56 protein-coding genes and 1 riboswitch (2 of these 57 running past the window's edge) are annotated in these 55,060 nt (G+C 64.2%); of the genes, 24 read left to right on the top strand and 32 right to left on the bottom strand.

Annotated elements, in window-relative coordinates; translation table 11 throughout:
• Positions 1–233, bottom strand: partial view of an Lrp/AsnC family transcriptional regulator gene (locus ACSBOX_RS01080; protein WP_415987028.1) — the 5' portion only. The gene continues 223 nt to the left of window position 1, outside the view; 233 of the gene's 456 nt are visible here — the first part of the coding sequence; its start codon is at positions 231–233; the stop codon falls past the left edge of the window.
• Positions 234–336: 103 nt separating this feature from the next.
• Between ACSBOX_RS01080 and ACSBOX_RS01075 the strand changes: the two genes are divergently transcribed.
• Both ACSBOX_RS01075 and ACSBOX_RS01070 read left to right on the top strand, forming a co-directional pair.
• Positions 337–972, top strand: coding sequence for a LysE family translocator (locus ACSBOX_RS01075; protein ID WP_442544407.1), 636 nt, complete (start codon positions 337–339; stop codon positions 970–972).
• A 59-nt stretch (positions 973–1,031) separates the two neighbouring features.
• On the top strand, positions 1,032–1,355 hold the full coding sequence (locus ACSBOX_RS01070) for a hypothetical protein (RefSeq protein WP_442544406.1): 324 nt from the start codon (positions 1,032–1,034) through the stop codon (positions 1,353–1,355).
• A gap of 10 nt (positions 1,356–1,365) precedes the next feature.
• Here the strand turns inward: ACSBOX_RS01070 and ACSBOX_RS01065 are convergent, their stop codons facing one another.
• The gene (locus ACSBOX_RS01065; RefSeq protein WP_442544405.1) at positions 1,366–2,373 is read right to left on the bottom strand and encodes a hypothetical protein; all 1,008 of its coding nucleotides are present in this window, start codon (positions 2,371–2,373) and stop codon (positions 1,366–1,368) included.
• 186 nt (positions 2,374–2,559) lie between these two features.
• Between ACSBOX_RS01065 and ACSBOX_RS01060 the strand changes: the two genes are divergently transcribed.
• A complete protein-coding gene (locus tag ACSBOX_RS01060; RefSeq protein WP_284756060.1) occupies positions 2,560–3,033 on the top strand; it encodes a DUF4383 domain-containing protein in 474 nt (157 codons plus the stop codon).
• Positions 3,034–3,183: 150 nt separating this feature from the next.
• On the opposite strand, the gene ACSBOX_RS01055 is transcribed toward ACSBOX_RS01060, so the two are convergent.
• The 5 genes from ACSBOX_RS01055 to ACSBOX_RS01035 form a co-directional block, all read right to left on the bottom strand.
• A complete protein-coding gene (locus ACSBOX_RS01055) occupies positions 3,184–3,858 on the bottom strand; it encodes a response regulator (RefSeq protein WP_442544404.1) in 675 nt (224 codons plus the stop codon).
• Entirely contained in the window at positions 3,851–5,227 is a 1,377-nt protein-coding gene (locus ACSBOX_RS01050; RefSeq protein WP_442544403.1) for a sensor histidine kinase, read from the bottom strand. The genes ACSBOX_RS01055 and ACSBOX_RS01050 overlap by 8 nt, the downstream gene beginning before the upstream one ends.
• A gap of 434 nt (positions 5,228–5,661) precedes the next feature.
• Positions 5,662–6,855, bottom strand: coding sequence for an NAD(P)-dependent malic enzyme (locus ACSBOX_RS01045; protein ID WP_442544402.1), 1,194 nt, complete (start codon positions 6,853–6,855; stop codon positions 5,662–5,664).
• A 238-nt stretch (positions 6,856–7,093) separates the two neighbouring features.
• A complete protein-coding gene (locus ACSBOX_RS01040) occupies positions 7,094–7,696 on the bottom strand; it encodes a TetR/AcrR family transcriptional regulator (protein WP_442544401.1) in 603 nt (200 codons plus the stop codon).
• 121 nt (positions 7,697–7,817) lie between these two features.
• Positions 7,818–9,155: an MFS transporter gene (locus ACSBOX_RS01035; protein ID WP_442544400.1), complete on the bottom strand. Its 1,338-nt coding sequence runs from the start codon at positions 9,153–9,155 to the stop codon at positions 7,818–7,820.
• Positions 9,156–9,318: 163 nt separating this feature from the next.
• On the opposite strand from ACSBOX_RS01035, the gene rraA reads away from it, so the two are divergent.
• The 3 genes from rraA to ACSBOX_RS01020 all read left to right on the top strand — a co-directional run bounded on the left by rraA (position 9,319) and on the right by ACSBOX_RS01020 (position 13,286).
• The gene (gene rraA, locus ACSBOX_RS01030) at positions 9,319–9,801 is read left to right on the top strand and encodes a ribonuclease E activity regulator RraA (RefSeq protein ID WP_442544399.1); all 483 of its coding nucleotides are present in this window, start codon (positions 9,319–9,321) and stop codon (positions 9,799–9,801) included.
• A gap of 107 nt (positions 9,802–9,908) precedes the next feature.
• Positions 9,909–11,561, top strand: a complete 1,653-nt coding sequence (locus ACSBOX_RS01025) for an MDR family MFS transporter (protein ID WP_442544398.1) — start codon at positions 9,909–9,911, stop codon at positions 11,559–11,561.
• A gap of 261 nt (positions 11,562–11,822) precedes the next feature.
• Positions 11,823–13,286 (top strand): sugar porter family MFS transporter, encoded by a 1,464-nt coding sequence (locus tag ACSBOX_RS01020; RefSeq protein WP_442544397.1) that lies wholly within the window; start codon positions 11,823–11,825, stop codon positions 13,284–13,286.
• Positions 13,287–13,367: 81 nt separating this feature from the next.
• Here the strand turns inward: ACSBOX_RS01020 and ACSBOX_RS01015 are convergent, their stop codons facing one another.
• From ACSBOX_RS01015 to ACSBOX_RS01005, 3 genes are all read right to left on the bottom strand, one after another.
• Positions 13,368–14,594, bottom strand: coding sequence for an MFS transporter (locus ACSBOX_RS01015; protein ID WP_442544396.1), 1,227 nt, complete (start codon positions 14,592–14,594; stop codon positions 13,368–13,370).
• A gap of 28 nt (positions 14,595–14,622) precedes the next feature.
• A complete protein-coding gene (locus ACSBOX_RS01010) occupies positions 14,623–15,069 on the bottom strand; it encodes a MarR family winged helix-turn-helix transcriptional regulator (RefSeq protein ID WP_442544395.1) in 447 nt (148 codons plus the stop codon).
• Between the two features lie 80 nt (positions 15,070–15,149).
• Positions 15,150–15,653: a GNAT family N-acetyltransferase gene (locus ACSBOX_RS01005; RefSeq protein ID WP_078107268.1), complete on the bottom strand. Its 504-nt coding sequence runs from the start codon at positions 15,651–15,653 to the stop codon at positions 15,150–15,152.
• A 160-nt stretch (positions 15,654–15,813) separates the two neighbouring features.
• On the opposite strand from ACSBOX_RS01005, the gene ACSBOX_RS01000 reads away from it, so the two are divergent.
• Complete coding sequence (locus ACSBOX_RS01000; RefSeq protein ID WP_442544394.1) at positions 15,814–17,286, top strand: amino acid permease; 1,473 nt, start codon at positions 15,814–15,816, stop codon at positions 17,284–17,286.
• Between the two features lie 87 nt (positions 17,287–17,373).
• Here the strand turns inward: ACSBOX_RS01000 and ACSBOX_RS00995 are convergent, their stop codons facing one another.
• Positions 17,374–18,105 carry an NAD(P)-dependent oxidoreductase gene (locus tag ACSBOX_RS00995; RefSeq protein WP_442544393.1) on the bottom strand — a complete coding sequence of 244 codons (732 nt, stop codon included), beginning with the start codon at positions 18,103–18,105 and terminating at the stop codon, positions 17,374–17,376.
• A 60-nt stretch (positions 18,106–18,165) separates the two neighbouring features.
• Here ACSBOX_RS00995 and ACSBOX_RS00990 point away from each other — a divergent pair, with 60 nt between their 5' ends.
• Entirely contained in the window at positions 18,166–18,654 is a 489-nt protein-coding gene (locus ACSBOX_RS00990) for a MarR family winged helix-turn-helix transcriptional regulator (protein WP_442544392.1), read from the top strand.
• A 184-nt stretch (positions 18,655–18,838) separates the two neighbouring features.
• On the opposite strand, the gene ACSBOX_RS00985 is transcribed toward ACSBOX_RS00990, so the two are convergent.
• The 3 genes from ACSBOX_RS00985 to ACSBOX_RS00975 form a co-directional block, all read right to left on the bottom strand.
• On the bottom strand, positions 18,839–19,993 hold the full coding sequence (locus ACSBOX_RS00985) for a mannitol-1-phosphate 5-dehydrogenase (RefSeq protein WP_442544391.1): 1,155 nt from the start codon (positions 19,991–19,993) through the stop codon (positions 18,839–18,841).
• Positions 19,993–21,987 (bottom strand): PTS mannitol transporter subunit IICBA, encoded by a 1,995-nt coding sequence (locus tag ACSBOX_RS00980; protein ID WP_442544390.1) that lies wholly within the window; start codon positions 21,985–21,987, stop codon positions 19,993–19,995. The genes ACSBOX_RS00985 and ACSBOX_RS00980 overlap by 1 nt, the downstream gene beginning before the upstream one ends.
• A 69-nt stretch (positions 21,988–22,056) precedes the next feature.
• Positions 22,057–22,779: a TetR/AcrR family transcriptional regulator gene (locus ACSBOX_RS00975; RefSeq protein WP_442544389.1), complete on the bottom strand. Its 723-nt coding sequence runs from the start codon at positions 22,777–22,779 to the stop codon at positions 22,057–22,059.
• Positions 22,780–22,896: 117 nt separating this feature from the next.
• Between ACSBOX_RS00975 and ptsP the strand changes: the two genes are divergently transcribed.
• The 3 genes from ptsP (at position 22,897) to ACSBOX_RS00960 (ending at position 25,991) form a co-directional block, all read left to right on the top strand.
• Positions 22,897–24,585 (top strand): phosphoenolpyruvate--protein phosphotransferase, encoded by a 1,689-nt coding sequence (gene ptsP / locus ACSBOX_RS00970; RefSeq protein ID WP_442544388.1) that lies wholly within the window; start codon positions 22,897–22,899, stop codon positions 24,583–24,585.
• A 39-nt stretch (positions 24,586–24,624) separates the two neighbouring features.
• A complete protein-coding gene (locus ACSBOX_RS00965; protein ID WP_442544387.1) occupies positions 24,625–24,903 on the top strand; it encodes an HPr family phosphocarrier protein in 279 nt (92 codons plus the stop codon).
• Between the two features lie 113 nt (positions 24,904–25,016).
• Positions 25,017–25,991: a class I SAM-dependent methyltransferase gene (locus ACSBOX_RS00960; RefSeq protein ID WP_442544386.1), complete on the top strand. Its 975-nt coding sequence runs from the start codon at positions 25,017–25,019 to the stop codon at positions 25,989–25,991.
• A 137-nt stretch (positions 25,992–26,128) separates the two neighbouring features.
• On the opposite strand, the gene ACSBOX_RS00955 is transcribed toward ACSBOX_RS00960, so the two are convergent.
• Both ACSBOX_RS00955 and ACSBOX_RS00950 read right to left on the bottom strand, forming a co-directional pair.
• Complete coding sequence (locus ACSBOX_RS00955) at positions 26,129–27,376, bottom strand: acyl-CoA dehydrogenase family protein (RefSeq protein WP_442544385.1); 1,248 nt, start codon at positions 27,374–27,376, stop codon at positions 26,129–26,131.
• 92 nt (positions 27,377–27,468) lie between these two features.
• Complete coding sequence (locus ACSBOX_RS00950) at positions 27,469–28,245, bottom strand: TetR/AcrR family transcriptional regulator (RefSeq protein WP_442544384.1); 777 nt, start codon at positions 28,243–28,245, stop codon at positions 27,469–27,471.
• Positions 28,246–28,305: 60 nt separating this feature from the next.
• Between ACSBOX_RS00950 and ACSBOX_RS00945 the strand changes: the two genes are divergently transcribed.
• The gene (locus ACSBOX_RS00945) at positions 28,306–28,701 is read left to right on the top strand and encodes a helix-turn-helix domain-containing protein (protein WP_442544383.1); all 396 of its coding nucleotides are present in this window, start codon (positions 28,306–28,308) and stop codon (positions 28,699–28,701) included.
• A gap of 4 nt (positions 28,702–28,705) precedes the next feature.
• Here ACSBOX_RS00945 and ACSBOX_RS00940 read toward each other — a convergent pair whose 3' ends face one another.
• The gene (locus ACSBOX_RS00940) at positions 28,706–29,326 is read right to left on the bottom strand and encodes a helix-turn-helix domain-containing protein (protein ID WP_442544382.1); all 621 of its coding nucleotides are present in this window, start codon (positions 29,324–29,326) and stop codon (positions 28,706–28,708) included.
• 40 nt (positions 29,327–29,366) lie between these two features.
• On the opposite strand from ACSBOX_RS00940, the gene ACSBOX_RS00935 reads away from it, so the two are divergent.
• Positions 29,367–30,506 carry a flavin-containing monooxygenase gene (locus ACSBOX_RS00935; protein WP_442544381.1) on the top strand — a complete coding sequence of 380 codons (1,140 nt, stop codon included), beginning with the start codon at positions 29,367–29,369 and terminating at the stop codon, positions 30,504–30,506.
• 83 nt (positions 30,507–30,589) lie between these two features.
• Positions 30,590–30,740: riboswitch (cyclic di-AMP (ydaO/yuaA leader) on the top strand.
• Positions 30,741–30,759: 19 nt separating this feature from the next.
• Here ACSBOX_RS00935 and ACSBOX_RS00930 read toward each other — a convergent pair.
• On the bottom strand, positions 30,760–31,860 hold the full coding sequence (locus tag ACSBOX_RS00930; protein WP_442544380.1) for a hypothetical protein: 1,101 nt from the start codon (positions 31,858–31,860) through the stop codon (positions 30,760–30,762).
• A 228-nt stretch (positions 31,861–32,088) separates the two neighbouring features.
• Entirely contained in the window at positions 32,089–33,303 is a 1,215-nt protein-coding gene (locus ACSBOX_RS00925; protein WP_442544379.1) for a PucR family transcriptional regulator, read from the bottom strand.
• 220 nt (positions 33,304–33,523) lie between these two features.
• Between ACSBOX_RS00925 and ald the strand changes: the two genes are divergently transcribed.
• Positions 33,524–34,642: an alanine dehydrogenase gene (gene ald, locus ACSBOX_RS00920; RefSeq protein WP_442546095.1), complete on the top strand. Its 1,119-nt coding sequence runs from the start codon at positions 33,524–33,526 to the stop codon at positions 34,640–34,642.
• A 394-nt stretch (positions 34,643–35,036) separates the two neighbouring features.
• Here the strand turns inward: ald and ACSBOX_RS00915 are convergent, their stop codons facing one another.
• From ACSBOX_RS00915 to ACSBOX_RS00895, 5 genes are all read right to left on the bottom strand, one after another.
• Positions 35,037–35,798, bottom strand: a complete 762-nt coding sequence (locus ACSBOX_RS00915; protein ID WP_442544378.1) for a hypothetical protein — start codon at positions 35,796–35,798, stop codon at positions 35,037–35,039.
• Positions 35,795–36,346, bottom strand: coding sequence for an RNA polymerase sigma factor (locus ACSBOX_RS00910; protein WP_442546094.1), 552 nt, complete (start codon positions 36,344–36,346; stop codon positions 35,795–35,797). The genes ACSBOX_RS00915 and ACSBOX_RS00910 overlap by 4 nt, the downstream gene beginning before the upstream one ends.
• 133 nt (positions 36,347–36,479) lie before the next feature.
• Positions 36,480–37,151, bottom strand: a complete 672-nt coding sequence (locus ACSBOX_RS00905; RefSeq protein WP_442544377.1) for a hypothetical protein — start codon at positions 37,149–37,151, stop codon at positions 36,480–36,482.
• Between the two features lie 136 nt (positions 37,152–37,287).
• A complete protein-coding gene (locus tag ACSBOX_RS00900) occupies positions 37,288–38,334 on the bottom strand; it encodes a Gfo/Idh/MocA family protein (protein WP_442544376.1) in 1,047 nt (348 codons plus the stop codon).
• Positions 38,335–38,376: 42 nt separating this feature from the next.
• Positions 38,377–38,988 carry a TetR/AcrR family transcriptional regulator gene (locus tag ACSBOX_RS00895; protein ID WP_442544375.1) on the bottom strand — a complete coding sequence of 204 codons (612 nt, stop codon included), beginning with the start codon at positions 38,986–38,988 and terminating at the stop codon, positions 38,377–38,379.
• 123 nt (positions 38,989–39,111) lie between these two features.
• On the opposite strand from ACSBOX_RS00895, the gene ACSBOX_RS00890 reads away from it, so the two are divergent.
• The 3 genes from ACSBOX_RS00890 to ACSBOX_RS00880 all read left to right on the top strand — a co-directional run bounded on the left by ACSBOX_RS00890 (position 39,112) and on the right by ACSBOX_RS00880 (position 41,026).
• Complete coding sequence (locus ACSBOX_RS00890; RefSeq protein WP_442544374.1) at positions 39,112–39,675, top strand: NAD(P)H-dependent oxidoreductase; 564 nt, start codon at positions 39,112–39,114, stop codon at positions 39,673–39,675.
• A 78-nt stretch (positions 39,676–39,753) separates the two neighbouring features.
• On the top strand, positions 39,754–40,212 hold the full coding sequence (locus ACSBOX_RS00885; RefSeq protein ID WP_442544373.1) for a DUF1801 domain-containing protein: 459 nt from the start codon (positions 39,754–39,756) through the stop codon (positions 40,210–40,212).
• A 103-nt stretch (positions 40,213–40,315) separates the two neighbouring features.
• Complete coding sequence (locus tag ACSBOX_RS00880; RefSeq protein ID WP_442544372.1) at positions 40,316–41,026, top strand: GerMN domain-containing protein; 711 nt, start codon at positions 40,316–40,318, stop codon at positions 41,024–41,026.
• 9 nt (positions 41,027–41,035) lie between these two features.
• Here the strand turns inward: ACSBOX_RS00880 and ACSBOX_RS00875 are convergent, their stop codons facing one another.
• Entirely contained in the window at positions 41,036–41,863 is an 828-nt protein-coding gene (locus ACSBOX_RS00875; RefSeq protein ID WP_442544371.1) for an isocitrate lyase/PEP mutase family protein, read from the bottom strand.
• A 114-nt stretch (positions 41,864–41,977) separates the two neighbouring features.
• Between ACSBOX_RS00875 and ACSBOX_RS00870 the strand changes: the two genes are divergently transcribed.
• The 3 genes from ACSBOX_RS00870 to ACSBOX_RS00860 all read left to right on the top strand — a co-directional run bounded on the left by ACSBOX_RS00870 (position 41,978) and on the right by ACSBOX_RS00860 (position 44,182).
• Positions 41,978–43,285: an aminotransferase-like domain-containing protein gene (locus ACSBOX_RS00870; RefSeq protein WP_442544370.1), complete on the top strand. Its 1,308-nt coding sequence runs from the start codon at positions 41,978–41,980 to the stop codon at positions 43,283–43,285.
• The gene (locus ACSBOX_RS00865; RefSeq protein ID WP_284982587.1) at positions 43,282–43,710 is read left to right on the top strand and encodes a universal stress protein; all 429 of its coding nucleotides are present in this window, start codon (positions 43,282–43,284) and stop codon (positions 43,708–43,710) included. Before ACSBOX_RS00870 ends, ACSBOX_RS00865 begins: the two co-directional genes overlap by 4 nt.
• 133 nt (positions 43,711–43,843) lie before the next feature.
• On the top strand, positions 43,844–44,182 hold the full coding sequence (locus tag ACSBOX_RS00860; protein WP_442544369.1) for a hypothetical protein: 339 nt from the start codon (positions 43,844–43,846) through the stop codon (positions 44,180–44,182).
• Here ACSBOX_RS00860 and ACSBOX_RS00855 read toward each other — a convergent pair.
• The 5 genes from ACSBOX_RS00855 to ACSBOX_RS00835 all read right to left on the bottom strand — a co-directional run bounded on the left by ACSBOX_RS00855 (position 44,179) and on the right by ACSBOX_RS00835 (position 49,878).
• Positions 44,179–44,814: a phosphatase PAP2 family protein gene (locus ACSBOX_RS00855; protein ID WP_442544368.1), complete on the bottom strand. Its 636-nt coding sequence runs from the start codon at positions 44,812–44,814 to the stop codon at positions 44,179–44,181. The two genes, ACSBOX_RS00860 and ACSBOX_RS00855, sit on opposite strands and share 4 nt — an antisense overlap.
• Positions 44,807–46,369, bottom strand: coding sequence for a dihydrolipoamide acetyltransferase family protein (locus ACSBOX_RS00850; protein WP_442544367.1), 1,563 nt, complete (start codon positions 46,367–46,369; stop codon positions 44,807–44,809). The genes ACSBOX_RS00855 and ACSBOX_RS00850 overlap by 8 nt, the downstream gene beginning before the upstream one ends.
• A 57-nt stretch (positions 46,370–46,426) precedes the next feature.
• A complete protein-coding gene (locus tag ACSBOX_RS00845) occupies positions 46,427–47,407 on the bottom strand; it encodes an alpha-ketoacid dehydrogenase subunit beta (RefSeq protein WP_442544366.1) in 981 nt (326 codons plus the stop codon).
• Positions 47,407–48,615, bottom strand: coding sequence for a pyruvate dehydrogenase (acetyl-transferring) E1 component subunit alpha (gene pdhA, locus ACSBOX_RS00840; RefSeq protein WP_442544365.1), 1,209 nt, complete (start codon positions 48,613–48,615; stop codon positions 47,407–47,409). The genes ACSBOX_RS00845 and pdhA overlap by 1 nt, the downstream gene beginning before the upstream one ends.
• 144 nt (positions 48,616–48,759) lie before the next feature.
• Positions 48,760–49,878, bottom strand: a complete 1,119-nt coding sequence (locus ACSBOX_RS00835) for a histidinol-phosphate transaminase (RefSeq protein ID WP_442544364.1) — start codon at positions 49,876–49,878, stop codon at positions 48,760–48,762.
• Between the two features lie 90 nt (positions 49,879–49,968).
• Between ACSBOX_RS00835 and ACSBOX_RS00830 the strand changes: the two genes are divergently transcribed.
• Positions 49,969–50,397: a phage holin family protein gene (locus ACSBOX_RS00830; RefSeq protein WP_442544363.1), complete on the top strand. Its 429-nt coding sequence runs from the start codon at positions 49,969–49,971 to the stop codon at positions 50,395–50,397.
• A gap of 31 nt (positions 50,398–50,428) precedes the next feature.
• Here the strand turns inward: ACSBOX_RS00830 and ACSBOX_RS00825 are convergent, their stop codons facing one another.
• The gene (locus tag ACSBOX_RS00825; RefSeq protein ID WP_442544362.1) at positions 50,429–51,799 is read right to left on the bottom strand and encodes a hypothetical protein; all 1,371 of its coding nucleotides are present in this window, start codon (positions 51,797–51,799) and stop codon (positions 50,429–50,431) included.
• Positions 51,799–52,107, bottom strand: coding sequence for a hypothetical protein (locus ACSBOX_RS00820; protein ID WP_442544361.1), 309 nt, complete (start codon positions 52,105–52,107; stop codon positions 51,799–51,801). Before ACSBOX_RS00820 ends, ACSBOX_RS00825 begins: the two co-directional genes overlap by 1 nt.
• A gap of 192 nt (positions 52,108–52,299) precedes the next feature.
• Between ACSBOX_RS00820 and purB the strand changes: the two genes are divergently transcribed.
• The 3 genes from purB to ACSBOX_RS00805 form a co-directional block, all read left to right on the top strand.
• Positions 52,300–53,742 (top strand): adenylosuccinate lyase, encoded by a 1,443-nt coding sequence (purB, locus tag ACSBOX_RS00815; protein ID WP_442544360.1) that lies wholly within the window; start codon positions 52,300–52,302, stop codon positions 53,740–53,742.
• 53 nt (positions 53,743–53,795) lie between these two features.
• Complete coding sequence (locus ACSBOX_RS00810) at positions 53,796–54,455, top strand: histidine phosphatase family protein (RefSeq protein WP_415986987.1); 660 nt, start codon at positions 53,796–53,798, stop codon at positions 54,453–54,455.
• Positions 54,456–54,579: 124 nt separating this feature from the next.
• Positions 54,580–55,060, top strand: partial view of a GNAT family N-acetyltransferase gene (locus ACSBOX_RS00805; RefSeq protein WP_442544359.1) — the 5' portion only. It continues 23 nt past the right edge of the window; only the first 481 of its 504 coding nucleotides appear in the window; the start codon lies at positions 54,580–54,582; its stop codon lies off the right edge, out of view.

The following is a 55,060-nucleotide window of genomic DNA, read 5'->3' as shown; positions in this document are numbered from 1 at the left end:
GTGCGGTCAGCCTGGCGCAGGGTCACGAAGACTATCGCCTCGAAACCCAAGCCAATCGCACCCGGATCGATGTCCGCCCTGTACCCCCGGATGACGCCGGAAGCCTCGAGATCCCGCAGCCTGCGATGGCAAGGAGCCACGGTCAATCCCACCTTGGCTGCGAGCGCAGTGGCAGTCATTCGGCCATCCTCTTTGAGGTGGCGCAAAATAGTTCTATCGATTCCATCAATCACGCAAATATCTTACCGAGACTGCGGCAGGTCTGGCTAAAAATGGGAACACTTATGGGCCGATTTTCCATAAAGTTCATGGTGTAACCCCCAGCCAGGAGCCCCCATGAACCCCCAGCTTTTCCTCGCCTTCGTCATTGTCGCCGTCACCCTGGCGTGCACCCCGGGCGTCGATTGGGCGTATTCGATCGCGGCGGGCCTGCGGCAGCGCAGCTTCCTCCCCGCCGTGGCCGGCCTATGCAGCGGCTACGTGCTGCACACGGCCCTGCTGGTGGCCGGACTCGCGGCCCTCCTGACAGGCGTGCCCGGGCTTCTCGGCTGGCTGACGATCGGAGGTGCGGGCTACTTGCTCTGGCTCGGCGTGAACACCATGCGCTCGTGGCGAGGCGCGAGCTTCAGTGCGGATGACGCCGTCGGGCAGTCCCGAAACCAATTGCGCACCTTCCTGCAAGGCATGGGCACAAGCGGCATCAACCCCAAGGGCTTGCTGTTCTTCCTTGCGCTGGTGCCGCAATTCGTGAGCCCGGAAGCGTCGTTGCCGGTCCCGGTGCAGTCAGGCGTGCTCGGCCTCACGTTCGTCTTGTTCGCGGGCATCATCTATACCGCGGTGGCCCTGACCTCGCGGAAGCTGCTGCAGTCCCGGCCTTCCGCCGCACGCGTGGTGACCCTTGCGAGCGGCATCATCATGGTGGGGCTCGGGGCTGTCCTGCTGAGCGAACAGCTCCTTCGGATGCTCGGGTGACGCTGCCGATGCTCTGATGGCTCTGGTGTTCTTCGGCGGGGCAGCCTATCGTCGGCTTCATGTCCGATGACTTTTCAGCTCTCGTGGAGGCCTTCAAGAAGGTCGGCGTATCGAGGGCGTACGGCCCTCCCCTGCAGATCGCCGGAGAAGAACTGATCCCGGTGGCTCTGGTGTCCTTTGGATTCGGAGGAGGCGGCGATGGAGGCAATGCTGCGGGCGGTGGTGGGGGCGGGTTCGTGCTCCCCGTCGGGGTCTATGGCCGCAACGCCAGCGGACGCGTGGCTTTCCAGCCGAACACCGTGGTGGTCCTGGCCATGGTGCTCCCGGTTGTCGCCGTCGCGGGGGTCTCCATTCGTGGAGCGCTCCGCGCGCTTCGGGCTTAGCCGCCCTGCGTTAGTCGTCCGGTTCGCCGAAGTCCTTGTTCCACATTCGGCGCACCTCGATGTCCTTGCGGATACCATCGACGGCGTCCAGCTCGGTCACTTCCGGCTTGCCTTGCTTCCGACGCACAACCACCCTTGGCACGGGAGGCCGCGGGTTGGGCCGGCGCCTGACCTCAAGCTTCGACAGCGCCCGGTCCGTGAGAGCGTCATTGCGCAAGGCGAGGCTTGTCTTCTTCCTCCGGAGCACCTCGACCAGAGCGGCCTGTGCCGCCTCGCGCTCCCCCAATACCCTGAGCGACTGCGCACGTATCAGCAGGAGCGCAGCCGAGAGGTCGTCCGTGTTGCGGAGCCCCTCAGTCCAGGCGACGACGTCGGCGTGCCGCTCGAGCGCCGCCGCTGCGGTGCAGCGGGCCAAGGCGGAAGGCAACGACGGCGGGAGGCTGGCCAGCGTGTCCAGCGCTTTCGCCGTCTGGCCCGTCTCCCGGAAGCAATGCGAGAGGGCGAGGAACACGGATTCCTCGCTGAACAGGACGGGGACGTCAATCCGCTCCGCCACCTCGATCCGCGTCACCACCCGGCGAAGGTAACTTGTGGAGAACTGGCTTGCGGCGTCGTCGATCCGAATGGACAAGCCCCGCTGCAGGAGTTCCGACGCCCGGAGATATCCTCCGTGCTTGTACACCAGCAGCCCGGCAATCACGTAGCAGAGGCCAGCCCAGCCGGGGTAGCTGCGCGCCAGGGTGAGGAGGCGGTCCGGTTCAGTGCTGGTAAAGACCGCGTCGTACACCGATTTGGCGGTCTTGCCGGCCAGCCGTTTGAGCCTCGGAACATCTCCGGCGACGTCGATCCGGCCTGCGGCCTTTCCTTTCAGGACTCCCCAAATCGCTCCGCTCAGGCCCTCAGCCAATCCACCTACCGATGTGCGGACATGTCCGTTCCGGAATGGCGTGATGTCCCTGGTGTCGCCGAAAATCGCTCCGCGCACTCCGGGAGCCGATGGCTCACTCACTGTAGCCACACATCGGAGGATAAAGCGTCGCAGAATCGGGCATCACAGAACCATGCTAGCTGCGCTTGTCCCGGCCCCTCCCCTCTATTTCAGGGGTTTTCGGGAGTATGATATCCCCGTCGGCAGGGTTCCGACTCCTTGCCGCGATACGGCCCTCCATTTGAAGGGCCGATGGAATCGTGATCGGGAGGAGCTATGACTACTGCTTCACACCCCGCGCAGCACCACCACGTGATGGGGCTGACGCTGCACAACACAGCACTGGTTTTGGGCTGGGTTTTCCTGGCTGTTGGCGTCTTGGGATTTATCCCGGGCATCACCAGCAATTACGGCGCCATGGCCTTCGCAGGACATGACTCGGGCGCCATGCTTCTTGGAGTCTTCCAAGTATCCGTCCTGCACAACATTGTCCATTTGCTGTTCGGCGCAGCAGGCCTGTACTTCGCGAGGACCGGAAGGATGGCGCGCGGTTACCTGATCGGTGGCGGCGCAATCTACCTCGTCCTGTGGATCTACGGTCTCATCACCATGTCGAGCATGAGCGCTGACTTCGTGCCCATGAACGCCGCGGACGACTGGCTGCACCTGGTTCTCGGTGTCGTCATGGTTGCCCTTGGCATTTGGCTTGGACGTGACGTAAGAGAGGAGTCGAAGGGCCGCGCCATGTAGCGCCCCCTGACTCTGCAGCACTCTCCAGCAACACGACGGCGGCCGTCCCTTGCGGGGCGGCCGTCGCCTTTGCGTCCAAGTTGCCGGCGTCAAACCCTCCATCACATATGCTCGCCCAACCGCCGACGCTCGCTCACATATGGCATCCTTTCAGCCCAGTAGGCGATGTTCGTAGGCAAAGGCCACGAGCTGGAGCCTTGTGCGCAGCCCGAGCTTGCTGAGCACACTGCGCAGGTGGGATTTCACGGTGGCCTCGGAGACGAACAGGCTCTGCGCCATCTCGGCGTTTCCCAGCCCTTTGGCCGCAAGCAGGAATACATCCCGCTCGCGTGGCGACAGCGCGTCCATCACGGTGAGGTCCGGCCCGGCCACCGGCACCGTCCTCGCTGCGTGTTGGAAAAGCTCGTGGACAGAACCAGGCGCGATCACCGAATATCCGGAATACACCGTCCTGATCGCGGCCAGTAGGAATTCCGGCTCGGCGCTTTTGAGCAGGTATCCGCTGGCGCCCGCTTGGACAGCCTCGACAACTGCCTGATCCCTGTTGAAGGTGGTCAGGGCAATGATCTTTGGCTTGTCCGCACCGGCCGCACCGGCTTCCTCCGTGATGCGGCGCGTGGCCTCCACCCCATCCAGCACGGGCATCCGAAGGTCCATCAGCATGACGTCCGGCCGCTGCTTGGCCGCGAGCGCTACGGCTTGCTCGCCGTCGTCGGCCTCCCAAGCCATGTCCATGTCCGATTGGCTCTGCACCAGCATGCGGATACCGGAACGGAACAGTGGTTGGTCGTCCACCAAAGCAACCGTGATGGGTGCTTCAGCCACGTCCGACGCTTTCCCGCTCAGGGCCCGACGACGGCGACGCGCCCTCGAGGGCCAGCGCCGGCTCCTGCTCCAGCCCCTTGGCGGACGCAACATCTTCCTCTGCTTCATTTTGCGGAAGGAGCGGCGCCGGACGCGAGCCATAAGGAATGAAGACCGTCACGCGGAACTGCTCGCCGTCGGGCCCGGAACTGAGCCAGCCGCCGGCGAGGTGCGCACGCTCGCGCATTCCCGGGATCCCGCGCCCCACACGCTCGGCCATACCGCCGTCGTCCGTCCCCCCAATCGAAACGGACGCCGGCAATTCCGAAGCGACGTGCATGGTCAGCCCTGGGCCGCTCCAGTCGAAATGAAGGCGCACGGCCGTGCCGCGTCCACCGTGCTTGAGGGCGTTCGTGAGGCATTCCTGGACAATCCGGAATACCGCGAGTTGCTGGCCCGCGCCAAGGTCCACCGGGGTTCCGGTTTCGCTCTGCTGGACTTTGAGACTCCCCTGACGCATCCGCTCCACAAGAGGCCCGACGTCGGTGAGCCGGGGCTGCGGGGCCACCAGACCGTCGTCGCGCACTCCCTCAATGACGCGCTGGGCGTCCACCAAAGCGTGGCGGGCGGATACCGCGATGTTCTCCAAGGCGTCGAGCACCGCTTTGGGTTGGTCCTGGCTGAGATAGCGGGTGCCGTCAGCTTGCGCGGCGATCACTGCGAGCGAGTGCGCCAAGACGTCGTGAAGGTCGCGGGCGATCCGCGTGCGCTCCTGCTCCACCACCAGCTCGACCTCGGTCTCCTTGAGGTTCGCCTGGACGAGATTCCGCGCTTTGAAGAGACTTCCGCGTTCCTCGTAAAGGCGCAACGCGATCCCGACGGCAGCACAGCCGGCGGCGATCATGAAGAGTATCGAGAAAATCTGCCAGCCGTAGTAGCTCAAATTAAAGCGGTCACCGAAAGGCATTCGCGGGAACCAACCGACGCCCCAGCCGTATCGCCATGACGCCATCAAAACAGTCATGCCTGCAGCGAACACAGCGTTGGATGCCCCGGCTATGACTCGTTGCCTGCTGGATCCGGTCCACAGCATGAATGACAGTGCAATGAATGAACCGATGTAGATCGCCCAATGATCGTCCCAAGGCGGGGGAATGACATGAGTCAATTGACCAAACAGAAGGATGGCCGTGAACCCGAGCGACACATAAGGCTTCCACGTCGCTACTCCAATCGCCAACGTAATTAGGACGATCATCCAGGCTCCGGGCCAATAGCTGAGCCACCACGTCCCGATCCTTCCCGCTTCCGCCACGCACCACAGCGTGAAGAAAATGACGGCCGCCGCAGGGGCGCCCCAATGCCGTGCAACTTTCAGTGTCTTTTCCATGTCAGCCACCCTATCCACGGCCAAGCACGCGACGACGCCGATTCTGCCCTCAAGCGTCCGATCTCCACCCGCAAGCCAGCGGATTCATCCTCGGAGCCAAAGTGAGATGTGAGCGAGCGTTTGGGGAAACGGCCCCAAACGTGAGCGAGCGTTTGGGGAAACGCCGGCAAACGTGAGCGAGCGTTTATGGAAACACCGGCAAAGGTGAGCGAGCGTTTGGGGAAACACCGGCAAAGGTGAGCGAGCGTTTGGGGAGACGCCGGCATAGGTGAGCGAGCGTTCGTTCAACTGGCCCCAGACGTGAGCGGGCGTTTATGGAAACGGCCCCAAACGTGAGCGAGCGTTTGGGAACGACGGCGGATCAAAAGAACGACGGCGACCCTCCCCAGCACGGGAGGGTCGCCGTCGTCGGCCCTTCGGGTATTGCGCGCGGGCTATTCAGCCGCCGCGGCAACCGCGGCGGTAACCGCCGGGGCAACACGGGGATCCAGCGGGCTCGGCACGATGTAATCGGCGGAGAGTTCTTCCTCGGCGAGGGCGGCGATGGCGCGTGCCGCCGCGATCTTCATGGCCGGGGTGATCCGACGTGCGCCGGCGTCCAAGGCTCCGCGGAAGATTCCGGGGAAGGCCAGGACGTTGTTGATCTGGTTCGGGAAGTCGCTACGGCCCGTGGCCACGACGGCCGCGTATTTGACGGCGACCTCGGGCAGGACTTCCGGGTCCGGGTTGGACAGCGCGAACACGATCGAATCCTGGCTCATGAGCTTCAAGTGCTCCTCGGCCAGCTTGGACGAGGAAACGCCGATGAACACGTCGGCCCCGTCCAGGGCCTCCGCGGGTCCGCCGGAAAGGCCGCGGGGGTTGGTGCGCTGGGCAAAGCGGGCCTTGACGCTGCCTGAGTCGGCCACGAGGTCGGCGCGCTCGGCGTTGATGATCCCCTTGGAATCCAGGAGGACAACGTCCTTGACGCCCGCGGTCAGCAGGATCTCGGAGACGGCGATGCCCGCGGCGCCCGCACCGGAGACCACGACTTTAAGTCCTTCAAGTTCGCGGCCGGTCACTTTTGCGGCATTGGTCAGGGCTGCGAGAACCACGACGGCGGTGCCGTGCTGGTCATCGTGCATGACGGGGCAGTCGAGGGCTTCGATGAGGCGCTCTTCGAGTTCGAAGCAGCGGGGCGCGGAGATGTCTTCGAGGTTCACGGCGCCGAAGCTCGGACGCAAACGGACCAGGGTCTCGATGATTTCGTCCACGTTGGTGGTGTTGAGGACCAAGGGGATGGAGTCGAGATCGCCGAAGGCCTTGAACAGCGCCGATTTTCCTTCCATGACCGGGAGGGAGGCGCTGGGTCCGATGTCGCCCAGGCCCAGGACCGCGGTGCCGTCGCTGACGACCACCACGAGGCGCTCGACCCATGTGTGCGTGCGTGCAAGCTCAGGGTTGGCGTGGATCGCGCGGCTCACCTCGGCGACGCCGGGGGTGTAAGCGATGGAAAGGTCGCGCTTGTTCAGGAGCGGCACGGTGCTGGAAACGGAGAGCTTGCCGCCTTCGTGGGCGGCGAAGATTTCCTCTTCGCTCAGCGCCAGGGCAGTCAGATTCTGTTCAGGGGTGATGGTCTCGACGGACACGTCGTTGTCTCCTCAGGCTAGCCGTGAACCCACGGCACAATTCGGGCAGGTATAGAGGCTTCGGTGCCGGACCAAGGGTGGCTGGTCCGTGCTGTGAAACTCCTGCGGATATGGGCTGCTAGCCGCTTGGGTCCTGTCTTCGTAGACAGAGGCTTGATAGGAGCCTAAAGACACCCGGACATAAACTCATACTTTTGGTCGTAGTGGTCTAGACCAATTACGCGGGTTCCTGGAAAGACTACGCGTCCGCGATCAGCTTGCAGGCGTTCTTGAGATCCTTCTCGGCGTCGAAAAGTGAGAGTCGGCGGCAGTTGACGGACTGGACCAGACCACTGATGACGTGGAGGAGAATCCGGGCCCGCGCCGCGTCACCGATCGCGGCAGCCACCATCTCGGCGGAAAGCGCTTCGATATCGCGCAAGACTACGGGGATGTCGCCGTCGCGGGTGTCCCACGTGCGGGACAGGCAGTGTTCGACGGCGGGTTGCATAACCCGCATGTGGAAGATCTCCATCCCGAGACCCGTCAGTTCCTGCTGGCTGCACCTCGAAGATGCCGGCTTGGAGTCGTTGAGTTCACGGAGTTGCTGCCGGTAGACGGCGAGCATCAGATGGACCGTGGACGGAAAGTAGCGGTAGAGCGTCCCAAGCGGAACATGGGCCCTGGTGGATACGTCCGAAAGGCTCACGGTATCGAACTGCCGCTGGGCGAATCCGGCGGCAGTCTTCAGTATCCGGGCGTAGCGCAATAGCTGTCTCGGGGTGGTGGGAGCAGCCGCCATTTGGGGCAACCCCGCGGCCAGATCCAGCGAATACGGTTCCAAGGAGTTCGGTTCGGACATTTCCGGCGTTCTGTTGGTTTGGGCTTCGTTCTGGGAGCTTGCGCGGCCCCCCATAGACCGAGCGCGTCCTGACAATGATACGGCAGCAAGTTGTCAGTTCCCTGATAACGGATTCCCGGAACTACGCGACGCCCTTGATCTTCACGACGAATACGGCGCCCAACAAACCGATGGCGGCCGCGGCCACGTACAGCGAGACGTAGCCGCCCCAGAACACAACGAAAAAGGAAGCAATCGCCGGCACCATCACCTGCGGCAGAGAGTTGGCGATGTTGATTACCCCAAGGTCCCGGCCGCGGTCCAGGGCTGCCGGCAGCACTTGGGAGATGAGTGCGAAATCGACCGCGAGGTACGCGCCAAAGCCGATGCCGAGCACCACGGCACCCGCGATGGCCCCCGTCCATGTGGGTTCGAAAGCGAGGATCAACGCAGCTATCGAAATGACGATGGAGGAGGCAATGACCAACGGCTTGCGCTTGCCCATGCGGTCGCTGATGGCACCACCGACCACACTGGTGATGATCACCATGACGGCATAGAGACCTGTCAGGATGAGGACGCCGAACTCAGGCTTGATTCCCTGCGTTTCCTCGAGGTGCACGGCATCCTTGAGGAAGAACAGCAAGTACAACGTGACCATGTGGTTGCCGACGTTGACCAGGAACCGGGTCAACCAGGCCCACGCGAAGTCCGGGTACTTGATAGGCGAGATCCAAAAGCCCTTGACGAATGTCCAGAGTTTGAACGGTGGCCTGGCTTCGGGAACGAGGGGCATGTCGCCGTTCTTGAAAAGATAGAGCACGACGCCGGCCAACAGCGCGGCAGCGCACACGATGTAGCCGAGGGCAAAGTTCCCGGAAACCACGGAAGCGATCACCGCGCCCGCGAGAATGCCCACGGTCTGCCCCATAGCCGCAAGCCCGCCCACGGCGCCGCGCTGAGGAACTGGTACTCGATCCGGAATAGCAGCAGTGATGGCCGCATAGGCTCCGTTGCAGCCGGCCTGGACAAGGCACCACAGAACGGTCATGACCGCCACATTGGGAGCGCCCGCCAGGGCCACCAGGGCTGCGGTGCCGAGGATGGCACCGAAGAGCACCCACGGAACGCGTCGCCCATGGCGGGACGTGGTGCGATCGCTGAACGCTCCGAAAAGGGGATTCGCCACCATCGATACAGCAGCGCCGCATCCCGTAACGAGCGCAAGGATGGCTTCCTTCTGGCCTTCGTCAAAGTGGATGGCCTGCTGTCCGAGCAGCACCTGGAGAGGACCGAAGAAGGCGGCGTTGATGCCCACATTGACGAGTACCACTCCGGTGACCCACAGCGAGCGGACGCGTTCCACGGGCTCGGCGAGCGCCGACGTCGGGCCTGCCTGCAACCCCGCTGGAACCGTTACGAGGGCAGGATCCGCCACCGGTCTCTCAGGCAGTGAACCGGGCAGATCGGACGGGCTCATGACGGTTCTCCCCTGGCGTCTGGACGTGTGGATTCAGCCTAGCGCCGAGGGAGCCAGCTCGTCTGTCATGAAAGCGCGTATGTGGACAACCGGCCCGTCCGGGACCCGCCGAGGCAAGTCCGCGCACGTTAGGGTAACTCCAACGGACCGAGGAGGATCAACGATGAACAGCCCAGCGAACCCCATCAACACCGCCGATCTCTACGACGAGCGTGCCGAGGATGTTGAGTCGATCTCACTGCAGTTCCAGGACCTCGGCGGCGTCTCGCACTTCAACGGCCCCGTCCGCACCATCAAATGCTTTGAGGACAATGCCTTGGTGAAAGCCGTTCTGGCGACCCCCGGCGAAGGCGCAGTGCTGGTGGTGGACGGCTACGGCTCGCTGCGCACGGCCCTCATGGGGGACATGATCGCCGAGAGCGCCGTCGCGAACGGCTGGTCCGGCGTCGTGATCAACGGGGCCATCCGCGATCGTATGGCGATCGCGAAGCTGCCTCTGGGCGTCAAGGCACTCGGAAGCAACCCCAAGAAAAGCTCCAAAGTGGGCCGCGGCGAAGTGGACATCGCCCTGGTGATTGACGGAGTCCACATCGAACCTGGCAACCTGATCTACTGCGATCCTGACGGGATTCTCGTCGAGCGGTGACATTTTTCTCGCCAATCGGGTAAGACAGGGAATACAGGAGCGATTAGGATAGTTACTGAAAGCAACTATCCTGCTTAGTCCCCTTTTCATCCACCCTTGGAGAAGCAATGTCCAAAGCCACGCCTGTGCGGGCCGCCGGAGAGGTCCTGACACACCGCCAGACACTCACCGTCATGGTGGGCCTCATGCTCGGCATGTTCCTGTCCTCCCTGGACCAGACCATCGTGTCCACGTCCATTTACACCATCGCCAACGACCTCGACGGCTTGTCCCTGCAGGCCTGGGCCACCACTGCCTACCTCATCACGTCCACGGTAACCACCCCGCTGTACGGCAAGCTCAGCGACATCTTCGGCCGCCGCCCGCTGTACCTGGCCGCGATCCTGATCTTCCTCGCGGGCTCCCTGTACGCCGGTTCCGTGCACTCCATGACAGAGCTCGCCATCGCCCGCGGCATCCAGGGTATGGGCGCCGGCGGTCTGCTGGCCCTCGCGCTGACCATCATCGGCGACATCGTTGCCCTGAAGGATCGTGCAAAGTACCAGGGCTACTTCATGTCCGTCTTCGGCGTTTCCTCGGTCCTCGGGCCCGTGGTCGGCGGTGCTTTCGCAGGCTCGGCCAACATTCTCGGCTTCGACGGCTGGCGCTGGGTCTTCTTCATCAACCTGCCCATCGGCCTGGCCGCGCTGGCCGTGGTGTTCTTCTTCCTGCACCTGCCTGCGAAGCACGTCAAGCAGAAGATCGACTACTGGGGCGCAGGAGCCATCACGCTGGCGATCGTCCCGCTGCTGCTCGTGGCCGAACAAGGCCGCAGCTGGGGCTGGACCTCCGGCAACTCGTGGATCTGCTACGGGCTTGGCGTCATCGGCATCATCGCGTTCCTGCTGGTTGAGCGGCGTGCCGGGGACTACGCGCTGATCCCCCTGCGGCTCTTCGGGAACATCACGTTCGGTTTGTCTTCCCTGCTGAACTTCATCATCGGTATCGGCATGTTCGGGGCCATCGCGATGCTCCCGATGTACCTCCAGCTGGTCAAGGGCCTCACCCCCACCGAGGCCGGCCTCATGATGATCACCTTCACGGTGGGCATCCTCTTCGGTTCCATTACAGCGGGACGTACCATCTCGTCGTCGGGCGTTTTCCGGATCTTCCCGGTCCTCGGCACGGGCATCCTGACCGCGGCAGCCATCGTCATGGGCCTGTCCCTCGGCGTGGACACCGGACTCTGGGTTCCCGGCCTGATCGCCGTGTTCTTCGGCATGGGCCTGGGCTTCTGCATGCAGCCGCTTACTTTGGCCATGCAGGTCTCCGTGCCGTCGAAGGACATGGGCGTCGGCACGTCAACCGCGGCGTTCTTCCGGTCCATGGGCGGTGCCGTGGGTACCGCCGTGTTCATCTCGATGCTCTTCAGCCTGGCCGCCGACAAGATCGCCTCGGGCATGAAGGACGCCATGGGCAGCGCCGATTACCTCAAGGTGCTCAAAGATCCCGCGGTTGCTGCGGATCCCGCCAACGCCAAGCTCTACGACTTCTTCAAGAACGGCGCCACGAACGATTCGCTGAACGACACCAGCTGGCTGCACCACGCCAACCCGGCGCTCACACGGCCCATCCTTGAAGGCTTCGCACAGTCGATCGACACCGTGATGCTGACCGCTGCTGCCCTCACCGGCCTCGCGTTCCTCATCACGTTCGCGTTGCCGAACAAGAAGCTGACGGATCCGAAGACGGCTGCGAAAGAGTCCGTTTCGGCCCACTAGGTTAGATCTCGAACCGCGTCACGGCAGGCAGTCTTTTGGACTGCCTGCCGTTGTCGTTTCCAGTGTTCGCGCGGGCAAGCGCCCGACGGCGGCGCAAAAGTCTGCGTGGCGTGACACCTCCTGCCCGGCCGGCCGCGCTGACTGGAAGTCGCGCTGGGAGCGTGCCACACTGTGTAGCGCGAGTGCCCCGGCGTCCCCGTCGGAACCAGGTGCCGACGAGGACCGAGCCGCACAGTCCACAAATTTTCCCAAGGGAGAGCCATGTCCGATTCCAGCTCAGACAGCCATTCCGGCGTCCCACGCAAGGTAATCGGCCTGGCCGTTGCCGGGGCGGTAGGCGGTTTCCTCTTCGGCTTCGATTCCTCTGTCGTCAATGGGGCCGTCGATGCGATGAAGGACGAATTCATGCTGAGCGAGGCCGTCACGGGCCTCGCTGTGGCGGTCGCGTTGCTCGGCTGTGCCGCAGGGGCCTATCTCGCGGGCAAGGTGGCCGACCGCTACGGGCGCATCCCCGCCATGAAGCTTGGCGCCGCCCTCTTCCTGGTCAGTTCCATTGGCACGGGCTTGGCTTTCGGCATCTGGGACCTGGTTTTCTGGCGCTTGGTGGGCGGACTCGGCATCGGCCTCGCGTCCGTGATCGCGCCCGCCTACATCTCCGAAATCTCGCCGCGCCGGGTCCGTGGCCGGCTCGCGTCGTTGCAGCAGCTCGCCATCACCACCGGTATATTCGCGGCCCTGCTGTCCGACGCCGTCCTGGCGACTTCCGCGGGAAGCGCCCACCACGCGTTGTGGCTCGACATTGAGGCCTGGCGCTGGATGTTCATCGCCTGCGCCGTCCCCGCTGCGATATATGGCCTGATCGCCTTCCGGCTGCCTGAGTCCCCGCGCTTCCTGGTCCTCAACGGCAAGGAGGACGCCGCACGCAAAATCTTCGACAGTCTGGTGCCCGGCGACGACACCGAACGCCACATCCGCGAGATCCGCGACTCGATCAAGGAGGACGAGCTCTCCACCAAGAAGGGCTCGCTGCGCGGCAAGGCCTTCGGACTGCAGCCCGTGGTGTGGATCGGCATCATCCTGTCCGTGCTGCAGCAATTCGTGGGCATCAACGTGATCTTCTACTACTCCACCACCTTGTGGAAAGCAGTCGGCTTCCACGAGCAGGACTCCCTGACCATCTCGGTGGCAACGTCCGTCACCAATATCCTGGTGACCCTCGTGGCCATCGCACTCGTGGACCGCATCGGTCGGCGGCCCATCCTGCTGGCCGGCTCGATCGGCATGGCCGTGTCCCTGGGTGCCATGGCGTTGGCCTTCTCTTCCGCCACCGGGACGGGTTCCTCGGTGTCCTTGACCGGCGCCTGGGGTCCGGTGGCCCTGGTGGCCGCCAACGTGTTCGTGGTCAGCTTCGGAGCATCGTGGGGACCGTTGGTGTGGGTCCTCTTGGGAGAGATCTTCCCCTCACGCATCCGTGCCCGCGCGCTCGGCCTGGCCGCCGCAGCCCAGTGGATCGCCAACTTCGCCATCACTTTGAGCTTCCCCGTCATGGCGGCCGGTTCGCTGCCGCTGACTTACGGCATGTACGCACTGTTCGCCGCGGCGTCGTTCTTCTTTGTCATGTTCAAGGTGCCCGAAACCAACGGCATGTCCCTCGAGCAGGCCGACACCTTGTTCGTCCCGAAGGGTTCCAAGCCTGCGGAATTCGCGGTCACGGAACCCAAGTAGCCTCCCCGCACCCAACTAACTCGCAGTAGATGCCGTTATCAGCCCTCATAACGACAACAACTGCGAGTCAGTTGGGCCCGCTTACAGGAGGTGCGGTTCGTGCGACTTCAGGTATCGGCGGCCGCTCGCGGCTACGAGGATCGCGAACCCGAGGGCCAGGGCGGCAGCGAAGAACGGGACCTGGGGACCGAAGTGCTCGCCCAGCTGCGCCGCGACAAACGGAGCCAGCGCCCCGCCCATCCAGCGCACAAAGTTGTACCCGGCCGAGGCCACGGGACGCGGCGAATCGGAGACCTCCATGGCCAGTTCGGTGTAGAGCGTGTTGTTGATGCCCAGCAGGGCGCCCGCCACGATGACGAGCACGACGACGGCAGTCACCGAGTGCCCCGCGGCCAGTCCCAGCCCCACGAGGTCCAGCAAGAGCGCCCCGAGTGTGCCGACCAGGACGTTGGTGGTACCGAATCGACGCTGCAGCAGGGGTGCCACGAAGACCGAGAACACTGCTACCGCCACGCCCCAACCGAAGAACACGGCACCGATACCGTAGGCGTCCATTCCCAGGATGAAGGGCGTGAAGGCAAGGATCGTGAAGAAGCCGTAGTTGTAGAACAGGGCACTGGCCGCAGTGGTGCGAAGGCCCCTGTGGCCCAAGGCAAGGAGCGGGTCACGCAAACGGGCCTTCGTGGCCGGAACCGGCGTCTTGGGCAGCAGGGCCAGCAAGGCGATGAAGGAGACGGCCATGAGGACCGCGGTGCCGAAGAACGGTGCGCGCCACTGCCAGCCGCCCAGAAGCGCGCCGAGCAAGGGGCCGAGGGAAATGCCCAGGCCAAGGGCGGCTTCATACAGGATGATGGCTGTTCCGGTTCCACCGCTCGCTACGCCGACAATCACGGCAAGCGCGGTGGCCACGAAGAGTGCGTTGCCAAGTCCCCAACCAGCGCGGAATCCGACCAGCTCACCCACGCTTCCGGACAGGCCGGACAGCGACGCAAACACGACAATCAGGGCCAGGCCGATCATGAGCGTCTTTTTGCCGCCGATCCGCGACGAGACGAAACCGGTCACGAGCATCGCCACGGCGGTCACCAGGAAGTAGCTCGTGAAAAGCAGCGACACTTGGCTGGGGCTGGCCTGGAGGTTCTTGGCGATGGCCGGCAGGATCGGGTCCACCAGGCCGATGCCCATGAAGGCGAAGACGGCGGCAATCGCCGTGGCCCAGACAGCTTTGGGTTGCTTGAGGAACGAAGCCTTCTCGGCCTCGAGGGTTTCTTCCGCTGGCTGCAGTTGCTCTGCGAGCTGGCCTTTCATGGACTGCTCTCCTAGTTTTTGGGCTTGTTCAGTACTGGACTGAATGGTTGATCTTGTCGAACACGGGAAGGGCGGCTTCCACAGCGTCGCGTTCCGCTTGGCTTAGGGTTCCGAGAATCCCGGCGATGTATTCGTTGCGGCGGCGGTCTGCATTCTCGACGGCGGCACGTCCCGCCGCGGTCGCGGCGACGCGGACGGCGCGGGAGTCGTCCGGGTCCGCTTCGCGTTTGACCAGGCCCGCGCGCTCAAGCTTGATGATCTGCTCGGTGGCGCTGGGGACCTTGACCCCCAGGTTCCGGGCGATCCCGCCGACGCGGGCACCGCCGTCGAGCGCCATCTTGAGGACGCCAAGCTGGGCGGAGCTGAGTTGCTCCTCGGAATCGAGGCGGCGCATCACATAGACGCTCTGCCGCAAGGCTTCACGGAATGATTGGGCGAGGGCGAGGAGCGCGTCGTCAGCCTGATTGGTGTTCATATTTAGGTATCCTAACAGTTAGGTTACCTAAATATCAAGGGTTGCGACTCTTATCTTCGGACCCGTCGAGGTTGCCCGCGCTACAGTGCGAGCTTCATTCCTTCGTGACTGGCCACGAAACCAAGCCGCTCATAGAAGCGATGTGCATCCGTGCGGGACTTGTCGCTGGTGAGCTGGACAAGGGTGCAGCCGCGGTTCCGCGCCTCTTCGATAGCCCATTGCATCATCGCCGCACCGACGCCGTGGTCCCGCAACTCCGCGGCGACCCGAACCGCCTCGATCTGGCAGCGCAGCGAGCCCTTGCGGGCCAGGCCCGGGATGAAACTCAGCTGGAAAGTTGCCACGCAAGCACCATTCAAATGGCCGACCACCAACAGTTGGGCAGGATCCTCGTTGATCTGCTGAAACGCCTGAAGATATGGACCGACGTCGTCGGCATTTTCACGGGAACTGCCCAATTGATCGGCGGCGAGCAATCTGAGAATGGCCGGCAGGTCTTCCCAGTGTGCCCGGCGGAGTGTGAAGACTCCTTCGTCCAGAACCATGCTCAACAGCGGCTTCACTCCTGGATTTGTGTGACTCATAGCACCAGCCTGACACAAGCTGGCGACTTCGGTTTTGCGAGTCTTCATGAATTCTGAGTGAAACGTTCAATCACAATTTATCGGATGGTTCGAGTTAGTTTGGACTAGCAGATTTGTTAGCCACGTCACCATTGCGGCGAATCACCCGAAGGATGCAGAAATGTCCGAACAGACCACAACAGGGCAACGCACTACCTCCAGCAAAGACAGTGAGCCACATCTGGCGCGCTCACTGAGCAACCGCCACATCCAGTTGCTTGCCATCGGCGGCGCCATCGGCACAGGCCTGTTCATGGGCTCCGGAAAGACCATCTCGGTGGCCGGACCGTCCGTAATCTTCGTGTACATGATCATCGGCTTCATGCTGTTCTTCGTCATGCGCGCCATGGGCCAGCTCCTGCTGTCCAACCTGAATTACAAGTCCTTCAGCGACTTCGCCGGCGACCTCCTTGGCCCCTGGGCCGGATTCTTCACCGGCTGGACCTATTGGTTCTGCTGGGTGGTGACCGGGGTGGCCGATGTCATCGCCATCGCGGGCTATGCCAACGAGCTCTGGCCGGGGGTGCCGCTCTGGATCCCGGGCCTCGCAACCATCGTCATCCTGCTCCTCCTGAACCTCCCCACGGTGAAAGCCTTCGGCGAGACTGAATTCTGGTTCGCCCTCATCAAGATCGTCGCCATCGCGGCACTGATCATCGTGGGAATCGTGATGATTTCCACTGGCTTCACATCCGACGCCGGAGCCGCGAGCTTCACCAACCTCTGGAGCCACGGCGGCTTCTTCCCCAAGGAATTCATGGGCTTCGTTGCCGGCTTCCAGATCGCGGTCTTCGCCTTCGTGGGCATCGAACTGGTAGGCACCGCCGCGGCCGAGACCAAGAACCCGGAGCACAACCTGCCCCGCGCCATCAACGCAATCCCGGTCCGGGTCATGCTGTTCTATGTCGGCGCGCTCATCATCCTGATGTCCGTCATCCCGTGGACCGAGTTCAAGGCCGGCCACAGCCCGTTCATCGCCATGTTCTCCCTGGCCGGACTGGGCATCGCGGCCACCGTGGTGAACCTCGTGGTCCTGACCTCCGCGATGTCCTCGGCCAACTCCGGCATCTACTCGACGTCGCGCATGGTGTTCGGCCTTGCCAACGACGGCGATGCCCCCAAGATGTTCGGCCGCCTTTCCAGCCGCAAGGTTCCGCAGAACGCCCTGTTCCTGTCCTGCGTGCTGCTCCTTGGCGGCGTGGCACTGCTCTACGCAGGCAAGGACATCGGAGCAGCCTTCGACATGGTCACTACCGTGTCCGCGGTCTGCTTCATGTTCGTATGGTCCATCATCCTGGCCAGCTACCTCGTTTTCCGGAAGCGCCGGCCCCAGCTCCACGAGGCATCGACGTTCAAGATGCCCGGCGGGATCGTCATGGTGTGGGTGGTCTTCGCCTTCTTCGGATTCCTGGTCTGGGCCCTGACGACCCAGCCGGACACCTTTACCGCTCTGCTCGTAACGCCCATCTGGTTCGCGATCCTCGCCGTGGCCTACGCCCTGGTCCGGAAGTCGCCGCTCCACCAGGCCCGCGTGGCTGAGTGGAAAGCCATGGCCGCATCCGAGACGACCGCCGTCGAAACCGCCGCCCGCTAAGACGCCCGCTCACCTATAGCGGCGATTCCTAGGACGCCCGCTCACCTATAAGCCTTCCCGACGCGACGCCCGCTCACCTACGACAGTTTAGGACCGGTCACCCTCGGGGACGCTGTCCGGTGCGGCCTTCTTGCTGCTGGCCTCGCGGAGGAGTAGCTGGATGAGGCTCGGCTTTTCCGAAATGGTTGCAACCGCGACGTTCTTGCGCACGAACTCGTCCGAGGTGAGTTGCCTCAGCATGGAGTCCGCGAGGTCGGCCCGCGACGTGAAGGTGCCATTAATGTAGTCAACGGCCATCTTGTATTCGGTGGCAGAATCGGTCTCGAAAAGACCGGAGGGCCGCATGATTGTCCAGTCCAGGCCGCTCGAGATGACCATGGATTCCATCCGCCGCATGTCCTCATAAAGGGTCTTCCCCAGCAGCTTGGTAACGAGCGGCTGCACCAATTTCTCGAAGAAGAACCCGCCATGCGGACCGGCCGTGGTGTCGGTGGCGCTGGAGCTCACGCAGACCAGTCGACGGACGCCGTGGTTGCCCATTGCCCGGATGATGTTGCCGGTTCCAACGGAATAGACCGTGATGGGCTGGCGACTGTACGGAACACCGAGGGCAGAAAGAACGGCATCAGTTCCTTCGACGACGGCGCTCACGTCTTCGAAGCCGTACACATCGGCGCCGACCACACTGAGGCCAGGAGCGGATAGCGGGAATTCGTGCGGCCTGCGCGTGACAGCGGTGACGACGTGTCCGGCGTCGAGCGCTTGTGCGGTGAGAATCCTCCCGGTGGGGCCGTTTGCCCCGAATACTGCGATCTTCATGTGATGCGGCCTCCGGTACTCTTATTCTAGGAAAACCATACAATACAGAAACGATATCATATGAGTTACATATCAAATCAAGGGCCCGCAAGTCCGCGCCTTCGCCGGCGTGCTGTTTCCGAGCTCAAAGCCGAGCTTCGCGGCACGCGCGTGCAACTTTCGGTGCTCAATCACCAGGTCGGCACCCAAGCCGAGCTGAAGGATGTTGACCTTGATTGCCTTGACCTGATCTCGAGCCGGGGACCGCTCAGCCCGAGCATGTTGGCCAAGCTCGCGGGCCTGCACCCAGCCACCATGACCGGCATCCTCGACCGGCTTGAACGCGGAGGCTGGATTGCCCGGGACCGCGATCCCTCGGACCGTCGCGCCGTGGTCATCCGGGCTCTGCCCGACAGAAACGCCGAGATGTTCCGCCTTTACTCGGGAATGAACAGCCTCATGGACACGATCTGTGCAGACTACGACGACGCTGAAATCGCCGTCATTACCGACTTCCTGCGGCGCGTCCAAGCGGCCGGACGGACGGCGTCGGAAGAACTCGGCAACTAGGCGACGCCGGCCTACTTTTGGAGACTTAAAGCGCTCACCCTCCTGCACATCATGTGAAGGAGGGTGAGCGAGCGTCCGGGAAAAACCCTACATACCCGAGCGAGCGTCGGGGAAAAACCCGACATACCCGAGCGAGCGTCGGGGAAAAACCCGACATACCTGAGCGAGCGTCCGGGGAAAAGCCCTAGGCCTCGGCCTTGCGGTCCTCGATCAGCTTCAGCACCTGCGGGAACAACGGGTGCGACGGCGGCAGGTCGGTGATGCGCTCGACCGCCTCGGCGGCGTCCATATCGGACAGCATCCGGGCGAGTTCCACGGCTTCGTCGTCGGCGCCGTCGTCGAAACGCAGGGCTGCGGCCATCGCATCGAGCAGGGCAACGGGCGTGACCCCGCGCTCGGCGAGTTCCGCGGCCGGCCCGATGAACCGTTCGTGCCGTCCCAACTTGCGGAGCGGAGCACGGCCTACCCGGTTAACCGTGTCCGGCAAGTACGGGTTGGTGAAGCGGGACAGGATCTTCTGCACGTACGCTTCCTGCTCCGCTTCGACGAACTCATGTTTGGCCACGAGAAGCTGCTTGGTCTCCTCCAACACGGCCCGCACCCGGGCGGCCACGGTGGCGTCGGCCATGGCGTCGGAGATCTTCTCCAAGCCGGCGCCATAGCCGAAGTACGCTGCCGAGGCATGTCCCGTGTTGACCGTGAACAGCTTCCGTTCGATATATGGAGCGAGTTCGTCCACGAAGGTCGCGCCGGGGATCACCGGCGCCTCCCCCGCGAAGGGCGTGCGGTCGATGACCCACTCGTAGAAGGTCTCCACAGTGACGTCGAGGCCTTGTCCCGGCGCCTGGTTGGGGACAATCCTGTCCACTGCGGTATTCGCAAACACGGCAGCGGACGATAGCTCCCCCGCGGCACCGTCCCACGCTGCTTCCACTTCGGAGTGCAGGAGGTCCGTGGCATTGATCGCGTTCTCGCAGGCCATGACCTGGAGCGGAGCCACCGACTTACCATGGGACCGCGCGGCCACCCCCTTGGCGATCACGGGTGCCACGAACTTGAGGATGTGCGGCCCCACCGCGGTGGTGACGAGGTCCGCCGTCGCGATTTCCGCGACGACGGCAGCCTCTTCGGTGCCCGAATTCAGGGCCCGGAAACCGGACACGGTCTTGACGGCGGCGTTCTCGCCGACCTCATGGACCTCGTAGGAGGATGCGGAGGCGAGCTGGCTGATCAAGGCCTCCGCGACATCGGCGAAGACCACTTCATATCCGGCCTCGTGCAGCAGCAAGCCGACGAATCCGCGTCCGATGTTCCCTGCCCCGAAATGGACTGCTTTCACTATGCGTTGACCTTTCCGAACAGATCCAGCACTTCCTGCACCGACGTGGCCTGTTCGAGCTGGGCCACTTGCGCCTTGTCCGTGAAGATCTTGGCGATGGAGGACAGGATGTGGAGGTGCTCGTTGTTGATGCCGGCGACGCCGACGACGAACTTGACCTGCTTGCCGCCCCAGTCAAGGCCTTCGGGGTAGCGGACGATCGACACGCCGGAGTGCAGGATGTGGTCCTTGGCAGCATTGGTTCCGTGCGGGATGGCCAGGAAGCTGCCCATGTACGTGGACACGGATTCCTCGCGCTCATGCATCGCGTGAATGTAGCCCATATCCACAGAGCCGCGGTCCAGCAGGAGCTTGCCGGCTTCGTCGATGGCCGAGTCACGGTCCGTCGCGGAACCGTTGAGGATCACGCTTTGGGCGAGCAGGACATCTTTGCCCTCGACGGCGGAGGCCGGCTGGGCGGTCTGGGCACCGGCGGCCGGTTCGGCAACCGCCGTCGAGCCCTCAGCGCCGGATCCGGCGTTGCTGCTCTTGACCAGCTCCACGATTTCCTCGTACCGGGGACTGTTCATGAAGTTGTCCACGGAGACATGCACGGCGCTGGAGGTGGCCGGCCGGGCGCGTTCCGTCAGGTCCTGGTGAGTGACGACGACGTCGTAGTCGTCACGCAAGTTGGCGATGGACGCGTTGGTCACTTTGACGTCCGGGAATCCGGCTGCCTTGATCTTGTTGCGCAGCACCGAGGCACCCATGGCGCTGGAGCCCATGCCGGCGTCGCACGCGAACACGATGTTCTGGATAGGACGGGTCAGGACGGCGGTGCCGCCGCCTGCGCCCAAGAGGGCGGAGGAAACGGAGCTCTTCTTGCCCTTGAGTTCTTCCATCTTTGAAGTGGCTGCGCCGAGGTCAACCTCGTCGCTGTGGTGTGTGGTCCGGAGGATCAACGAAGAGACCAAGAAGGACACAGCGGCTGCCAAAACAACCGACAAGATGACGCCTACATAACTATCGCGGGCGGTCTGGGCAAGGACTGCGAAAATGGATCCCGGGGCTGCCGGGGCGACGAGGCCGGAGTTGGTAATCGCAAGCGTCGCAATGCCCGTCATACCACCGGCGATGGTTCCGAGGATCAGCATCGGACGCATGAGGACGTACGGGAAGTAGATCTCGTGGATCCCGCCGAGGAACTGGATGATCAAAGCACCAGGTGCCGAAGCCTTGGCCGTCCCGCGCCCGAAGAACATGTAGGCGAGGAGAAGTCCGGCACCCGGGCCGGGGTTGGCTTCAAGCAGGAACAGGATGGACTTGCCTTGTGCGAGTGACTGCTGGATGCCCAGCGGGGTCAGCACGCCGTGGTTGATGGCGTTGTTCAGGAAGAGGACCTTGGCAGGCTCGATGAAGATGCTGGTCAGCGGAAGGAGTCCGTTGTGCACCAGGAACTCGACGAAATTTCCTGCCGCCGTGCTGAAGCCCGTGACCACGGGGGAAATGCCGAAGAACCCGAGCAAGGCAAGCAGTGCTCCCCAAATGCCTGCCGAGAAGTTGTTGACCAGCATCTCGAAGCCGGGACGGATCTTGCCGTCCCAGATGGAGTCGATCTTCTTCATCGTCCAGCCGGCGAGGGGACCCATGATCATTGCGCCGATGAACATCGGAATACCGGCACCGACAATGACGCCCATGGTGCCGATGGCGCCGACGACGCCGCCACGGACGTCATAGACCATCTTGCCGCCGGTGTAGGCGATCAGGAGGGGCAGGAGGTAGGTGATCATTGGGCCGACAAGGCCCACGTTCGGAGTGCCGGCCGCGCTGTTGCCGAAGCCGCCGAGTTCGGCGACGGGCAGCCAGCCGGTCTGAATGAACAGGGCCGTGATGATGCCCCATGCAATAAAGGCCCCGATGTTGGGCATGATCATGCCCGATAGGAACGTTCCGAACTTTTGGACACCAACGCGCACGCTGGTGCGCGGTTTCGCAACTGACGCTGTTGCCATTGTGTGAATTCCTAACGTGAGCCCCGCATCAGTGCGGGATCAGTCGATATCTATCGAAGGAGGACAGCTCTAGGAGCTGCTGGAGATTCGGTGAAGCCATTCAAGGAAAAGCTTCAGTTCCGAACTGGATAGCTGGTCTGAATGCGAGGCTTGGAGTGCCGCATTCAGCGCGATTGCCGCAACAACAACGGACGACTTGCCGGAGTCGTCTGCTGCGGCGCCACGGGCTGTTTCCGTGGACACGGCGAAAATCATGGAATCCCGGGTCATGGTGGAAAGTTCGAGGTTCCGGTCTTCCAAAGGCTCTGCAATGAGCATGAGCGTGACGCCAACGTTGGCCGCCAGGATGCTCCTGGCCGCCTCGCGCGGGGGTACGTTGATCTGCCCGGCAATGGCCGCCTTGCTCAGCATCTCCTCCAGAAGCGACTCGGCATCAGCCACGATGGCCGGCCTGCTTTCCGGACGGATGTTGCCGAACATCACCAGGTAAAGGTGCGGTTGGGTGAGTCCGAACTGGACGTGGTTGTCCCACATCCGGCGGACATCCTCCAGGGGTACCCCAGAGGGTGCGAAGTCCCGCTCTCCCGCCACATAGTCCTCGAAGCCGGCTGAAACGACGGCGTCGAACAGCCCCTCCTTGTCGCCGAAGTGGTGGTAAAGCGTGGGCGCCGTGACGCCGGCAAGCTTGGTGATTTGGCGCGTAGAGACCGGTGACCCGTCCGAATTCGCCAGCAACTCGGCAGCCGCACGGAGCAGCCGAGTTTTGGGCGGAAGCTGGTCATCGAAACTCATAGCCGCTACCCTAGCACCTATAGCAACGCTATATGAAGTGAGTCACAGGAGATTTTTTCGGACCCCGAGGCGCCGCAGCCGGTGGGTCCGATCCGAGAGCAGGAACAGAGGATTTCAGTGCAGAATTTCCAAGGAGTAGGCGTTAGCCCGGGCCGCGTCATTGGCACTATCCGTCAGATGCCCAAACCAGTGAGCGAACCGCCGTCGGGCGAGCAGCTAGCCGCATCCACCACTGCGGAAGACGCCGTCGCTGGCCTGAAAGCGGCGGCCCAATCGGTCCACGACGAACTCAAAGCACGCGCTGACAAGGCCAGCGGAGACGGCAAGGCGGTGCTCGAAGCCACCGCGCTCATGGCCAAGGACACCATGCTCCTGAAGTCGGCCACCAAGCTCATCAACAACAACGGCAGCTCCGCTGAACGCGCCATTTGGGAAGCCGGCGCCTCCGTGTCCGAAATGCTCCACAACCTGGGTGGATACATGGCCGAACGCGCCACCGACGTCCTGGACGTCCGCGCGCGGATCGTCGCCGAACTCCGTGGAGTCCCCGCCCCGGGGATCCCGGCGTCGGACACCCCGTTCATCCTGGTGGCCGAAGACCTCGCTCCCGCCGACACCGCAACGCTGGACCCCGCCGTCGTGACTGCACTGGTCACCTCGGGCGGCGGACCGCAGTCCCACACCGCGATCATCGCGCGCTCGCTCGGCTTGCCCGCCGTCGTCGCGGCGCGCGGAGTGGACGAAATTCCTGACGGCGCCGAAGTCTTCGTGGACGGCGCAGCCGGCTCACTCTCCCTCGAACCCAGCGAAGAACAGCGCGCGGCCGCCCTCGCGTGGGTCGAAAATGCCGCCACCCTTGCGGTTTTTGACGGAAACGGCACGACGGCGGACGGCCACTTGGTGCCGCTCCTCGCCAACGTCGGCGGAGCCAAGGACGCTGCCGCGGCCGCTGCGCTGGGCGCCCAGGGCGTGGGCCTTTTCCGCACCGAATTCTGCTTCCTGGAACGCGACACCGAACCGACCGTGCTGGAGCAGGCCGCCGCGTACAGGGGCGTATTCGACGCTTTCCCGGGCAAGAAAGTGGTACTCCGGACCCTCGACGCTGGCGCCGACAAGCCCCTTCCCTTCCTCACCGACGCCACCGAACCCAACCCGGCCCTCGGCGTACGCGGCTACCGCACCGACTTCACCACGCCCGGTGTTTTGGACCGCCAGCTCGAGGCAGTCGCCATAGCGGCCGACGAAACAGAGGCCGAGGTGTGGGTCATGGCGCCCATGATCTCGACTGCGGCCGAGGCTGCCCATTTCGCGTCGATGTGCGATGCCGCGGGCATCAAAAAACCCGGCGTGATGGTGGAAGTTCCCTCGGCGGCATTGACCTCGGCGTCGGTCCTGCGCCACGTGGGTTTCGCGTCCCTCGGCACCAACGACCTCACCCAATACGCCATGGCGGCCGACCGGCAACTCGGGCCCCTCGCCGAACTCAACACCCCGTGGCAGCCCGCCGTCCTGCGCCTCGTCCAGCTGACCGTGGCTGGCTCGGCCGAAGAAGGCAGCGGCAAACCCGTTGGCGTCTGCGGTGAGGCTGCCGCGGACCCGGCCCTCGCCGTCGTGCTCGTTGGCCTGGGCGTGTCCACACTGTCCATGACCGCCCGCTCGCTTGCCGCCGTCGGAACCGTGCTCAAAACGGTGACGTTGGAACAGGCGCAGGAGCTGGCCCGGCTGGCGCTCAGCGCACCCGATGCGCTCGACGCAAAGGCCTGGGTCCGCGCCAAACTGCCGATCCTCGAGGAACTCGGGCTCTGAGCCCCGCAGTACTGCACTAACTGAACACAAGGAGAAACCATGCCCGAACGCACCGCCACCATCGCCAGCCGCTCCGGACTTCACGCCCGCCCCGCGGCGATTTTCGCCGAAGCCGCGGGGGAATCCCCGGTTGAAGTGACCATCGCGATGGCCGGTTCGCCTGCCGACGACGCGCTCGACGCCGCCAGCATCCTTTCGCTCATGACGCTCGGCGCGGCAAAGGGCGACGTCGTGGTGCTCCGCGCGGAGGGCGACGGCGCCGACGCCGCTCTCGATTACCTGGTGACATTGTTGGAAACGGACCTCGACGCCGAGTAGGGCCCACCCGAACGCTCGCTCACCTATGGCGGCCTCCCGCCGAACGCTCGCTCACCTATGACCGCCTCCCACCGAACGCTCGCTCAGCGTTGATTAGCTGAAAGGGGTCGGAAATGCGCAAGCCCGATGCCGCCGTCGCTTTCTATGCGCTCAGCATTGCGCTGCTCCCGGTGTCGCTACTCGGTTATGTGATCTGGGTGGGGAAGCTTGTGTCTGCGAGACCTTCCGGCGTGTCGACGAGCGCGCAGGCTCCGCTCTCCGCGAGGTGGGCGATGCACAAATTCGGTGTGCGCGAAGACCAGGCCGCGAATCGGTTGTTGCCCCTGCTTCCCGGCGTTCCTTGGTTGGGCATGCGTTTGGCATTCTGGCCGACGATCTTCGCGCACCGCGTCACGGGTTTCGTCCCGAAGACCTTCCGCTACCCCTTTGAGGGCGAGATACCTCCACAAGCGGAGGCGTCGGCGAGGGTCACGTTCTTCGACAGCGCTGTGGACCGCGCCCTTCCCGGGATCGAGCAGTTGGTCATCCTCGGCGCCGGTTTCGACACGCGCCCGTACCGCCTCCCGCCGGAGACGCCTGTCAGTTCCTTCGAGATAGATGCCCCCAGGACGCAGGCGGTCAAGCGCGACGTACTCCACAAGGCAGGAATCGACGTAGGCAAGGTAGCGTTCGTGTCCGCCGACTTCGAGAAGGATGATTGGCTCGCCAAACTCGTCGACTCCGGGTTCGACGTCGGGCGTCCGGCGCTGTTCCTCTGGGAGGGCGTCACGATGTACCTCGATCGGAACGCGGTTGAGGACACGCTGCGCACGGTCGCGAGTTGCGCCAAGGGGAGTTTGCTCGCCTTCGACTACTTCACAACCGAGGCCCTTGAATCGAGCACGCCGTATTGGCGATTCGGGCGGGCGGCGGCCAAGGCAGCGGGCGAACCATTGAGGTTCGGCGTGGACAGGACACCGCCTTCGCGGGAGCGCCTGGCCGAACTTCTCCGAACCAACGGGTTGGCTCTCCTCGAACAGCGTGGGCTTGGTCGCGAGACCAAGAAGAAACGAGCGTGGGGCGGTTTCGCGATCGCCGTGGTGGAGTAATGATCTGAGCGAGCGTTCCGTCGATTGGGCTCATATCCGAGCGCGCGTCTGGGATTTTGGCCATATAGGTGAGCGAGCGTCTCAGGCGGCGCGGCTTAGGGGGGTGCGCCCCAGGGCGCGGCTTTGGGCGCAGGGGCTTACGCGAAGGCGGAGATGCCCGTGATCGAGCGTCCGATGATCAACGCTTGAACCGTCTCTGTGCCTTCGTAGGTATGGATGCCCTCGATGTCGGCGAAGTGCCGGGCCACGCGGTTGGCCAACAAGATCCCGTTGCCACCGAGCAAATCGCGGGCGTTCGAGGCGATGCTGCGGGCAGTGCGGGTGCACGTGAATTTCGCGAGCGCCGCCTGTGCTGGAGTCAGCACGCCTTCCTCGTCCAGTTTGGTCATTTGCATGACCATGAGCTGCATGGTGGCAAGCTCGGAGTGCATGCGGGCAAGGCGCTCCTGCACAATCTGCGAAGCGGCCAGCGGACGGCCGAACTGCCGGCGTTGGGCGGCGTACTGCACCGCGGTTTCGTAGCAGGCAGTCGCATGCCCGACGGCTGACCAGGCCACTCCCAGCCGGGTCGCCAGGAGCACCCGTGCGGTGTCCTTGAAACTCCGGGCACCCGGGAGCACGTTTTCCTGCGGGACGAAGACATTCTCGAGGCGGATATGTGCCTGCCAGATGGCCCGGAGTGAGAGCTTGCCTTCGATGGTCGTGGCGGCATATCCGGGAGAATCCTGCGGGACGAGGTATCCATGAACTTGCCCGTCGTCGCCACGGGCCCAGACGACGGTCAGGCCTCCAATCGAGCCGTTGCCGATCCATTTCTTTTCACCGTTGAGCACATAGCCGCCCTCGACGGCCGTCGCAGTCGTCTCGAGTCCCACCGAGTCGGAGCCGTGGGCCGGCTCCGTCAGGGCGAAGGCACCGTATTCCTCTGCCCGCGAAAGGGCGGGAAGCCAGCGGGCCTGCTGCTCGGGGGAACCGCATTCGGCCACCGACCGCAGTGCCAATCCGCCCTGGACCGCGACCACCGTGCCGATGGAGCCGTCCCCGCGGCTCAATTCCATCGTGACGAGTCCGGCGGCCGTTTTGCTCATGGCCGGGAACCCGTCGACGTCGATTCCGTCCCTCAGGAGGTCAAGCTCACCGAGACGCTTCACCAGGTGCAGCGGATACTCCGCGCGCTCCCAGCACCCCGCGATCACCGGGAGCACTTCCTCTTGGACAAAGGTGCGCGCACGGTTCCAGTAAGCGCGGTCTTCGCCGCTAAGGTCTTTGAAAACGGAGGCCGGATCCGGGTCCAGGGATTCGTTCAGGACATACTCGGGCTCCATGGTGCCGGCCGGGAACACAGCGTCCAGTTCCTCGGAAGTGCTATCGGACATCGTCGTCATGGGGGAATCCTCGCTTTGGGGTGCGATCTGCGATTCCCAGCATGCACTGGCACTCAGTTTCATGTCAAGGAACTCGATGCCAAAAGGGAGGGTTAAGCCAGAGCGTCCCGGACCGCTTGAAGGATCTCTTCCGTGCCCGCTGCCGGATCAAGGACGGCAACCACGACAGCGGGACGGCCGCTTTCCGGAGGAGGCCAACCGGCCGCCTCGCTAGTCGCAGCGCCGGCCGAAACATGCGCGAAAGTATCGGCCAAAGCGCCCAATTCGCGCCCGAGCCGGGCGGCCAACCTGCGGGCCTCGGCTTCCCGCGCCTCGCGCTCCGCACCCCCGATGCGCTCCGCACCCGCCGCACGTTCGCCGGCAGAAACCGCCCGCAGCCATTCGCGCAGGACGCTGTTATGCAACGCAACCACTGAAGCAGCAAAGGCCACGGCCGTGACCCCCCGGCTTTCACCTTCCGGCAGCCCGGAAAGAAGATGATCCCGGAAAGCCCGCTGATAGCGATGCGTCATGACCAGTTCGCGGTCACGGAGGGCCGGCACTTGATGCAGGAGTTCGTAACGCGCCAGGGAGGTTTCCCGGTTACCCACGTGGTGGTTGAAGACCAGGAGCGCCGAGTCCACCACGGCACGTAAAGGATCCGCCGTCGTGGACGAAAGCAGTTCCTGAACCCGCCCGAGAATACGGTCGTGATCGGCGAAAACGATGTCCTCTTTGGAACCGAACTTGCGGAAAAACGTGCTCCGGCTGATCCCAGCGGCTTCGGCGAGGTCGTCCACGGAGGTCGCGTCGTAGCCCTGCCGTACCAGTATCTCGATTGCCGCGGCCACGGCGGGGCCGGGATCCGGATTGGCGGGGTAGTTGACCATAGGCGTGAATCTAACACGGCGGCGTCACCGCACGGCCTCGAGCGCGGCTAGGCTTCTGCCATGGCATTGATAGCTCCCCGTGTGACGCCTGGCTTGCCCGCCGACGACGCCCGGAACCTGGCGCGCTCACTCCAGGACAGCAACGACATCACCGTCTTCGTCGACGGCACGGTCCACCGCCTGCCGGACGAGGCGAGGGACGCCGTCGTCGACCTCCTGGGCAGGCTGGGCCGGGGCGAAGCGGTGACCGTGAGCAGCGTCGAGGAAATGCTCACGACCTCGCGGGCGGCCGAACTCGCGGGAATCTCGCACACCTACCTGCGGAACATGACCGACCGTGGCGAAATCCCGGTGGAATACCGCGGCACGCATCGCCGCATCAGGCTCGCGGACATCATGGCATGGCTGGAAACCCAGAAGAAGACGGCCGCGGCAGAAGTGGAAAGCGACAACTAGAAAGCTACGCGAGAGCCGCCTTGAGGGCCGCGTGGACCCAATCCCGGTAGCGGTCCAGGCCCCACGAGAAGTCCAGTACGAGTGATCGGTAGGTGTCCGGGTGACCCACCGACCAGATCACGGCAGCGGCTTGCTCGTCGCTCATGCCGGAAGTCAGCGCCCCGCGCCGCCTGAGCGCAGCCGCGGCTTCCGCATAGTTCCGTAGCCGGGTTTCGGCCCGGTCCCGCTCCACTTTGGCGGCTTCGGCGTCGACGGCGGATGCCTGGCGCATGACGTTGAACAATTGGCTGCTTCGCGGATGCACCTCGGCGAACCAGTCGGCCAACAACGCCAGGACCGCCCCGGCGTCGGCTGCTGCGGCGGTCCGCTCGCGCATGGTCTCCGGGACGGAACGGCGGGCATCCGGACCCGCGGCCGTCACGTCAACCACGGCCGAGAGCAGCGCAGCCTTGTTGCCCACGGAGTTGTAGATGGTCTGGACAGCCACGCCGGCTTGCTCGGCAACGGCGCCGATAGTGGTGGCCACGTATCCCCGGCTCAGAAACAGCTCCCGGGCAGCCTCCACCACGGCCGCCTTGGTTGCGACAGCTTGAGCCAGCCGTCTGTCATTACGCCGGATTTCCACGCAAAAAGAATATCATTCCAGTGACTGGAATGATATTCTAATGACCTCGGACACCTCAGGAGGCTTCGCGATGGACAGCAATGAGCCAAACAGCAATGAGCCAGTGGACACCGTAGTTATCGGCGCCGGGCAGGCAGGGCTCGCCACCGCATTCCACTTGAAGAAACATCGGCAAGACTTCCTCATCCTGGACTCGCAGGCCCGTGTTGGCGACGTATGGCGCAAGCGATGGGATTCCTTGCGGCTCTTCACGCCGGCCCAGCACGATTCCCTTCCCGGCCTGCCGTTTCCCGCCGCCCGAGGAAGCTTTCCCGGCAAGGACGCCATGGCCGAATACCTTGAGGAGTACGCCAGGAATTGGGAGTTCCCGATTCACCACGGCACCCATGTCGTCGGCATCGAGCGGGAAAATGGCTGGTTCCGGGTGCAGTCGAGCGCCGGGTCGATCCTGGCCACGAACGTCGTTGTAGCAACGGGCCCCAACACGCAGCCAAGGATCCCGGCGTTCGCGAGGGAACTTGATCCCGGCATCCACCAACTGCACGGCGCGCAATACACCAACCCTGACTCGGTTCCACCCGGAGATGTTCTGGTTGTCGGCTCGGGCACGTCCGGCGTCGAAATCGCGTTGGAACTCGCACAAACGCACCGCACCTACATTGCAGGGACCCCTCCGTTCCACATTCCGGGCCCGGTGACACGATACGCCGGCGGGCTGTGGTGGCTCTTCATCCACAAAGTGCTGAACAGGTCCACCCCTATCGGCCGCAAGGTCGCCGTCGGCTTCACCAAGCACGGCGCACCGCTGATCCGGACCTCAACGCGGGAGCTCGACGCCGCCGGAGTCACCCGCCTGCCACGCCTGACGGGCACGCGCGAGGGCCACCCCCTGAGCGATGAAGGCCATGCGATCCCTGTGTCCACGGTGATCTGGGCTACCGGTTACCGACCGGACTTTGCTTGGATCCAAGACCTTCCAACGGATGAGGACGGGTGGCCGCTCACCTGCAGGGGCGCCGTGGAACAATTACCGGGGCTGTTCTTCGTGGGCATGCCCTTCCAATACGGGCTGACCTCGGGCCTCGTGGGCGGGGTCGGCCGCGACGCCGAGCACGTCGCGGGACTCATCGCCGGGCGGAGCCAGCAAAAACCGGTCACCCCGCCCGTTATTCAAATGTGACTTTGCATGCCGGCTGTTGTACCGTCGAGGGGCGACCCAGTCCCCACCGGGCCGCTTCCGGGTTGACGCCGAGCTCTGCCGCAACCCGGAATCCGCCAGACCCGCGGCAGAGACGGGGGACCCAGAGTCTCCGGGCCTATTTCTCCACAGGCCCTTGGGGTGAAGCCGCCAAGCGCGGCCGGACGGCCTCGTCCGAACCCGACAGCTAACCTCGAAGGCGTTGAGAGGCAATCACCATGTCCCCAACCATGGATCAGCCTCGCCGTGCCCAAGTGGCGGGCGAGAGCACCAAGCCAACTGGACGTCGTCGGGCCAAAGACGGCGGACCGTTCATTGCGGCACCCGCTTCTGAACCTTTGAGTTCGACGCCGGAGCCCACGCCCGCGGCAACCCCAACGACGGCGGTGCCCACCACGCGCGCGGCTGCCCGCGCGGCCGAACGGGAGCGCGCCGCCCAAGCCAGCGAAACCGCGGCCGTTCCGACTGCGGCTGCGGCGACGGCGCCCGCTGCGTCGGCGGAACCAACCACGCCAGAACCAGCGACGGCCGCCATTCCGACCGTGCCCGCTGCGGCGGCGGAGCCAGCCACCTCAGAACCAGCCACCACGGCGATTCCGACGGTAGCTCCCGCGACGATGGCTGCAGCGACCGCGGCCGCCGCGACAGCAGCCGCAGCGACTGCCGAGCCAGCCAAAACCGAGAACGCAGCTACCACGGCGCTCCCGGCGGCACCCCGCGCCGGCGTCGGAACGGCGTCGTTTACCGGCTCGTCGTTCAGCCGGGAACCGCACGCCGTCCTCAAGAAGGCTGCCAGCATCCGGACGATGAGCAACCGCATGGCAGTGGTTGCAGGAGCCGTGGGAATCCTGTTGACCGCCGGTTCCCTGGGCCAAGCCCTTGAGCTGCCCTTCTTCGGCCAGGAATCCCGCGCCCAGGACGCTGCCAGTGCGGACAGCCAGGGTTCCACGCCCTCCGGTGCTCCTTCCACGACGGCGGGAACTTCCCCCAGCGCCGCGGCATCCCCTTCGGCATCTACCCCAAGCGCCAAGGCCGGCCAGACCGCCGCGGACCCTGCCCAACATTCGCCGCAAGGACCAGCCCCGGTCCAACCGTCGAGTGTTTCGGGACCAACGATTTCGGTCCAGGTCCCCTCCACGATCCCTTCAGCATTGCCCCCGAGCCTCGCGCCTGTGCCCGTTCCTGCCATTCCGGTTCCGGCCCAGCCTGCCCCGGCTCCCAGCCCGGCTCCCAGCGGGCCGACCGCTCCCGCCCCGACTCCGACGCAGACCGACACGCCCTCGCCCGGGCCAACAGGTTCTTGGAAGCCGCGGAACCCGGCCAGTCCTACTCCCACGCCTCAACCCACCCAATCAGGCGTGGATCTAGGGTCGATTTTGGGCGCGGCAACAGGGATCCTGCCGTGAGGATGGGACAGCATCGAACACCCGCCGTCGAGTGGCATGGGCGGTGTTGCCAAAGCAACCGGATGCAGATGATTCAGTACCGCCCGGACCGGTGGCGCTGCAGCATTCAGTTGAGGCAGTTCAACAAGTAAGCCAGCGCGGGTTCGGTTCCAGTGGCGTCAAATCCGCGGACGGCCCGCCCAGCGGCGCGCTTTGAGCGTTGCGTGGAGTTCGAGCCGGGTGGCGCCATTCAGCGGATCTGCGCCGATGAGTTGGCGGACCCTCGCCAGCCGGTTGTAGATGCTGCTGCGGTGCAAGTGGAGCTTCGCGGCCACGTCCTGCACAGAGCCGTCGCTGTCGTAGAGCAGTTCGAGCACGGGCAGCAACTCGCCGTTGCGATCGGCATCCTCGATCTCTTGGAAATGTGCCGAGCCCGAATCGTCCCAGCCACCGGGCGCCTGAAGCCGTTCGAACAACTGGTAGATCCCTGCCGAACTGCTGTCCACCAGCTCGCCCAGCGGAGGGTCGACGGCGGCAGCCTGGGCCGCGAGCTTCGATTGCCGGTACGCCCTGCCCAGTTGACGGATGACTGAAAACGGCTCGCTGATGCCCAGGATGACACGGTCCACCTTCCGGCCAGCGCGCTTGGCGAGTTCCAACTGATAGTGGACCAGGACCTGGGCGTGTTCTGCCCGCCCGCCGGTTTCGCGGAACAACAGGACAGCGTGAGTCTCGGTGCCGGCACTGAAAAGCACGGAATCGACGCCGATAGTAGCCTGCAGCGCGGCGGAACGATGCGTCAGGGTCGCCGCGATCGGATCCGAGACGCCCCCGCTGTCCGCCGCGTCGAGCACGGTGACCAACTGCCACGGTCCCCGGCCCTGGATTTCCTTCCATCCCGCCACGGCGGCCACCGCGTTTGACTCGCCCTGGCATGCGGCCAGGAATTCCTGCTCACGTCGACGCCGGAACTCCGACTCAGCTGTGTTGGAATCGAGCAGCAACCCGGCGAGGAGGTCCAACTCGTCCCGAACGCCAGGCAATTCGGCGAGTATCGCCGTCGCGGTCTGCTCGTCAAGGTCCTGCTGGACCCAGAGGTACCCGACGCGGAATCCGCGCACCAGCAGCGGGACGCAAACGCGCCCCACCATCCCGAGGTCCTCATTGGCGGGCACGACGACGGGACGCACCGCGGTAGCGATTCCGTGCGAGAGCTGCCACGCACTGACGTCCACCGGGACACGCTTGCTCAGGAGGAAATTCACGCGCACGCGGTCGGCGTGGGACTGGTTGGAGCTGTAGGCGAGCAGCACGCCGTCGAGGTCTTCCAAGGAGAGGCCGCGGCCCAACTTGAGTGCGACATCCTCGACGATTTTCTCCACGTCCTGTTGCATGGAGAAAACACTACTTTGCCGGACGAACATCAGGCGACACCTGCCGCTCTCAATATCGACAAATGTCGAGCCTCACGCGGCAAAAACCCCGAAATTCCGGGGAAGCTCGCGACGCCAGCGATCACGTTTCCTGTCGCCTGGCTCACAGCGGATTTATTCTGGAATCACAGTCCCCCGCAGAGAAAAAGGCCGTTGAAGCCTTTCGAACATGGAGCCCAAAATGATCATCGGTGTCCCCAAAGAGATCAAGAACAACGAATTCCGCGTTGCCATCACAGCCGCGGGCGTTCACGAGTTCCGCACCCACGGCCACAGCGTCCTGGTGGAACGTGGCGCAGGCCTGGGCTCCGGCATCACGGACGAGGAATATGCGGTTGCAGGCGCGGAGATCGTGGCCGAAGCCGACGACGTCTGGGCACGCGCCGACATGGTCATGAAGGTCAAGGAACCCATCAAGGCCGAGTACCACCGCTTCCGCAAGGGCCTGATCCTCTTCACCTACCTGCACTTGGCCGCTGAGCCCGAGCTGACCCAGGCCCTCATCAACTCCGGCGTCACGGCCATCGCCTACGAAACCGTCCAGGACGGCCGCGCACTGCCCCTCTTGGCACCCATGTCCGAGGTCGCAGGCCGCCTGTCGGTCATCGTCGGCGCTTCCTCCCTCATGGCTCCGGCCGGTGGCAAGGGCGTGCTGCTGGGCGGCGTCCCGGGTGTCCGCCCGGCCAAGGTCGTTGTCCTCGGTGCCGGTGTTGCCGGTACCAACGCTGCCGCGATGGCTCTCGGCTTGGGCGCCGAGGTCACCATCCTCGACATCAACATCAACCGCCTACGCGAACTGGACGCGCTCTACCAGGGCCGCCTGAAGACGGTTGCATCCAACGCGTACGAGATCGAGAAGTCAGTAGTCGACGCCGACCTCGTCATCGGTTCCGTGCTGATCCCGGGCGCCAAGGCCCCCAAGCTGGTCACCAACGAGCTGGTCTCCCGCATGAAGGCCGGCTCCGTGCTGGTGGACATCGCAGTGGACCAGGGCGGCTGCTTCGAGGACACGCACCCCACCACACACCAGGAACCCACGTACAAGGTCCACAACACGATCTTCTACTGCGTCGCCAACATGCCTGGCGCCGTTCCAAACACCTCCACCTACGCTCTGACCAACGTCACCCTGCGCTACGCAGTGGCGCTGGCCAACCTGGGCGTCAGGGCCGCATTCGACCGCGACCCCGCCCTGGCAGCCGGCCTCAACATCGCGGGAGGCCACGTGGCTCACCACTCGGTTTCCGAGGCGCACAACCTGCCCCTCGTCGCCGACTGGCACAACCTGGTTTCGGCATAGTTTCTTTATTGATCGGCTGCTCCCCACCGGCTCCCTGCCTTCGCAAGCTCAGGCCGGGGCCCTCGCCGGCGTGGGCCCACTTAACTGTCGTTTTGAGCCTTCAGAACGACAGTTACGGAGCAGTGGATTACCCTTAACGATCACGACGGCGGGGTGCGGCTTCCACGGGAAGCGGCACCCCGCCGTCGTGGTCCCCACCGACGCTCGCTCACTTATGTCGGTGTTTTTCGAAACGCTCGCTCACTTCTAAGGCATTTTGGCCCATCGCTCGCTCAGATCTTCTGAGCGAGCGACGCAGGAATCGGGCGTATTGGTGAGCGAGCGTCGGGTGAAACCGGGCCATATCTGCAAGAGCGTCTGATGGAGTACCCCTGCAGCAGGGGCATTATGACGGTTACGGCTTTACCGGGCTGCCTGGGAGGATCTCGGAGGGAACGGGCTGGGGCAACGGGAGCGTGGGCGTTGGGACCACCGGCGGCGTCGGGATCGTGATGGGTCCAGGGTGGCCTTTGGCGACGTCTTGCAGTCCCTTGCGCGGATCCGAGTCGGACCCTGACGCGGCAGGGCTGGGAGTCGCGTGCGGCGATGGATGCGTGTTGTTGCCTTGTACATCGGGGCTGGACGACTCCGGGGAAGGCGATGCGGGATTGCTCGTTCCCCGGGTAGGCACAGAACCCGGCTCCGGGCGCGTTCCCTGCTGCTGCGGAGCGTTCCCGCCCGATCCAGGGGTGAGCTGGGAGACGACCGACCCCACCACGGCGCCCAAGTGTTCAATCGTTCCCGTAATGCCGCCCTCGGACGCAGCCGCGGCGGTAGCCCCGGCGGCAAGGGAAGCCGCAACGGCTACGGCGGCGAAGGTCAAACGGCCCTTTTTGCGGCGACGGGCGGCCAGTTCATCAACGGGCGCAGCCGCGGCGCCGGAGGGCGCCTCCGCGGAGGCAACGGCCTCGGCGGCCTCGACATCGGAAACAGGCATGATCGCCACGCGGCCGGGTGCCATCAAGGCTTGCACAGCTGCCGATGGCTGCGGCCGGGTGCTCGCAAGGGCGCGCAGTTCCAGCAGCTCTGTCCGGATCTCGTATGCTTCGTCGAGCCCGGCTTCAGCGAGCAGGCGGTCAACGCCTTGCTCCCCGAAGGATGCGGATTTTTCGCTCATGATGTGCCATTCCTTAGTAGTGCACGTTCTCTCAGTGCACTCAATGCCCTGCGCTGCAACTGCTTCACGGCTCCTTGGGACTTGCCCATGATGGCCGCTGTTTCTTCCAACGACAGGTCGGCGACGACCCGGAGTGCAAGGACTTCCCGGTAGTCGGGGTTGAGGTCGGCCAGTAGCTCCGTCACTCCCAAGCCCTCCCCGTGCCCGAATGCCTGGTCTTCGGCCGAAGGCGCGCTTCGCGCATCCAGGTCGGCTTCATAGGGGGCGGAATCAGGCGTGCGTTCACGCTTGCGGTAGTGATCCACCATTCGCGCGTGCGCTATGGAGAAAAGCAAGGTCTTGGCCCCCTGGAGTCCTCCTCGGAGGGAATCCAGTTTGGGGTAGAGAGCCAGGAACACGTCCTGGGTAACTGCTTCCGGATCGTCTACGCCGCGGGCGCGCAGGTATCCAAACACCGGTCCGGAAAACTCGTTGTAGGCAGCCGTGAAGAGCAGTGCGGGATCTTCCTCATCCGCCTGCAAGTATTCATCAGCCAAAGGGTCAAGCACCCGCGACCCCTCCATCCCACGCAGCGCGGTCATCGTCCCTGGCCTGGGAAATGACCGCTGCCGCAGTCTGTTGCGTCGCGGGGCTCCTTGTCATTTAGCCAAGGAGCCCCGCCGTTCAAGCGTAGCCGCAGTGTTACGGGCTGACAGAATCGGACGGCACGTGCACCGGCGCGGTCGGCACCTGGGACGGGACAGCTGGTACAGCAGGGACGGCCGGTGCGGACGGCACTGCGGGAACAGTCGGCACGGCAGGCGTAGCGGGCAGCGTGGCGGTTCCGTCGGCGTCGACCTTGGCGGAAGCGGATCCGTCAGCCTTCAGGCCGGCAGCCTTGCCTTCGCTCACCACGGTGGCGCAGTGTGCGTTGACGTTGGCCTCTCCGCCAGCTGCAACGACGAGTGACGAGTAGCCGGGCACCTTGGTGTCGGCCTTCAGGCCGCCGTTGAGGAGAGCGGTGCAAAGACCGAACGCGTCCGGTGAGGTGGCCTTGGCAGACGCAGCTGCTGCGGCAGCCTTGGACTTTGCGTCATCGACGGCGTCCGTGGCCTTGGACTTGGCGTCGGCAGCAGCGTCAGTGGCCTTGGACGTTGCCCTCTGGGATGCGCCAGCCGTCTTGGACTCTGCGGACTCGGCTGCTTTGGATGCGGTCGGAGCCGGGGCTCCGAGCAGCTCGTGGGCGCTCTTCTGCATATCGTTGGGAAGCGCTCCGTTGAAGGCTGCGACGCCGGTTCCGCCAACCGCTACAGCTCCGGCGGCAAGGACGCCGGCGGCGATTTTGCTGGTGGCAAGGACAGTGAACAAGGACATGGAACCCTCCGACAAACGTTTTGGGACTGCTCCGGCAGCGGTTGTGTCGCTACTGGATGATCAGTGCGGACGTTGTCCACACTCCCCGTACATCGCTGGGGGCCCCGGCGAGGTTACGCCCGATCCAAAAAAACTTTCAGGCGAGTGTTCTGGCCTGCTCAATCAGCTTGAGCACCTCGACTGGCCCGGCCGGATCCACGGGGAGCGGCAAGGCGGAGGCGGCACCGCCGTCGGCGATCTTCTCCCCAAGGATCCGGTAGAACTCCTGGTAGGCGCCGCGCTCGGTGGGTACCGTGGTCCGCACGCCGTCGATTTCCAGGGTTCCGTAGTGGTGAGGATCGTCCACGCCGTAGGCGCCGTCGGTGGGCCGGCCGCCCGACACGATGAACGGTTCCTGCGGATCGATCCCGAACTTCACAAAGCCGCCCTTGCTGCCCAGGATGCGGAAGCGCGGAGCATGGAGCTGGCTGTTGACGTTCATCGCGACGTGGCTGATCACGCCGGAAGCATGCTTGAGGACCAGGAAGACGTCGTCATCGGCTTTTTCCTGGGGCCTTCGGGCCAGGATTTCGGCATGGATGACTTCAGCGGGCCCGAACATCTGCACAGCCAGGTCCAGCAGGTGGGTTCCCAGGTCGAAAAGCAGCCCACCGCCGTCGTCGGCCGTGGCACCGGCCTTCCACGCCTTGCTGATTTCGGGCGCCCAACGCTCCATGGAGGCCTCGCAGCGCATCACCTCACCGAGCGTCCCGGCGTCGAGCAGCTTCTTCACGGTGAGGGCGTCGCCGTCCCAGCGGCGGTTTTGGTAGACGGTAAGCACGCGGCCCAGCCGCGCGGCCAACTCGATCAGCTCCTGCCCTTGCGTACTGCTCACGGCGAACGGCTTGTCCACGACGACGTCGAGCCCGGCTTCCAGCGCTGCCTTCGCGAGCGGATGATGGGTCGCGGGCGGAGTGCCGAGCACCACGAGGTCCAACTCACCGGCGAGCGCCAAGACGTCCTCCGGGCCGTTCACGATCCTCGTGCCGGGATGCCGCTCCTGGGCTTTGGCCTGACGGCCCGCGTCCGAAGTAGCGATCACCTCGAGGGAATACGCGGAATTGGCCGCGATGAACGGCGCATGGAAGACGCTGCCGGAAAGGCCATAGCCGACGACGGCGGCGCGGATCGGTGTGAGGGTCATGCCGCTACGCTACCGGGCCACGGTAGTCGGGCGAAGGTTATGTCAGCACTCTTTCAGCAGGCGCGTGACGAGTTCCCGCCACGATGCCGCCAGTCGCTCCGCCGCGACTCCATGGGCGCGGAGGGCATTGAGGATCCGCTCGGGATCGAGGGTTGCGCCGAGCGAAAGAGCCATAAGCCAAGGATCGCGGTCCAGGCCCGCTTCCCGCAACAGCATCTCGATGTGCCGGTGCCACAACACGACCGGCGGGGCGTCGTGCCGGTTTTGCGGGGAATGTTCCGCCGCTGCACGGGCCAGCTCGCCGTATTCTTCGACATACTTGATGCGCGCTTCGCCGAAGGCAATGAGGCGTTCACACGGGGGCGCTCCGGGGCCGAGCGGCGGTGGACCGAAGATGAACTCCCGCTGGAATTCCGCCTCCGCGTCGCTCAGGAGTGTCATCATGAGTCCTGCACGGCTGCCGAAACGGCGGAAGACCGTTCCCTTCCCGACGTCGGCCCGGCACGCGAGCATGTTCATCGTGACGGCGTCCACTCCATGTTCGGCCACGAGATCCCTGGCAGCTCGAAGGAGCCGTTCGCGATTACGCGCGGCGTCGCTGCGCTCCGGCTGCGTCCCGAAAGGCGAACCGGGCCGGATGGGGATGAGGCTCACAAAAACATTCTAGCGCCGGGAATATTAAGCGGACCGCAGTCCGTTTAGAATCTACGAAGGCAGCAAAAGCCTCCACAACCGAGCGCCTGCGGCACCGTCCGCGGCCAGACCCAAGGAGTTCCCATGTCCAAGAACACCGTTCTCGCCCTTGTTGGCAGCCTCCGCGCCGATTCCCACAACCGCAAGCTCGCCGAAGCCATCCAGCTCAACGCCCCCGAAAACGTCGAAGTACGGATCCACGGCTCCCTCGGCAACATCCCGTTCTACAACGAAGACATCGACGTCGAAGGCCAGGTTCCCGCGGAAGCCGCGGCCCTCCGCGCTGCGGCTGCCCAAGCTGACGCGATCCTGCTGGTCACCCCGGAACACAACGGCACCATGCCGGCATCGCTCAAGAACGCCATCGACTGGCTGTCCCGCCCGTTCGGCGCCGGTGCGCTGGCAGGCAAGCCCACCGCCGTCGTCGGCACCGCGTTCGGCCAGTTCGGTGGCGTCTGGGCGCAGGACGAGGCCCGCAAGGCAGCCGGCATCGCAGGCGCCAAGGTCCTCGAGGACGTCAAGCTTGCCGTTCCCGGCTCCATGATCCGCTTCGCTGAACTGCACCCGAAGGACGACGCCGAAGTTGTCGAGCAGATCAAGGCCATCTTCGAGCCGCTGACCGCCGTCCAGGAAGAAGTAGCGGCCTAGTTCTCCGGTATCCCAAGAATGCCTCCGTCCCGCCATTGAGGCGTGGGCGGGGGCATTCTTTGTCGATACGATGACGGCATGGCCGAATACAACCGCCATTCCGAGGTCGACGCCTACCTTGAGGGCCTCCCGGATTGGCAACGCGACATCGCTGGGCAACTACGGGACCTCATCCATGAAGCCGAGCCCGACATCGTCGAAACGATCAAGCGTCGCACCCGGCCTTATTTCGTCCTCGACGGTAACGTCTGCGCGCTGCTGGCAGCCAAGGACCACGTCAACCTGTTCCTCTACGACGGCGCAATCGTCCCCGACCCGGACAACATCATCACCTCGGGACACGACAACAAGACCGCCCGGATGATCACCTTCCACCAGCACGAGCTGATTCCGCGCGCGCCCCTCATCACCATGCTGCGGCAGATCGCAGCGAACAACCGCGCAGGTGGCTGGCGAAAGATCAAGGGAACGGACCAGCCGGAACGGCTCCGCCACCCAAGCAAAAGCGTCACCGCGCCGCTACCATTCCGTGACTGAGCTGAGGCCGAACCGTCATGGGCGGAGCGGCTCGCACCCGGGCGGCCCGCCGTAACGTTGAGTTACAGGCACCAGAGGTGATCAGGGCAGGAGCGGGGCTGTCATGGGGGTCAGGCGAGACGCGGAAGGCACGACGACGGCGATCGCCGCGCTGTGCCTGTCGCTCGCACTCTGCCTGGCTGGCTGCGCTTCTCCCGACGGCGGCACTCCGGTCGGGTCAGGCTCCGCTCAACCGGTCTCACCCGACGGCGTCCAAGGGACGCAGAAACCGGTCATCGGTCCGGTTCCCGCGCCTCTCCCCGCTCCTCCTCCGTATTTCAACCCGCCACCCGCGGCGTCGCTGCCAACCAAGGCGAGCCCGCAGGAACCCGCACCAGGCCCGGTTGCCGTGGCCCTGCCAAGCGCCGGCGGATCGACCGGGACCACAGTGTATTTCGTGGCGATCGGCGACGGCGGCAGCCGCGGTGTGCGGTTCGCCTGCGACGATAGCCTGGTAGCTGTGCACGTCGCCGCACCTCCGGGCAGCGACCCGCTGGCCGTGGCAATGGGGCAACTGCTGGCCCCCGATGGAACCGCGTCCGGGGCAGGTTTGTACAACGCGCTCTCGGGCTCGGCGCTGCGCTACGTTTCGGGCTACCTCGACGGCAGCACCGCCGTCGTGAACCTGAGCGGGTCACTTCGGCCTGGAGGCGTGTGCGACAACCCGCGGATCGCAACTCAGCTCACGCAAACCGCGGTGGCGGCAACGGGGGCATCCCAAGCCGCGATCTACATCGACGGGAACGCCCTCGCGGATGTCCTGGGTTTGCGCTGAACTGGCCGGTCATTCGAAGAGCGCGTCCATGTCTACATAGCTCCGGCTTCCGGCGAGGCCCGACCAGTTTCCGTCGCCAAGAACTTCCATGGCCAGCCTGGAGACCTTCGCGTAGGCCGCCCTGGCAGTGCTGCCGCCGATGCTGATTCGCCGCACGCCGACGTCGTGCAGTTCCCCGGGCGACGGCGAACCCAGGCCGGCCAGAGCGTTGAGAGGTGCGCTGATCCGCCGGGAAAGTTCATGCAGGACATGGAGGTCCGCCAAGCCGGGGACGAATATTCCGTCTGCCCCGGCCCGCTGATAGGCATCCGCGCGGCGCAATGTTTCCTCATACGCAGTGTCCGGAAACTTTCCAGACCAATAAGTGTCCGTTCGCGCGTTGATGAACAGTCGGACGCCCGCCTCCTCCGCAGTCTGTCTGATCAGCGCGATGCGCCTGGACTGGTCAGCGATTTCGCTCAGCGGCTGGTCCGCTGAGTCCTCGATGTTGATCCCGACGGCGCCCGCGTCAAGCACCGCCCGGACGGTGGCCTGGAGTTCTTCGTCCGTACGCCCGTACCCGGTCTCGATATCAGCAGTCACGGGCAAATGAGTGGCCTTCGCTATCCGGGACAGTGCTTCCATCGCGAGTTGCCGCGGAAGGTGGTCCCCATCCCGGTACCCCAGGCTCCAGGAGACTGCCGAGCTGGAGGTCGCCACCGCCGTCGCGCCCGCTTCCTCGACCATTCGCGCAGATGCCGCATCCCACGCATTCACCAGCACCAACGGCGCGTGTGGCGCGGCATGGAGCTCGTGGAAGCGGAGGGCCTTGGATTCGAGTTCGGGATGCGTCGTCATGGCTCTATTCCAGCCTTCCTCAGCCAGGACGTAAAGCGCTTCGCCCCGCGAATCCAAAAATTAGGATGAAACATCCGTTGCTCAGTTGGCAACTCCGGGGAGTATCCTTTCAATGTGACCCACGAAACATTGGATGCCGGGCCCGAGTTGCCCGCGGAAGCAATCGACGCAATAGAGCGAGCAGCAACTGCCGCCCACCGCCACGAGGAACTTTTCTCGGAGCGCGCCGCCAACATCAAGCAGTCCGCTGTGCGTGACGTCTTCGACATTTCAATGCGACCGGGACTCGTGTCCCTCGCCGGCGGAAACCCCTACCTGCAGTCCCTGCCCCTCGAGAAGCTCGGCCAGACCGCCGCGCGCATCATCGCTGAAGAAGGAATGACGGCGCTGCAGTACGGCGGCGGCCAAGGAACCGAGGAACTGCGTACCCAGATCTGCGAGATCATGGCGGCCGAGGGCATCCTGGACGCCCGGCCGGAGAACGTGGTGATCACCGCCGGTTCCCAATCGGCCCAGGACGTTGCCACGAAGGTCTTCTGCAATCCGGGCGACGTAGTCCTCGTAGAAAACCCCACCTACGTGGGCGCGCTGAACACCTTCGAGGCGTACCAGGTCCAGGTTGAGACCGTGGACATGGACGACGACGGCCTGGTCCCGGAGCTCCTCGAAGCCAAGATCGCGGCGCTTCAGGCCCAAGGCAAGACCATCAAGTTCCTCTACACGATCCCCAACTTCAACAACCCCAGCGGCATCACGCTCGCTCCGGCGAGGCGTCAGCGCATCGTCGATATATGCCGCAGCGCGAATATCCTGGTGCTCGAGGACAACCCCTACGGTCTTTTGCGCTTCGACGGCAAACCCCTGGAACCGATTCGGGCCGCGAATGAGCATGACGTCATCTACATGGGCTCCTTCTCCAAGATCTTCGCCCCGGGACTGCGGATCGGATGGGCCCTGGTTCCCGAGCACCTGCGGCGGCGCTTCTACCTGGCCTCGGAAGCCGTCACGCTGTGCCCTCCCACCCTGAACCAGATGATCGTCTCGGCATATCTTCGGGACTACGACTGGCGCGGACAGATCGACACTTACCGGGCCTTGTACGAGGAACGCTGCAATGCGCTGCTGGTGGCATTGGAAGAGCACATGCCTTCCGGCCTCAGTTGGACCAAGCCCGAGGGCGGCTTCTTCGTCTGGGTCACCCTGCCCGACGGCGTCGACACGTATCCGCTGCTCAAGAAGGCAATCGAGGCAGGGGTCGTGTTCATCCCCGGCGCGGCGTTCACGCACTCTGACGAACCATCCAACAAACTGAGGTTGGCTTTCAGCGCAGTGCCACCGGAGTCCATCGCCGAAGGCGTCCGCCGATTGGCGCCGGTTTTGCAAGAAGCCATTGATGTCATCAGCAAAGGAGCAGATATATGAGCGGAATAGTCCTCGTCGGAGTCGACGGCAGCGCAACAGCAAGGCGGGCCGCCGACTCGGCAAAGAATTTGGCAACCGCACTGGGCGCGGAACTGCGCGTCATCACCGCTTTTGAAGGCGCCCATGTGGAGGTCGTCGAAAGCGGGGGCGACAAGTGGATTCTCTCCGACGCCGACGCGGCCGAGAAGGTCGCCAGCAAAGTTGCCGCGGAACTCGCTTCCGATCAGCTGACCACCAGCTACGGAGCCGTCTTCGGAAAAGCCGGAGAGGCCCTGGTCAAGGAAGCCGAACGGGTGGGTGCCCAAGTGATCGTGGTCGGCAACCGCCGCATGCAGGGACTGGCCAGGGTCCTCGGCAGCGTTGCCAACACGGTGGCGCACAACGCGCCGTGCGACGTCTACATCGCCAAGACCGACGAACCGTAAGTCGTCAGGATCACGCGTTGTGGTGGGCGGTCTCACCCCGATTTAGGCCGGGCGGCTAGGATGCCGCCGGTAAAATTGAAGAGGCCCCCAAGGGTGTGAGCCGCCCATCACAACAACCCATAGGGGATCCCTTTTGCTTACTCTGCAGCCGCGCCAACGCGTCGGACACGACATTCTGCTCGCGCGCCACGGCAACCACATCAGTTCCATGCGCTTCGACCGGACTAATGACCGCGTCGTGGCACTTCTCGACGACGGCTCGGTAGACAGCGCCCCGAACTTGATTTCCCCGCTGCTCCAGATGCCGGAGACGTTCCGCAGCATCCTTCGCTCCGACTGGAAATTGTTGTTTGTGGTCGCCTCGGCCATGCTCGCTGTCGGAGCCCTGGCCATGGTGTTGTCATTTGGAATGATGGGCAGCATGAACGACCAGCAACTGCACGATCTCGCGCTTAGCTACACGTCCTACTAGCCCAGCGAACCGCGCAGGACCGACCAAAGTCCCGCGATGACCACGCCGCCGAACAACGATCCGGCGATGACCTGACCGAGAGTGTGTGCCCGCAAGACGACGCGGGACCAGCCGACGGCCGGGACCAGAAGCAACAGCGGCAACCACGCCGGACCGAACATGAGGACGGCAATGACTGCGGCCGCGGAAATTGCCGAGGCATGGCCGCTCATTTTCCAGACGAGGCTGACTGCGGCCAGCACCGCAATGCCGCCAATCAGCGCAAGGATCATCGCTGAGACGCTCGTCGGAGCGTGGATGAGATTCAGGACCAACAACCCCACAACCACGGACACGAGCGCAAGCATCAGCAAGGGCGCACGTTCCTTGCGATCGCTGACGTGGTGGTCGCTGAGTTTTCCGAGCCTCACCATGACCAGGACATAGGCAAACGGCAGCACGCACACAAAGAACGCCCCCAGGACGCCGAACCAAATTGTCCCCGGGAAACCCGGTTGCACCGCAGGGCTGATAAGCAGCAGGACGGACACGACGGCGGGCGGCTGGAAGACTTCCGTCAGGATCCGGGCAACCCGGTGCCGCTCTCCCCTGACGCCGGTCTGCCCATCCTTAATAACGATTTGCTCAGTCAAGCAGCAGCGCCGGCTCTTCGAGGATCGATGCGACGTCGGCCATGAAACGGGCGGAGAGGTCCCCGTCCACAACCCTGTGATCGAACGAACCGCCAAGCGTTGTGATCCAGCGCGGGATGACCTCGCCGTCGAGTACCCAAGGCTTCTGCTTGATGGTGCCGAACGCGACGATTGCCACCTCACCGGGGTTGATGATGGGCGTTCCAGTGTCGATGCCCAGGGCACCGATGTTCGTGATGGTCAGCGAGCCCCCCTGCATTTGCGAAGGCTGGGTCTTGCCCGCCCGTGCCGTGCTGGCTAGCTCGTTGAGTGCAAGGGCCAGTTCCTTGAGGGAAAGGTCCTGGGCATCCTTGATGTTCGGAACCATGAGCCCGCGCGGGGTTGCCGCGGCAATGCCGAGGTTCATGTAGTGCTTGACGAGGATCTCCGCGTTTCCGTTGCCGTCGGCGTTGTCCACCCAGGTCGCGTTGACGCTCGGATTGCGCGCGGCGGCCCAAATCACGGCCTTGGAGAGAATCAGCAGCGGCGATACCTTGATGCCTTCAAAGTCCCTGGAGGCCTTGAGCCGCTTGACGAATTCCATCGTGCGGCTTGCATCGACGTCAACGAAGATGCTCACGTGCGGCGCCGTGAAGGCCGACTCGACCATGGCCTTGGCGGTGGCCTTGCGGACGCCCTTGACGGGGATGCGCTCCACTCGCTGATCCTGCGGTTTCTTGGATGCACCCCAGAACTTGTCCGCTTGGTCCACCTCGGCATCGCGCTGCGACTGGTAGCTGACCAAGTCCTCGCGGGTCACTTCGCCGCGGGCTCCCGTGGGAACGACGTCGGCCAGGTCAATCCCCAGCTCGCGGGCGATCTTGCGCACGGGCGGCTTGGCCAACACCCGGTTGACGATGCCGCTGACCGTTGCGCCAAGACCCGTGAGACCCGGTGCCTGGATTGCCGCGGGCTGCTGTGCGGCAAACGGCGGAAGGGCCGGAGCCGCGGGCTCGACGGTGAGAGGCTCAACGGCGACAGGTTCGACGGCGGCCGGTGCCGTGCTCAGCGCGGCGGGTACCGAAGTAGCGCCTTCCGGGCGCTTGCGCGGGCGGCGCTTGACGGCGTCAGCCTTCGGACCGGAGCCAACCAGCGGACCGCCAGCGGGACCGCCGTCGGACGCTCCGGCGTCGGCGGGCAACTTGCCGTACATCGAGGCTTCGAAGACCTGTTCCGCTGCAGGCGCGGCGGTTGGGGCCGGTACGGCCGAGCTCGGAGCCGCGGCGGCGGCGAGCGGCGCAGCGGGCGCTGACGTAGGCGCTGTCTCATCCAAGGCATTGTCCGAAATGCCGATAATCGCGGTTCCCACTTCAACCGTGATGCCTTCGCCAACGAGCAATTCCGCCACGGTGCCGGCATACGGGGACGGCAATTCCACGAGGGACTTGGCGGTCTCGATCTCGCAGATGACATCGTTGATGGCAACGGTATCGCCGGGCTTGACCTTCCAGGAGACGATTTCGGCCTCGGTCAGGCCTTCGCCGACGTCCGGCAGGTTGAATTTCTTAACAGTCACTGAGGTCCTCGATCTCGGCTGGCCCGTCCGCTTGGGGACGGGTGCAATCAGGGGCGGCTAGTAAGCCAGGGAACGGTCCAGGGCTTCGAGGATCTTGTCGATGTCCGGCAAGTAGTCCTCTTCCACCTTCGCCACCGGATACGGCATGTGGAAACCGCCCACACGGATCACCGGAGCCTCCAGGTGCAGGAAGGCGCGCTCACTGATCCTCGCGGCGATCTCGCCGCCGATCCCTCCGAACGTCGGGGCTTCGTGCGCCACGATCAAGCGGCCAGTCTTCTTGACCGAAGCGGTGACGGTGTCGAAGTCGATGGGGGAAATCGAGCGTAGGTCGATCACCTCGACGCTGCGCCCGTCTTCTTCCGCGGCCGCTGCGGCGGCCAGCGCGACCGGTACCAGCGGCCCGTAAGCCACGATCGTGGCGTCGGAGCCTTCTCGTAGAACGTGCGCCTGGAACGGGTCCGACGCCGGTCCCGGGTTTTCGGTGTCCACCTCGCCCTTGAGCCAGTAGCGGCGCTTGGGCTCGAAGAAGATGACCGGGTCTGTGCAATCAACGGCCTGCTGGATCATCCAGTAGGCGTCGTGGGCATTGGACGGAGTGATGATGCGAAGGCCGGCGGTGTGGGCGAACAACGCTTCCGGCGATTCCGAGTGATGTTCGATCGAACCGATCCCGCCACCATAGGGAATGCGGATGACCACGGGAACTGTCAGCTTGCCGCCGCTGCGCGAGTGCATCTTGGCCAATTGCGTGGTGATCTGGTTGAAGCCCGGGAACACAAAGCCATCGAACTGGATTTCGCAAACGGGACGGTAGCCGCGCAAGGCCAGGCCGATGGCAGTGCCGACGATGCCGGACTCGGCGAGCGGAGTATCCACAACCCGGTCCGCGCCGAACTCCTTGATCAGTCCGTCGGTCACGCGATAGACGCCGCCCAGCGGGCCGATGTCTTCGCCCATGAGCAAGGACTTCGGATTATTGGTGAGCGACGCCCGCAGGCCTTCATTGATGGCCTTGGCAATGGTCATGGTGGTCATCAGTTGCTCGCCCCTTCTTCCTCGTCGCGTTCGAATCCGGCGGAGTATTCCTCGAACCAAGCAAGTTCCTCGGCCACCAAGGGGTGCGGCTCGGCATAGACCCCGGCGAATGACTCGCGGAAGTGGGGGCCCTGCAGACTTTGCGTGGTGCTGCGCACGTGGGCAGCGAGTTCATCGCCGTCAGCCCTGACTTGCTCAAAGAAAGCTTCGTCGGCCAGGCCTTCGTTGCGGAGGTATTTCTCCAGGCGATCCAAAGGATCCTTGCCCCTCCAGGCGGTTTCCTCGGCGGATTCGCGGTACTTCGTGGGGTCGTCCGCGGTGGTGTGGGCGCCAACGCGGTACGTGTAGGCCTCAATGAGCACAGGACCGCGGCCTTCGCGGGCGTGTTCAAGCGCCCACTCCGTAACCGCGTGGACTGCGATGACGTCGTTGCCGTCCACCCGGATGCCCGGGAAGCCGTATCCTTTGGCCCGGTTGAACAGGGGGACCTTGGTCTGGACCTCGGTGGGCACCGAGATGGCCCAGTGGTTGTTCTGGCAGAAGAACACCACGGGAGCGTTATAGGACGCCGCGAAGACCATGGATTCGTGGACGTCGCCCTCGGAACTGGCGCCGTCGCCGAAGTAGGCCACAACGGCAGCCTTCGGCTCGTTGGAACCATTGGCTTCCGCCAGTTTCTGGTCGCGCTGGATTCCCATCGCGTAACCAACGGAATGCAGCGTCTGTGCCGCAAGGACGAGGGTATAGAGATGGAAGTTGTTCTCGGTGGGATCCCAGCCACCATTCGAAATTCCGCGGAACAGCTTCAGGAGCTCGGCCAGATCCACATCCCGGGTCAGCGCAACGCCATGTTCCCGGTAGGTGGGGAAGATGTAGTCCTGCCGTTGAGTGGCGCGTCCGGATCCGATCTGAGCGGCCTCCTGGCCCGTCAGGGGAACCCAAAGGGCCAGCTCGCCTTGGCGCTGGAGGGCCGTGGCCTCCTGGTCGAAGCGGCGGACCTTGGCCATGTCGGCGTAGAAGCCCCGGAGTTGCTCAGGATCAAGGCGCTTGGCGTAGTCCGAGAAGACCGGATCCATCCCTAGCTTGCCGTCCGGCCCCAGCAGCTGGATCATCTCGGCAGCGGGATCGCTTGAAGCGCCTCCCGCGGGAGACTGCTGATCGAGTCCCGTTCCGTTGATCCCGGGGGTGGGCAATTGAGTTGCGCCCATTCCGTCTCCTTGCCTGCCGCAGCCCGATGCTGAGCAATATTCGCTGATATATGCCGATTCCGGAATGCATTCCGGAATCGGCATATCTTGGCTTTCGTCCCTTACTTTATCCGCAGTATGGGACGCAGGGGCATTTGTTAACCGCTAGGAAGGCTGCGGCGCTTTTGTATAGGACGCACAGAGTTCCAGGAATCGGGTATTGGCCTCGACTTCTCCGATGCTGACCCGGACGCCCTCGTTGCCGAAGGCCCGCACGGACAATGCCCGCTCACCTGCTAGTCCGGCAAATTCGGCACTATTCTCGCCAAGGTTCAGCCACACGAAGTTCCCTTGAGCCTCGGGCACGAACCATCCCAGCTCCCGGAGTCCTGCGGTAACCCGGTCCCGCTCATCGACCAGGCTTTGTACCCTTTCAACAACTTGGTCGAAATTCTCCAACGAAGTAATGGCGGCGCGTTCGGCAATCTGCGAGACGGCAAACGGCGTTGCAGTAACGCGCAGGTGCTGGGTGAGATCCGGGCCCGAAACGCTGTAGCCGACGCGCAGCCCCGCAAGGCCGTGCGCCTTGGAGAAGGTGCGGAGGACCACGACGTTGGGGTACTTGCGGTACAGCTTGATGCCGTCCACGGCGTTCCCGCTGCGGACGAACTCCTGGTATGCCTCGTCGATGACAACGACGACGCCCGCCGGCACTGACTGGATAAACCGTTCGGTTTCCTCGGCGGTGAGGATGGGACCCGTGGGGTTGTTTGGCGTGCAGAGCAAAATCACCTTGGTGCGGACGGTGACAGCGGCCGCCATGGCCTCGAGGTCGTGGCGTCCGTCGGAAAGCAATGGAATCTGGACGCTCTCAGCCCCTGCCAGCCCTACGCTGATCGGGTAGGCCTCGAACGAGCGCCACGCATAGATGACCTCATCGGATTTGCCGTCGTGGTTCTGCCCGGCAAAGGTGGAAAGGATCTGGTTCAGGGCTCCGAGGCTTCCGGCGCCGGTGACGACGTCGTCAGCGGGGACACCCAGGAAGTCGGCGAGCGCCGTGCGCAGCTTGGTGGACAGCGGGTCCGGGTACCGGTTGATGTCCGACTGGTCGGCAATCGCCTCAAGCACAGCGGGAATCGGGGGTAGCGGGTTTTCATTGGACGACAGTTTGTAACTGGTCAGGCCCTCGATCGCTACGGGAGGCTTGCCTGCAGCATATTTGGGGAGCCTGTCCACAACCGGGCGGGGACGCACGCCCTCCGGTGCGTTGTCAGAAGAATTCATGGCACCAGCCTACTTGCAGGCCTCCGGGCCATGCTGGGAAGCGCTCCGGCCGGCGCATGCGAAAGCCGGCGCATGTGAAAGCATGGGCGTATGGGTTCATTCATTGTGCGTGTCCTGATCAACGGGCTGGCCCTCTGGGTTGCCAGCTGGATTCTGCCCGGGTTCAGTATTTCGACGTCGGCAACTACCAACGCAGTAAGCAACGCGGGGGTCACTCAGGGCGGCGACACCGTGGGCGTGGTACTCGCCTATCTCTTCATAGGGCTCATCTTCGGGATCGTCAATGCCTTGGTCCGTCCTTTGGTCCGGCTGCTCTCCCTCCCGATCACTATCCTCACCCTCGGCCTCTTCACGATTGTCATCAACGCGGCCATGCTGTCCTTGACGGCGTGGCTCAGCAGCTACACGCCGGTACACCTGACCATCGACCGTTTCTTCTGGACAGCGGTTCTCGCCGCGATCATCATCAGCCTGATTTCCATGGTGGCCAGTTGGATTCCGGGCGGTAGCAGGCGGTAGCGAGCCGTAGGCGGCGTGCTCAGCCACTTCCTTATCGCCCTCCCCGCGGGGATGGCGTTGCTTCACGGCTCAGCTTGAACCGGCTCATCTTGGCCACTCCGCCAACGCCCAATATCCCGCCCAGCGTGGCGGTGGAAGCCGCGAGTGAAGGATCGGAACTGAGCTGCACCAGCTTCGCCCCTTCCTCGTAGCGTGAGAGCTTGTGCGCCGGGCCGATGCCCTGGTCTTCGCCAGGTGCCAGGCTCACCGGATTGGTCATGGTCACCGTAACCCGGTCCTTGGTATCCGGATTCGCTTTGCCGTCCGCCCCGGGAACCCAATCCTGTTGGTGCTCCAGGTGCAGGCTCCCGATCCCGGCTTGAGGGGTGATCCCGCCAACGGGCGATCCGGCGGTCACCACAAACTTGAGGTCATACTCGGCGAGGAACGCCTTGTCCTGGCTCAGGTTTATGGCATGGATTCCGCCTTGGCTGTGCCCCACTGCCACCACCGTTTCGCCGGCTGCGGCGCCGGCCTCGAGCAACGCCTGGCGGATGGCCTTGCTGGTTTCCGCCGAGTTGTAGCCCAGCGCTTCGGCAATCCCGGCCTCGTCCAGTGGATTGCTGCCTCCGGGCGGATTGCCCGGCTGGGTGCCCGGAATCAAGACCACCCACGCCCTGTCTTCGCCCTGATCTACCTGCACCACTTCTATTTCGCCTTCTGAAGTGGCACTGATGTGATCCAGTTCCCTGAGCATTCCTGCCGCCGACAGGTCCACGTTCTTGGTGGCGGTCTCTCCCCGGCTGACTGAAATGGGACGAGGCCTGAGGAAAGACAATGCGGGGGCCGCCGCGATGGCCCTCAAGACGGCGCCGACATCAGTAGGCCCGACGATCGCCCCGGCAAGGTTGGCCGCTGCCGGGGGCAGCCCCATCATCTGCTCCAATATCCGGCTCAGATCCCGGACAGCTCCTTCTGTGGCGTCCCTCAGGCCAAGGTCCAAGGTATTTAGTCCGGTCCCGAGGATCGGCACCCCCATGCCCATTCGCAGCCTGATCGCAGCGTGTGATTCCGCAAACTCGTATTCACGGTGGCTTGCCCTGACACCGTTGCCGATCCGCTGAAGCTGTTCGCGGACCCGCCCGATATCCCGGCCGCTCTCCCCGACCGCGATGATTGCCCTGCTCCCACTCGCGTAGGACAATGCCTGGTGTGGGAAGAGAGCCACCCTGACCGCTTCAGCTTCCACTTCAATGGCCTGCAATTGGAGCACGAGACCGTCCAGCGCGGCTGCGCCGGCGAGCAGCTCTTCGAATTGGAAGCGGATCCCGCCGACTCCGCCGCGTATGCGCAAGGTGCCATCGGGCTCGGGTGTTCGAGGCTGGGGCGTTCCGCCCGCGCCGACAGGAGCAGCCTCGGCCATCAGAAGCCCGGTTGGAGTTTCGACGCCACGTTCCGGGAATGGCCGAGGGTCGCAACAGCGGCCTCGCGCAAGGCGTCACGCCCGCGTCGAAGGGAGGCGGCCTGTAATGCCAGCGTGGTCCGATAGGCTCGGCCGGCCGGCGACTCCCATTGCTCGAGTTGCAACTGAGCTAGCCTTGCAAGGACGGCGTCGGCTTGGTCCGCGCAGACGCTCATCCGCCATCCGAGCTTCTGGATTTCCGCGTCTTGTGGAATACATTGCGGCGAATCCAGATCCGTTCCCCCGGCCGCAATAAGAATGCCGCTCAAGATGTTGCCCTCCCCTGTGTCCATTGGTGTTGTGGCATCGACGCTACGTTGGGCTCCGATGGCGCGGAACCGACGTTGTCGGCTATGTGGATAACCTCTCGGAAACGCTGATGTGAAGGGGAAGTCACGGTGTTTTGCACATAGAGCAGTCCGGCTTAATGGCGCGAGCCGAGTTCATGAAAGAATTGCCTCATGCCTGAAACCGTCGCCGCCGCTGTTACCCGTACGCCCTCTGGACGCGTTGCCCTCGCCGCGTCGCCGGAGCCGATCGCCCTGGGCCCGCTGGACGGCCGGTACCAGTCCGCTGTCGCTCCCTTGGTCGATTACTTGTCCGAGGCCGCGCTCAACCGCGACCGCGTGGCCGTCGAGGTCGAGTGGCTCATCCACTTGACCAGCAACAACGTACTTCCAGGCGCCGGTCCCCTGACCGCCGAACAGCAGGAGAAGCTGCGCGCCATCGTCACCGAGTTCGACGCCGCTTCGGTCACGGAACTCGCTGACATCGAAGCCGTCACGGTCCACGACGTCAAGGCCGTTGAGTACTACATCGGCCGCCGCCTCCCCGCGATCGGCATCGAGAACCTGACCGCGATGGTGCACTTCGGCTGCACGTCGGAAGACATCAACAACCTCTCCTACGCCTTGGGCGTCAAGGGTGCCGTGGAAGATGTCTGGCTGCCTGCCGCAAGGGCCTTGGTGAAGCAGATCGAAGCGATGGCCGAGGAGAACCGTGCCGTCCCGATGCTTTCCCGCACGCACGGCCAGCCGGCAACTCCCACCACTCTCGGCAAGGAACTGGCAGTCATCACGCACCGCCTGAGCCGTCAGCTGGACCGCGTTTCCAACACCCAGTACCTGGGCAAAATCAACGGCGCTACCGGCACGTATGCCGCACACGTCGCTTCCGTTCCCGGCGCCGATTGGCAGGCCGTATCCCGTTCCTTCGTCGAAGGCCTGGGACTCACGTGGAACCCGCTGACTACCCAGATCGAAAGCCACGACTGGCAGGCCGAGCTCTATGCGGACGTCGCCCGCTTCAACCGCATCCTGCACAACGTTTGCACGGACATCTGGAGCTACATCTCCATTGGCTACTTCCGCCAGATCCCGGTGGCCGGGGCCACCGGTTCCTCCACCATGCCGCACAAGGTCAACCCGATCCGCTTCGAAAACGCCGAGGCCAACCTGGAGATTTCCAACGGACTGCTGGACACCTTGGGCGCCACGCTGGTCACCTCCCGTTGGCAGCGGGACCTCACCGATTCTTCCTCGCAGCGCAACATTGGCGTCGCATTCGGGCACTCGCTCCTTGCAATCTCGAATGTCGCCAAGGGGCTGAAGGCCCTTGACGTTGCCGAGGAGGTATTGGCAGCCGATCTCGACACCAATTGGGAAGTCCTGGGCGAAGCGATCCAGATGGTCATGCGCGCCGAAGCCATCGCCGGCGTCGAAGGCATGGAGAACCCGTACGAGCGGCTCAAGGATCTCACCCGCGGCCAGCGCGTCGATGCCGTCCGCATGCAGGAATTCGTCTCGGGCCTGGGCCTTTCTCCTGACGCCGAGGCACGCCTCCTGGCACTTACTCCAGGCAAGTACACCGGCATCGCGAACCAGTTGGTGGACCACCTGAAGTAGAGGCAACACATGGACCCTGCGTTTCCGAATCGATGGAAGGAAACTGTGTCAGCATGAGGCTTTTGCTTATCCGTCACGGGCAAACCCCCGGAAACGTCCTGGGCCAGTTGGACACGGCGTTTCCCGGTCCGGGACTGACTGATCTCGGCGAACGTCAGGCCGCAGCGCTCCCCGCGTCGCTTGCGAACGAGGACATCACGGCCATCTATGCATCCACGCTGGTCCGCACCCAGCTGACGGCCGCCCCGCTCGCAAAAGCCCTCGGGCTCGAGGCCACCGTAGTGCACGGCCTGCAGGAGATTGAGGCCGGGGCTTTGGAGAAGCTCACCGACCACGAATCGCACCACCGGTACATGAGCACTGTTTTCGCCTGGACCGACGGTGAACTGGATGTCCGCATGCCGGGAGCGGGTGATGGACACGAGTTCTTCGCCCGCTACGACGCTGCCATTGCCAAGGTGGCAGCGGCAGGCGACCAGACCGCCGTCGTGGTCAGCCATGGTGCCGCGATCCGCTGCTGGGCGGGCCGGCGTGCCGCGGATGTCGGCCGCGAGTTCGCAGCCACCCACCAGCTGCAGAACACCGGGATCGTGGTGCTCGAGGGCGACCCGGAGACCGGCTGGCGCCTGCTGCACTGGGACCAAAGCCCGGTCGGCGGACTTGCCTTTGCCGACCAGACGGTCGAGGACCCCACCGGCGACGCCGTCGAATGACGGCTGGCCTGGGGCCGACCCCAACACCGGGTATTTCTCCGGACGCTTACGCGGAGGAAACACCACGGTAACCCCCGCTTCCTAGGCTTGATTTGCATAACCCCCTCCGGCGAAAGAGGTTCCGATGCAGACCAATCCGCGGCTCAACATCAGACAGGTCACGTGGGCCAATCCGGTGGGTGCAGATCTCCGCGCGGCGCAACAAGCGGAACTGGATGGACGTTTCGGCAATTCCGACCACGAGCCCGGGCCCGCGCCGTCCGAAGCCGACACTGCGGTCTTCGTCGTCGCCTACGAAAAGTGCTCCGGCCAGCCTTTGGGCTGCGGAGGGCTAAGGATTCTGGACGCCGAAACCGCTGAAATCAAGCGGCTATACGTTGTCCCATACGCCCGGGGCTCAGGAGTGGCCAGTTCCATCCTCGCCGCGCTTGAGGCGCAGGCACATGCCCACGGTTTCAGCGTGATCACGGCGGAAGCGGGGTCCGCCCAATCGGACGGCCGCAGCTTCTACGAGAGCGCCGGCTTCTCGGCCGTACCCAATTTCGGGCCCTACATTGGTGTCAGCCACTCCCAGTGCTACGCCAAGCCGATCGATTCGCACAGCG

The sequence above is a fragment of the Arthrobacter sp. KN11-1C genome, from assembly GCF_052180225.1.
GTDB lineage: Bacteria > Actinomycetota > Actinomycetes > Actinomycetales > Micrococcaceae > Arthrobacter.
The sequence above is the reverse complement of the archived record's forward strand: the minus strand, read 5'-3'. Positions and strand labels throughout refer to the sequence as shown.

Coding starts and splice junctions, on each gene's coding strand:
- ACSBOX_RS00965 (WP_442544387.1), top strand. CDS start 24,625: ATGCCCGAACGCACCGCCACCATCGCCAGCCGCTCCGGACTTCACGCC.
- ACSBOX_RS01025 (WP_442544398.1), top strand. CDS start 9,909: ATGTCCAAAGCCACGCCTGTGCGGGCCGCCGGAGAGGTCCTGACACAC.
- ACSBOX_RS01035 (WP_442544400.1), bottom strand. CDS start 9,155: ATGAGCCCGTCCGATCTGCCCGGTTCACTGCCTGAGAGACCGGTGGCG.
- ACSBOX_RS00990 (WP_442544392.1), top strand. CDS start 18,166: ATGAGTTACATATCAAATCAAGGGCCCGCAAGTCCGCGCCTTCGCCGG.
- ACSBOX_RS00810 (WP_415986987.1), top strand. CDS start 53,796: ATGAGGCTTTTGCTTATCCGTCACGGGCAAACCCCCGGAAACGTCCTG.
- ACSBOX_RS00905 (WP_442544377.1), bottom strand. CDS start 37,151: ATGTCCTTGTTCACTGTCCTTGCCACCAGCAAAATCGCCGCCGGCGTC.
- ACSBOX_RS00830 (WP_442544363.1), top strand. CDS start 49,969: ATGGGTTCATTCATTGTGCGTGTCCTGATCAACGGGCTGGCCCTCTGG.
- ACSBOX_RS01075 (WP_442544407.1), top strand. CDS start 337: ATGAACCCCCAGCTTTTCCTCGCCTTCGTCATTGTCGCCGTCACCCTG.
- ACSBOX_RS00880 (WP_442544372.1), top strand. CDS start 40,316: ATGGGGGTCAGGCGAGACGCGGAAGGCACGACGACGGCGATCGCCGCG.
- ACSBOX_RS01020 (WP_442544397.1), top strand. CDS start 11,823: ATGTCCGATTCCAGCTCAGACAGCCATTCCGGCGTCCCACGCAAGGTA.
- ACSBOX_RS01000 (WP_442544394.1), top strand. CDS start 15,814: ATGTCCGAACAGACCACAACAGGGCAACGCACTACCTCCAGCAAAGAC.
- ACSBOX_RS00980 (WP_442544390.1), bottom strand. CDS start 21,987: ATGGCAACAGCGTCAGTTGCGAAACCGCGCACCAGCGTGCGCGTTGGT.
- purB (WP_442544360.1), top strand. CDS start 52,300: ATGCCTGAAACCGTCGCCGCCGCTGTTACCCGTACGCCCTCTGGACGC.
- ACSBOX_RS00835 (WP_442544364.1), bottom strand. CDS start 49,878: ATGAATTCTTCTGACAACGCACCGGAGGGCGTGCGTCCCCGCCCGGTT.
- ACSBOX_RS00935 (WP_442544381.1), top strand. CDS start 29,367: ATGACCTCGGACACCTCAGGAGGCTTCGCGATGGACAGCAATGAGCCA.
- ACSBOX_RS01015 (WP_442544396.1), bottom strand. CDS start 14,594: ATGAAAGGCCAGCTCGCAGAGCAACTGCAGCCAGCGGAAGAAACCCTC.
- ACSBOX_RS01005 (WP_078107268.1), bottom strand. CDS start 15,653: ATGAGTCACACAAATCCAGGAGTGAAGCCGCTGTTGAGCATGGTTCTG.
- ACSBOX_RS00825 (WP_442544362.1), bottom strand. CDS start 51,799: ATGGCCGAGGCTGCTCCTGTCGGCGCGGGCGGAACGCCCCAGCCTCGA.
- ACSBOX_RS00975 (WP_442544389.1), bottom strand. CDS start 22,779: ATGAGTTTCGATGACCAGCTTCCGCCCAAAACTCGGCTGCTCCGTGCG.
- ACSBOX_RS01060 (WP_284756060.1), top strand. CDS start 2,560: ATGACTACTGCTTCACACCCCGCGCAGCACCACCACGTGATGGGGCTG.
- pdhA (WP_442544365.1), bottom strand. CDS start 48,615: ATGGGCGCAACTCAATTGCCCACCCCCGGGATCAACGGAACGGGACTC.
- ACSBOX_RS00900 (WP_442544376.1), bottom strand. CDS start 38,334: ATGACCCTCACACCGATCCGCGCCGCCGTCGTCGGCTATGGCCTTTCC.
- ACSBOX_RS00955 (WP_442544385.1), bottom strand. CDS start 27,376: ATGACGACGATGTCCGATAGCACTTCCGAGGAACTGGACGCTGTGTTC.
- ACSBOX_RS00960 (WP_442544386.1), top strand. CDS start 25,017: ATGCGCAAGCCCGATGCCGCCGTCGCTTTCTATGCGCTCAGCATTGCG.
- ACSBOX_RS00945 (WP_442544383.1), top strand. CDS start 28,306: ATGGCATTGATAGCTCCCCGTGTGACGCCTGGCTTGCCCGCCGACGAC.
- ACSBOX_RS01040 (WP_442544401.1), bottom strand. CDS start 7,696: ATGTCCGAACCGAACTCCTTGGAACCGTATTCGCTGGATCTGGCCGCG.
- rraA (WP_442544399.1), top strand. CDS start 9,319: ATGAACAGCCCAGCGAACCCCATCAACACCGCCGATCTCTACGACGAG.
- ACSBOX_RS00950 (WP_442544384.1), bottom strand. CDS start 28,245: ATGGTCAACTACCCCGCCAATCCGGATCCCGGCCCCGCCGTGGCCGCG.
- ACSBOX_RS00925 (WP_442544379.1), bottom strand. CDS start 33,303: ATGCAACAGGACGTGGAGAAAATCGTCGAGGATGTCGCACTCAAGTTG.
- ACSBOX_RS00875 (WP_442544371.1), bottom strand. CDS start 41,863: ATGACGACGCATCCCGAACTCGAATCCAAGGCCCTCCGCTTCCACGAG.
- ACSBOX_RS01050 (WP_442544403.1), bottom strand. CDS start 5,227: ATGGAAAAGACACTGAAAGTTGCACGGCATTGGGGCGCCCCTGCGGCG.
- ACSBOX_RS00890 (WP_442544374.1), top strand. CDS start 39,112: ATGTCCAAGAACACCGTTCTCGCCCTTGTTGGCAGCCTCCGCGCCGAT.
- ACSBOX_RS00885 (WP_442544373.1), top strand. CDS start 39,754: ATGGCCGAATACAACCGCCATTCCGAGGTCGACGCCTACCTTGAGGGC.
- ACSBOX_RS01070 (WP_442544406.1), top strand. CDS start 1,032: ATGTCCGATGACTTTTCAGCTCTCGTGGAGGCCTTCAAGAAGGTCGGC.
- ACSBOX_RS01010 (WP_442544395.1), bottom strand. CDS start 15,069: ATGAACACCAATCAGGCTGACGACGCGCTCCTCGCCCTCGCCCAATCA.
- ACSBOX_RS00865 (WP_284982587.1), top strand. CDS start 43,282: ATGAGCGGAATAGTCCTCGTCGGAGTCGACGGCAGCGCAACAGCAAGG.
- ACSBOX_RS00995 (WP_442544393.1), bottom strand. CDS start 18,105: ATGAAGATCGCAGTATTCGGGGCAAACGGCCCCACCGGGAGGATTCTC.
- ald (WP_442546095.1), top strand. CDS start 33,524: ATGATCATCGGTGTCCCCAAAGAGATCAAGAACAACGAATTCCGCGTT.
- ACSBOX_RS00845 (WP_442544366.1), bottom strand. CDS start 47,407: ATGACCACCATGACCATTGCCAAGGCCATCAATGAAGGCCTGCGGGCG.
- ACSBOX_RS00915 (WP_442544378.1), bottom strand. CDS start 35,798: ATGAGCGAAAAATCCGCATCCTTCGGGGAGCAAGGCGTTGACCGCCTG.